The 49,829-nt window shown below is 67.4% G+C and carries 50 protein-coding genes and 1 tRNA gene (1 of these 51 only partly in view); 22 read left to right on the top strand and 29 right to left on the bottom strand.

The genetic code is table 11. The features are described 5' to 3' along the window. Positions 1-518, bottom strand: partial view of a proteasome-type protease gene (locus ACV4UZ_RS04290; RefSeq protein ID WP_491599695.1) — the 5' portion only. 217 nt of this gene lie to the left of the window's left edge; the window shows 518 of its 735 coding nt (coding positions 1-518); its start codon is at positions 516-518; the stop codon falls past the left edge of the window. A 217-nt stretch (positions 519-735) separates the two neighbouring features. On the opposite strand from ACV4UZ_RS04290, the gene ACV4UZ_RS04285 reads away from it, so the two are divergent. Beyond that, the gene (locus ACV4UZ_RS04285) at positions 736-1,890 is read left to right on the top strand and encodes a hypothetical protein (RefSeq protein WP_491599694.1); all 1,155 of its coding nucleotides are present in this window, start codon (positions 736-738) and stop codon (positions 1,888-1,890) included. Between the two features lie 6 nt (positions 1,891-1,896). Here the strand turns inward: ACV4UZ_RS04285 and ACV4UZ_RS04280 are convergent. The 5 genes from ACV4UZ_RS04280 to ACV4UZ_RS04260 all read right to left on the bottom strand — a co-directional run bounded on the left by ACV4UZ_RS04280 (position 1,897) and on the right by ACV4UZ_RS04260 (position 6,455). Next, positions 1,897-1,973: transfer RNA gene (locus ACV4UZ_RS04280), tRNA-Pro, on the bottom strand. A gap of 43 nt (positions 1,974-2,016) precedes the next feature. Beyond that, positions 2,017-2,475, bottom strand: coding sequence for a DUF192 domain-containing protein (locus ACV4UZ_RS04275; RefSeq protein ID WP_491599693.1), 459 nt, complete (start codon positions 2,473-2,475; stop codon positions 2,017-2,019). A 667-nt stretch (positions 2,476-3,142) separates the two neighbouring features. Continuing rightward, on the bottom strand, positions 3,143-3,799 hold the full coding sequence (locus ACV4UZ_RS04270; RefSeq protein ID WP_491599692.1) for a response regulator transcription factor: 657 nt from the start codon (positions 3,797-3,799) through the stop codon (positions 3,143-3,145). Between the two features lie 101 nt (positions 3,800-3,900). Beyond that, positions 3,901-4,503 (bottom strand): response regulator transcription factor, encoded by a 603-nt coding sequence (locus ACV4UZ_RS04265; protein WP_491599691.1) that lies wholly within the window; start codon positions 4,501-4,503, stop codon positions 3,901-3,903. Further along, on the bottom strand, positions 4,500-6,455 hold the full coding sequence (locus tag ACV4UZ_RS04260; RefSeq protein ID WP_491599690.1) for a PAS domain S-box protein: 1,956 nt from the start codon (positions 6,453-6,455) through the stop codon (positions 4,500-4,502). Before ACV4UZ_RS04260 ends, ACV4UZ_RS04265 begins: the two co-directional genes overlap by 4 nt. A 102-nt stretch (positions 6,456-6,557) precedes the next feature. Between ACV4UZ_RS04260 and ACV4UZ_RS04255 the strand changes: the two genes are divergently transcribed. From ACV4UZ_RS04255 to ACV4UZ_RS04245, 3 genes are all read left to right on the top strand, one after another. Beyond that, on the top strand, positions 6,558-7,571 hold the full coding sequence (locus ACV4UZ_RS04255) for a TRAP transporter substrate-binding protein (protein WP_491599689.1): 1,014 nt from the start codon (positions 6,558-6,560) through the stop codon (positions 7,569-7,571). Between the two features lie 83 nt (positions 7,572-7,654). Next, positions 7,655-8,356 carry a TRAP transporter small permease gene (locus tag ACV4UZ_RS04250; RefSeq protein ID WP_491599688.1) on the top strand — a complete coding sequence of 234 codons (702 nt, stop codon included), beginning with the start codon at positions 7,655-7,657 and terminating at the stop codon, positions 8,354-8,356. Beyond that, entirely contained in the window at positions 8,353-9,636 is a 1,284-nt protein-coding gene (locus ACV4UZ_RS04245; protein WP_491599687.1) for a TRAP transporter large permease, read from the top strand. Before ACV4UZ_RS04250 ends, ACV4UZ_RS04245 begins: the two co-directional genes overlap by 4 nt. Positions 9,637-9,658: 22 nt before the next feature. Here the strand turns inward: ACV4UZ_RS04245 and ACV4UZ_RS04240 are convergent, their stop codons facing one another. The 3 genes from ACV4UZ_RS04240 to ACV4UZ_RS04230 form a co-directional block, all read right to left on the bottom strand. Continuing rightward, positions 9,659-10,015, bottom strand: coding sequence for a DUF1850 domain-containing protein (locus tag ACV4UZ_RS04240; RefSeq protein WP_491599686.1), 357 nt, complete (start codon positions 10,013-10,015; stop codon positions 9,659-9,661). Next, the gene (locus tag ACV4UZ_RS04235) at positions 10,012-12,069 is read right to left on the bottom strand and encodes a TRAP transporter permease (protein ID WP_491599685.1); all 2,058 of its coding nucleotides are present in this window, start codon (positions 12,067-12,069) and stop codon (positions 10,012-10,014) included. Before ACV4UZ_RS04235 ends, ACV4UZ_RS04240 begins: the two co-directional genes overlap by 4 nt. Positions 12,070-12,211: 142 nt before the next feature. Then, positions 12,212-13,150 carry a TAXI family TRAP transporter solute-binding subunit gene (locus ACV4UZ_RS04230; RefSeq protein WP_491599684.1) on the bottom strand — a complete coding sequence of 313 codons (939 nt, stop codon included), beginning with the start codon at positions 13,148-13,150 and terminating at the stop codon, positions 12,212-12,214. A 76-nt stretch (positions 13,151-13,226) separates the two neighbouring features. Between ACV4UZ_RS04230 and ACV4UZ_RS04225 the strand changes: the two genes are divergently transcribed. Beyond that, the gene (locus tag ACV4UZ_RS04225; protein WP_491599683.1) at positions 13,227-14,192 is read left to right on the top strand and encodes a ChaN family lipoprotein; all 966 of its coding nucleotides are present in this window, start codon (positions 13,227-13,229) and stop codon (positions 14,190-14,192) included. A 7-nt stretch (positions 14,193-14,199) separates the two neighbouring features. Here ACV4UZ_RS04225 and ACV4UZ_RS04220 read toward each other — a convergent pair whose 3' ends face one another. The 3 genes from ACV4UZ_RS04220 to ACV4UZ_RS04210 all read right to left on the bottom strand — a co-directional run bounded on the left by ACV4UZ_RS04220 (position 14,200) and on the right by ACV4UZ_RS04210 (position 17,308). Continuing rightward, positions 14,200-15,297 carry a GGDEF domain-containing protein gene (locus ACV4UZ_RS04220; protein WP_491599682.1) on the bottom strand — a complete coding sequence of 366 codons (1,098 nt, stop codon included), beginning with the start codon at positions 15,295-15,297 and terminating at the stop codon, positions 14,200-14,202. 113 nt (positions 15,298-15,410) lie between these two features. Then, positions 15,411-16,334, bottom strand: a complete 924-nt coding sequence (locus tag ACV4UZ_RS04215) for a DnaJ C-terminal domain-containing protein (protein ID WP_491599681.1) — start codon at positions 16,332-16,334, stop codon at positions 15,411-15,413. A gap of 500 nt (positions 16,335-16,834) precedes the next feature. Next, positions 16,835-17,308, bottom strand: a complete 474-nt coding sequence (locus tag ACV4UZ_RS04210; protein ID WP_491599680.1) for an RT0821/Lpp0805 family surface protein — start codon at positions 17,306-17,308, stop codon at positions 16,835-16,837. A gap of 100 nt (positions 17,309-17,408) precedes the next feature. Here ACV4UZ_RS04210 and pdxH point away from each other — a divergent pair, with 100 nt between their 5' ends. Then, positions 17,409-17,996 carry a pyridoxamine 5'-phosphate oxidase gene (gene pdxH / locus ACV4UZ_RS04205; protein WP_491599679.1) on the top strand — a complete coding sequence of 196 codons (588 nt, stop codon included), beginning with the start codon at positions 17,409-17,411 and terminating at the stop codon, positions 17,994-17,996. After that, positions 17,993-18,895 carry a cation diffusion facilitator family transporter gene (locus tag ACV4UZ_RS04200; protein WP_491599678.1) on the top strand — a complete coding sequence of 301 codons (903 nt, stop codon included), beginning with the start codon at positions 17,993-17,995 and terminating at the stop codon, positions 18,893-18,895. The genes pdxH and ACV4UZ_RS04200 overlap by 4 nt, the downstream gene beginning before the upstream one ends. A 6-nt stretch (positions 18,896-18,901) precedes the next feature. Here ACV4UZ_RS04200 and ACV4UZ_RS04195 read toward each other — a convergent pair whose 3' ends face one another. Beyond that, positions 18,902-19,474 (bottom strand): YqgE/AlgH family protein, encoded by a 573-nt coding sequence (locus ACV4UZ_RS04195; RefSeq protein ID WP_491599677.1) that lies wholly within the window; start codon positions 19,472-19,474, stop codon positions 18,902-18,904. 179 nt (positions 19,475-19,653) lie between these two features. After that, positions 19,654-20,346: a c-type cytochrome gene (locus ACV4UZ_RS04190; protein WP_491599676.1), complete on the bottom strand. Its 693-nt coding sequence runs from the start codon at positions 20,344-20,346 to the stop codon at positions 19,654-19,656. 131 nt (positions 20,347-20,477) lie between these two features. Between ACV4UZ_RS04190 and ACV4UZ_RS04185 the strand changes: the two genes are divergently transcribed. After that, on the top strand, positions 20,478-21,398 hold the full coding sequence (locus ACV4UZ_RS04185) for an ethylbenzene dehydrogenase-related protein (RefSeq protein WP_491599675.1): 921 nt from the start codon (positions 20,478-20,480) through the stop codon (positions 21,396-21,398). Position 21,399: 1 nt separating this feature from the next. On the opposite strand, the gene ACV4UZ_RS04180 is transcribed toward ACV4UZ_RS04185, so the two are convergent. Further along, on the bottom strand, positions 21,400-22,644 hold the full coding sequence (locus ACV4UZ_RS04180) for a diguanylate cyclase domain-containing protein (protein WP_491599674.1): 1,245 nt from the start codon (positions 22,642-22,644) through the stop codon (positions 21,400-21,402). A gap of 157 nt (positions 22,645-22,801) precedes the next feature. Next, positions 22,802-23,188, bottom strand: a complete 387-nt coding sequence (locus ACV4UZ_RS04175; protein WP_491599673.1) for a CBS domain-containing protein — start codon at positions 23,186-23,188, stop codon at positions 22,802-22,804. 154 nt (positions 23,189-23,342) lie between these two features. On the opposite strand from ACV4UZ_RS04175, the gene ACV4UZ_RS04170 reads away from it, so the two are divergent. Next, positions 23,343-23,513, top strand: coding sequence for a hypothetical protein (locus ACV4UZ_RS04170; protein ID WP_491599672.1), 171 nt, complete (start codon positions 23,343-23,345; stop codon positions 23,511-23,513). 37 nt (positions 23,514-23,550) lie between these two features. Next, a complete protein-coding gene (locus tag ACV4UZ_RS04165) occupies positions 23,551-24,303 on the top strand; it encodes an SDR family NAD(P)-dependent oxidoreductase (protein ID WP_491599671.1) in 753 nt (250 codons plus the stop codon). Between the two features lie 105 nt (positions 24,304-24,408). Here the strand turns inward: ACV4UZ_RS04165 and ACV4UZ_RS04160 are convergent, their stop codons facing one another. From ACV4UZ_RS04160 to ACV4UZ_RS04135, 6 genes are all read right to left on the bottom strand, one after another. Next, positions 24,409-25,239 carry an HTD2 family dehydratase gene (locus ACV4UZ_RS04160; protein ID WP_491599670.1) on the bottom strand — a complete coding sequence of 277 codons (831 nt, stop codon included), beginning with the start codon at positions 25,237-25,239 and terminating at the stop codon, positions 24,409-24,411. A gap of 2 nt (positions 25,240-25,241) precedes the next feature. Beyond that, positions 25,242-26,816, bottom strand: a complete 1,575-nt coding sequence (locus tag ACV4UZ_RS04155; protein WP_491599669.1) for a S41 family peptidase — start codon at positions 26,814-26,816, stop codon at positions 25,242-25,244. Positions 26,817-27,022: 206 nt separating this feature from the next. After that, positions 27,023-27,793, bottom strand: coding sequence for a class I SAM-dependent methyltransferase (locus ACV4UZ_RS04150; protein ID WP_491599668.1), 771 nt, complete (start codon positions 27,791-27,793; stop codon positions 27,023-27,025). Then, on the bottom strand, positions 27,790-30,036 hold the full coding sequence (gene rnr / locus ACV4UZ_RS04145) for a ribonuclease R (protein WP_491599667.1): 2,247 nt from the start codon (positions 30,034-30,036) through the stop codon (positions 27,790-27,792). Before rnr ends, ACV4UZ_RS04150 begins: the two co-directional genes overlap by 4 nt. 31 nt (positions 30,037-30,067) lie before the next feature. Then, the gene (locus ACV4UZ_RS04140; protein WP_491599666.1) at positions 30,068-30,427 is read right to left on the bottom strand and encodes a HepT-like ribonuclease domain-containing protein; all 360 of its coding nucleotides are present in this window, start codon (positions 30,425-30,427) and stop codon (positions 30,068-30,070) included. Beyond that, positions 30,417-30,719 (bottom strand): nucleotidyltransferase family protein, encoded by a 303-nt coding sequence (locus ACV4UZ_RS04135; protein WP_491599665.1) that lies wholly within the window; start codon positions 30,717-30,719, stop codon positions 30,417-30,419. Before ACV4UZ_RS04135 ends, ACV4UZ_RS04140 begins: the two co-directional genes overlap by 11 nt. A gap of 134 nt (positions 30,720-30,853) precedes the next feature. Between ACV4UZ_RS04135 and ACV4UZ_RS04130 the strand changes: the two genes are divergently transcribed. After that, positions 30,854-31,249, top strand: coding sequence for a hypothetical protein (locus ACV4UZ_RS04130; RefSeq protein WP_491599664.1), 396 nt, complete (start codon positions 30,854-30,856; stop codon positions 31,247-31,249). Here the strand turns inward: ACV4UZ_RS04130 and ACV4UZ_RS04125 are convergent. Genes ACV4UZ_RS04125 through ACV4UZ_RS04115 form a run of 3 tightly spaced genes read right to left on the bottom strand, consistent with a single transcriptional unit; the run spans position 31,224 to position 34,175 of the window. After that, positions 31,224-31,955, bottom strand: a complete 732-nt coding sequence (locus tag ACV4UZ_RS04125; protein WP_491599663.1) for a metal ABC transporter permease — start codon at positions 31,953-31,955, stop codon at positions 31,224-31,226. The two genes, ACV4UZ_RS04130 and ACV4UZ_RS04125, sit on opposite strands and share 26 nt — an antisense overlap. Continuing rightward, entirely contained in the window at positions 31,942-32,841 is a 900-nt protein-coding gene (locus ACV4UZ_RS04120) for a metal ABC transporter substrate-binding protein (RefSeq protein ID WP_491599662.1), read from the bottom strand. The genes ACV4UZ_RS04125 and ACV4UZ_RS04120 overlap by 14 nt, the downstream gene beginning before the upstream one ends. An 11-nt stretch (positions 32,842-32,852) precedes the next feature. Then, the gene (locus ACV4UZ_RS04115) at positions 32,853-34,175 is read right to left on the bottom strand and encodes a hypothetical protein (RefSeq protein WP_491599661.1); all 1,323 of its coding nucleotides are present in this window, start codon (positions 34,173-34,175) and stop codon (positions 32,853-32,855) included. A gap of 141 nt (positions 34,176-34,316) precedes the next feature. On the opposite strand from ACV4UZ_RS04115, the gene ettA reads away from it, so the two are divergent. The 3 genes from ettA to ACV4UZ_RS04100 all read left to right on the top strand — a co-directional run bounded on the left by ettA (position 34,317) and on the right by ACV4UZ_RS04100 (position 37,499). Beyond that, positions 34,317-35,996, top strand: coding sequence for an energy-dependent translational throttle protein EttA (ettA, locus tag ACV4UZ_RS04110; protein WP_491599660.1), 1,680 nt, complete (start codon positions 34,317-34,319; stop codon positions 35,994-35,996). 11 nt (positions 35,997-36,007) lie between these two features. Continuing rightward, positions 36,008-36,973, top strand: a complete 966-nt coding sequence (locus ACV4UZ_RS04105; protein ID WP_491599659.1) for an ankyrin repeat domain-containing protein — start codon at positions 36,008-36,010, stop codon at positions 36,971-36,973. Between the two features lie 85 nt (positions 36,974-37,058). Continuing rightward, positions 37,059-37,499, top strand: coding sequence for a CBS domain-containing protein (locus tag ACV4UZ_RS04100; protein ID WP_491599658.1), 441 nt, complete (start codon positions 37,059-37,061; stop codon positions 37,497-37,499). A gap of 95 nt (positions 37,500-37,594) precedes the next feature. Here ACV4UZ_RS04100 and ACV4UZ_RS04095 read toward each other — a convergent pair whose 3' ends face one another. Next, a complete protein-coding gene (locus ACV4UZ_RS04095) occupies positions 37,595-37,786 on the bottom strand; it encodes a hypothetical protein (RefSeq protein WP_491599657.1) in 192 nt (63 codons plus the stop codon). Between the two features lie 140 nt (positions 37,787-37,926). Further along, entirely contained in the window at positions 37,927-39,393 is a 1,467-nt protein-coding gene (locus tag ACV4UZ_RS04090) for a bacteriohemerythrin (protein ID WP_491599656.1), read from the bottom strand. Between the two features lie 336 nt (positions 39,394-39,729). Here ACV4UZ_RS04090 and ACV4UZ_RS04085 point away from each other — a divergent pair, with 336 nt between their 5' ends. Then, positions 39,730-40,140, top strand: a complete 411-nt coding sequence (locus ACV4UZ_RS04085; protein WP_491599655.1) for a hypothetical protein — start codon at positions 39,730-39,732, stop codon at positions 40,138-40,140. A gap of 15 nt (positions 40,141-40,155) precedes the next feature. Here ACV4UZ_RS04085 and ACV4UZ_RS04080 read toward each other — a convergent pair whose 3' ends face one another. Then, positions 40,156-40,629, bottom strand: coding sequence for a low molecular weight protein-tyrosine-phosphatase (locus ACV4UZ_RS04080; protein ID WP_491599654.1), 474 nt, complete (start codon positions 40,627-40,629; stop codon positions 40,156-40,158). A 49-nt stretch (positions 40,630-40,678) separates the two neighbouring features. On the opposite strand from ACV4UZ_RS04080, the gene cobB reads away from it, so the two are divergent. The 3 genes from cobB to ACV4UZ_RS04065 all read left to right on the top strand — a co-directional run bounded on the left by cobB (position 40,679) and on the right by ACV4UZ_RS04065 (position 45,240). Further along, positions 40,679-41,401 carry a Sir2 family NAD+-dependent deacetylase gene (gene cobB / locus ACV4UZ_RS04075; protein WP_491599653.1) on the top strand — a complete coding sequence of 241 codons (723 nt, stop codon included), beginning with the start codon at positions 40,679-40,681 and terminating at the stop codon, positions 41,399-41,401. 104 nt (positions 41,402-41,505) lie between these two features. Next, positions 41,506-43,347, top strand: coding sequence for a potassium transporter Kup (locus ACV4UZ_RS04070; protein ID WP_491599652.1), 1,842 nt, complete (start codon positions 41,506-41,508; stop codon positions 43,345-43,347). A 3-nt stretch (positions 43,348-43,350) separates the two neighbouring features. Next, positions 43,351-45,240 carry a potassium transporter Kup gene (locus ACV4UZ_RS04065; protein WP_491599651.1) on the top strand — a complete coding sequence of 630 codons (1,890 nt, stop codon included), beginning with the start codon at positions 43,351-43,353 and terminating at the stop codon, positions 45,238-45,240. 37 nt (positions 45,241-45,277) lie between these two features. Here the strand turns inward: ACV4UZ_RS04065 and ACV4UZ_RS04060 are convergent, their stop codons facing one another. Next, complete coding sequence (locus tag ACV4UZ_RS04060) at positions 45,278-45,622, bottom strand: hypothetical protein (RefSeq protein WP_491599650.1); 345 nt, start codon at positions 45,620-45,622, stop codon at positions 45,278-45,280. A 202-nt stretch (positions 45,623-45,824) separates the two neighbouring features. Here ACV4UZ_RS04060 and ACV4UZ_RS04055 point away from each other — a divergent pair, with 202 nt between their 5' ends. From ACV4UZ_RS04055 to ACV4UZ_RS04040, 4 genes are all read left to right on the top strand, one after another. Further along, a complete protein-coding gene (locus tag ACV4UZ_RS04055; RefSeq protein ID WP_491599649.1) occupies positions 45,825-46,301 on the top strand; it encodes a hemerythrin domain-containing protein in 477 nt (158 codons plus the stop codon). Positions 46,302-46,332: 31 nt separating this feature from the next. Continuing rightward, on the top strand, positions 46,333-48,147 hold the full coding sequence (locus ACV4UZ_RS04050; protein ID WP_491599648.1) for an ATP-binding cassette domain-containing protein: 1,815 nt from the start codon (positions 46,333-46,335) through the stop codon (positions 48,145-48,147). A 103-nt stretch (positions 48,148-48,250) separates the two neighbouring features. Next, the gene (locus ACV4UZ_RS04045; RefSeq protein ID WP_491599647.1) at positions 48,251-49,150 is read left to right on the top strand and encodes a DMT family transporter; all 900 of its coding nucleotides are present in this window, start codon (positions 48,251-48,253) and stop codon (positions 49,148-49,150) included. Further along, positions 49,147-49,827 carry an N-acetylmuramoyl-L-alanine amidase gene (locus ACV4UZ_RS04040; protein ID WP_491599646.1) on the top strand — a complete coding sequence of 227 codons (681 nt, stop codon included), beginning with the start codon at positions 49,147-49,149 and terminating at the stop codon, positions 49,825-49,827. The genes ACV4UZ_RS04045 and ACV4UZ_RS04040 overlap by 4 nt, the downstream gene beginning before the upstream one ends. Positions 49,828-49,829: the final 2 nt, after the last annotated feature.

Below are 49,829 nucleotides of genomic sequence, written 5' to 3'. Positions count from 1 at the left end.
GTCGCCTCCTCCAGCGAGGTGTCGGCGGTGATCACCCGTTCGATGATCGGCTTGCCGTATTTGGTCTCGCCGATCTGGAAATAGGGGGTCTCGTCCGAGGCCTCGATGAAGTTGCCGGCGGCGTAGACGTTGAACAGCCGCATGCGCCGCCCCTGAATCTGTCCGCCGACGATCAGCGAGGCGACGAAATCGGCGCCGTGGGATTTCAGATGAGCCCCGTCGATGGCGTGCACCTCGCGCAGGGTGTCGCCCACCAGGCGGGCCACCTCGTACATGGATTTGACGCCGTAAAGCGAGCGGGCGCGGTCGGGGCCGTGCAGGCGCTCCTCCAGCAGGCTGATCACCGATTGGGTGATGGCCAGGTTGCCGGCGGTGAGAATGACGACCACCCGGTCCTCGGCCCCATCGAACACGAAGGTCTTGCGAAAGGTGGCGACGCTGTCCACCCCGGCATTGGTCCTCGAATCGGAAACGAACACCAGACCGGCCTTCAGCCGCATGCCCAGGCAATAACTCACGCTCTCGTCCCCCGTCACATTCCGCCTGACCGTCACCGACGCAAAACCCGGGCCAGCCCCGGGCACGGGCCGTCCCGTCCCGGCGACGGCCCATCCGCCCATTTCCTGGGCAATTGCTGCCCAGCCTCCGGGCAACCCATACATTAGTAGTACACCGTATATCCGATCTACCGGGATCGGGATAGTATTGCGGGAGGGATCGGGAGACCTGACCACCATGACGGAACGCTTCACCGATCGCGACGCCTTCGAAGCCATCGTCCACGCCATGCTGGAACGGGGTGGCCAGGGAAGCTTCGGACGCATCCATCTGGTCAGCGTCCTGGCCGATTCCGAAGGCTCCACCCTGGGCGCCGCCCTGCCCAAGGCCCTGTCCATCGCCGAGCGGATCATCCAGCACCGCCTGTCGGCGGAGGATGCCTGCGTGCCCCTGGAGCCCGGCAAGTACATGCTGGTCTTCCCCGGCCTGACCGACACCGAGGGCATGGTCAAGGCCACCGCCATCTCGCGCGAGATCAAGGAGCGCCTGTTCGGCCAATCCTCGGGCCATATCAACGTCACCGTCCAGGTCCTGCCGCTCGACCGGTTGAAGCACCGCCCCGCCGCCGCCGCCCTGCCCGCCATGGATGCGGTGCTCGAGACCCACGAGCGGCATGCCGCCGTCAATCTCCAGGTGGTGTTCCAGCCGGTCTGGGACGCGGCCGCCCAGGCGATCATCGGCAACCGCGCCATGACCCGGCGCCATTTCCAGGGGCATGAACTTCTGGACGACGCCGTCCAATTGGCCGGAGAGCAGGACCCGCTGGCCCGCGAGCGCAACGCCAACCTGCGGCACGCGGTGGCCGCCGCCCCGGCCGATCGCGGCCTGGTGATCATGCCGCAGGCGCTCAACGATCACACCATGACCGATTACCGCGAGGTGACCGCCGAGATCCGCCACCTGGCCGCCTTCTGTCCCGGCGGACTGATGGTCGAACTGAGCGGGGCGGTGAATTCCGCCGGCCGGACACGGCTGCGCGACGCCATCCACGCCGTCATGGCGGGCGGCGCCACGGTGGGAGTGCGCATCTTTCCCGAGCCCGAGATGGCCCGCTTCCTCAAGGAATGCGGCGTCAGCCATCTGTGCTTCAACGAGGCCCAGGCCAAGCAGGCGGCCTTCACCCATTCGGCGCTGTACGCCCTGCTTTCGGTGGTCGCCCACGAAGTGCGCGGCGTCGGGCTGGGGCTTTGCCTGTGGAACACGTCGTCGGGCCAGGACGTCAAGCGGGCCGCCTCGCTGGGCTTCGGCCTGTTCTCCGGCGCCCCCTTCGGAGCCAACCGCCCGTCCATGGTCCAGCCCCATGGCTGGCCGACCGGCAAGGTGTTTCTGTAGGGGATCTGGTCGGGGCGAGAGGATTCGAACCTCCGACATCCAGCTCCCAAAGCTGGCGCTCTACCAGGCTGAGCTACACCCCGACGGGCGGAAGGTAAGGGGTTTGGTTTCAGGGCGCAAGGCGGATCAGCGGCTCCGCCCGAACATGGGATGGATCACCCGGTCGCCCGGCTTCAGCCCCAGGCGGCGGGCCGTCCCCGCCGGCAATTCCAGCACGCCCAGTACCGGCTCGGCCGGCCCGCGCGGCTCCAGGCTGCCCGGCACCGCGTATTGCTCCACATGGACGACGCGGCCGGCGCGGTCCATGAACAGCATGTCCAGGGGAATCAGGGTGTTCTTCATCCACATGGAAACCTGGCGGACGCTGCCGAAATCGAACAGCATCCCCGTGCCGGCGGGCAGGTCGCGGCGGAACATCAGGCCCTGGGACAATTGTTCGGGGGTCACCGCCAGCTCGACGGCGAAGGCATGGCGCCGCCCCCCATCCGCCACCACCTCCAGCCGCGAGGCGCCGAAGGTCACGGGCTCCGCCGCCGCCGACATTCCCAGCAGCAAGACGATCACCGCCGCCAAGGCCCGAATCATGCCGTCCTCCCCGCCATCAGACACCGTTCATGGTGCGCTTTCCCCCCTTTGGAGGCAAGGCAGGATAATATGCCTACGCCCTTTCCCTCCATCTCACGCCTCCACCTTGCCTCCGGCGGAGCCCCATCCAAGATGCCCCTAGGGTGAAACCCCTAGCAAAGGTAGGGAATCCGCCGACCCGAGAAATTTACCTAAAATTTTATCCAAATGTGCGCTTAAATATAAGCATAGTTAATATAACCATTGTCGTAAATTGAGGGGGTGATTTTCCTGTTTTCAACTTACGAGTACTTTGATAGAGTCATATCCGTGAGCTGGACAGAGGTGAGAACCTCCGAAGGCCAGAACCGGAGATACTGCCTTGGGGGGCCTTCCCGCCCATCCCCACCCTCCTCGGCAGGGAAGCGTGACCGCACAGTGTGACGTTTCCGCTTTCTGGTCAAACGAAGGGGCGCCGGTGCAAACCGGCGCCCCTTTCATATCGTCCGCCGATAATACCGACGCGTCATGTCATCCCGAGGCAAAGCCGAAGGCGGGTTCATGCGACGGCGGCAACCGCCTCAGGCTGAAAGATCCCGCCTCCCGGCGGCCGTCAGGACGACGGGCCGGTTCAAATGACGGCCACCGTCATTTGAAGTACTGACAGTATTCGCGAAAGGAAAACGGGTCAGGCGGACTCGGTATCGCCGTCGCCGTCGTGAACCAGGCGTCCCGATTCTTCCAGTTCCAGCACCATCCGCACCAGGACGGACAGGCTGTCGGCCGCCATCTTTTCCATGACGCGGGCGCGGTGGATTTCGACGGTACGCACGCTGATCCCCAGTTCGGCGGCGGCGGCCTTGTTGGACAGGCCCTGGGCCACCAGGATCATCACCTCGTATTCGCGCGGCGTCAGCGAATTGGCCCGCGCCTCGATGCCGTCGAGGCGGCGGCGCTCGACCCAGGCGCGCTGGCTGCCCGACAGGGCCTTGTTCACGGCGGCCAGGAAGATGGCGTCGTCGAACGGCTTCTCGATGAAATCGGAGGCCCCCTCCTTGAGGGCCTGGACGGCCATGCTGACATCGGCATGTCCGGTGATGACGATCAGCGGCAGGCCGATGTCGCGGTCCTGCAGGATGCGCAGCAGGTCGAGACCGCTCAGGCCCGGCATGCGGACGTCGGCCACCACGCAGCCGGGGCCGTCACCCTTCATCCCCGCCGCGATGAAGCTCTCGGCATCGGCATGGACGTGGACTGCGTGTCCGGCGGCCTCGAGCAGCATGCGAAGGGAATCGCGTACCGCGGGATCATCATCCACCACGTGAATCTCGGGGGCCGCCGTCATGACCGATCTTTCGTCATAGAGTCATTGCAATCATTGATTGGGGCGATATCGCCCGCAGAAAAGATGACCCACGGCAAGCATCTTGTAAACCCGCGGCAACGTCAGCGCCGCGAAGAAAGAAGCTGGGCCAGCTCGACGGCGGTCTTCACCCCCATCTTCTCGAAAAGATGGGCGCGATGGACTTCGACGGTGCGCATGGTGATGCCCAGGTCGTCGGCGATGACCTTGTTGAGCTTGCCGGCCAGAACCTTGTCCATCACCTGCCGTTCGCGCAGCGTCAGGTTCTCCAGCCGCTGGGCCAGCGAGGCGGCGTCGGCGTCGCTGGCCAGGCGCTGGGTCTCCCAGGCCAGGGCCTCGATCACCTTGTCCACCAGTTCGTTGTCGTTGAACGGCTTCTCGACGAAATCGCGCGCCCCCTTCTTCAGGGCCGACACCGCCATGGGAACGTCGCCATGGCCGGTGAGGAAGATCACCGGCAGCTTGCCCCCCATCTCGCACAGGCGGTCGAACAGTTCCAGCCCGGTCATGCCCTCCATGCGGATGTCCAGCACCAGGCAGCCGCTGCATCCGGGGCTCCAGGCGTCCAGGAAGGCCTCGGCCGAGGAAAAGCATTCGGCCGCCACGCCGCGCGACTGGAACAGCCAGCCCAAGGCGTCCCGAATCGCCTCGTCGTCATCGACAATGTAGACCACGCCCTTGGTCATCGGGCCATCTCCGGCAAGGTGAAGAGAAAGATGCTGCCGCCCTCCGGGTTCGGTTCGAACCACAGATGGCCGCGATGAGCTTCCACGATGGAGCGGCAGATGTTCAAGCCCATTCCCATCCCCGCCTCCTTGGTGGTGAAGAACGGGCTGAACAGGTTGGGCGCCGTGTCGGGGGCGATGCCGGTGCCGCGGTCGGCGACACGGACCCGCGCCTGGCCGTCATGGCTTTCCAGGCCGATGGACAGCAGGCGCAGGGGCCGGGGCGTCTGGCCCATGGCCTCCATGGCGTTGCGCACCAGATTGAGGATCACCTGCTCGATCAGGATGTGGTCGGCCTCGACCCGCGGCCTGGTCCCGGCGATGTCGAGGTCGATGCGGATGCCGCGCTTGCGGGCGTCGGGCTCCAGCAGCCCCACCGCGCCCTCGACGATCTCGTCGAGGAAGCAGGGCAGCACCATGGGCTCGCTCTTCCTGACGAAATCGTGGATGCGGCGGATGATCTGGCCGGCCCGCTGGGCCTGGGCGCCCAGCTTGGTGATGGGGGGCACCAGCTCCTCCGCCCTGGCGTCGCCGGCCGACAGCCGGTTCAGGCAGCCGGTGGCATAGGAGGCGATGGCCGACAGCGGCTGGTTCAGTTCGTGGGCCAGGGTCGAGGCCATCTCGCCCATGGTGATCAGCCGCGCGGTATGCTGCAGCTTCTCCTGATGCTGGCGTTTCAGTTCCTCGTCGCGCTTGCGCTCGGTGACGTCCAGCACCGAGGCCATCCAGCCGGTATGGCGCCCCTCGGAATCGATCAGCGGCGCCTCGTAGACCAGGGCGTTGAAGCGCTCGCCGTTCTTGCGCCGGAACACCAGCTCGAACCCTTCCGCCGGCGCCTCGCCGCGCAGCACCGCCCGATGGATCTCGTAGGTCTGTTCCAGGTCCTCGGGCAGCCAGTAGAGCATGGGCGGAACGGTGCCCACCAGTTCCTCGGCGGTCCAGCCCACCATGCGGCAGAAGGCGGGATTGACGTAGGTGATCCGTCCCTCCAGGTCGCGGGCCCGCATGCCCACGGTGAGCGAATCCTCCATGGCCTTCCTGAAGGCGTGCTCGGTGCGCAGTGCCTGCTCGGCCGCCAGCCGGCGCCGCACGTGACGCCTCAGCGCCCACAGGCTGGACACCGACAGCAGCGACAGGATGAAGATGGCCGCCGCCAGCACGTTGCGCAGCAATTGCGGATCGCTGTGGTACGAGATGGCCACCAGTTCCAGGCCGTGCCCCGGCGGCTCGAAGCGCAGCGTGTAGCTGGCCCCGGGCTCGGAGGGCGACAGCTGCGACTTGGCGGCCAGCAGGTTGCCGTTGCCGTCCTGGATCTCCAGCCGGTAGGCCTGGGCGAACCACCACGGCACGTGGTGGGCCAGCATGGCGTCCAGGGAGAACACCCCCGCCACCGTCCCGGCGAAATGGCCACCCCGGAAGAACGGCACCTGCGCCTCGAAGCGCGCGCCCTTGCCCTCGATGGTGAAGGGCGGGCCGAAGGCCGGCCGCCCGGAGGAACGGGCCAGGGCCATGGTGGCCGGCCATTGCGGGTCGCCGACCGGCGACGCGCCGCCTGCCACCGGCGGCAGGGACTGAAGGACCATTCCCTCGGCGTCGCGGACGACGACGCGCTCCACCTCGGGATCGGCGGACATCAGCGCCCGGCTCTGCAGGACGAATTCGCTGGAGGCCACTCCGCCGCGCCCCGCCAGGTCGGCCAGCTGGCCCAGCCGCTCGACCCCCGAAGACAGGTGGAAGTAAAGATTCTGCTCCACCCACAGGATGTCCTGAATCAGGACGCGCTTTTCCTCCTCCACCTCGTTGCGGTGAAGCAGCCACAGCAGCACGCCCAGCAGCATGACCACCAGCCCCATGGCCACCACGGGCATGGCCTGGATGGCCTGGCGATCCCTGAATGCCTTGGGTGCGGTCATGGGTCCTTTCCTCTTGTGGATCACCACAATGGCCGAGCTCCGGCCGGATTCCTATAGTGGTGTCGAATAGTCCGCATCATGGACATCTTGGGAGGAAATATCATGAAGTTGGGAACCCTCATCGCGGGGGCCGTCGCCGCCTGCATGCTGACCGGCACCGCCATGGCCCAGCAGGCCCAGCCGATCGTCATCAAGTTCAGCCATGTGGTCGCCCCCGACACGCCCAAGGGCAAGGGTGCCGAATACTTCAAGAAGCTGGCCGAGGAACGCACCAAGGGCCGCGTCAAGGTCGAGGTCTACCCCAACAGCCAGCTCTACAAGGACAAGGAAGAGATGGAGGCCCTGCAGCTGGGCGCCGTCCAGATGCTTGCCCCGTCCCTGGCCAAGTTCGGCCCGCTGGGCGTCAAGGAATTCGAGGTCTTCGACCTGCCCTACATCTTCCCCAGCAAGGACGTGCTGCGTTCGGTGACCGGCGGCCCCCTGGGCGCCAGCCTGCTGAAGAAGCTGGAAGGCAAGGGCATCATCGGTCTGGCCTACTGGGATAACGGCTTCAAGATTCTCAGCGCCAACAAGCCGCTGATGGCTCCGGCCGACCTCAAGGGCGTCAAGATGCGCATCCAGTCCTCCAAGGTGCTGGACGCCCAGATGCGGGCGCTGGGCGCCCTGCCCCAGGTCATGGCCTTCTCGGAAGTCTACCAGGCGCTGCAGACCGGCGTGGTCGACGGCACCGAGAACCCGCCCAGCAACATGTTCACCCAGAAGATGCACGAGGTGCAGAAGCACGCCACCATGACCAACCATGGCTATCTCGGCTATGCGGTGATCGTGAACAAGAAGTTCTGGGAAGGCCTGCCGGCCGACATCCGCGCCACCCTGGAAGGCGCCATGAACGAATCGACCGTCTTCGCCAACGCCATCGCCCAGACCGAGAACGACGACTCGGTCAAGGCCATGAAGGCGTCGGGCAAGACCGCCTTCCACGAGCCCTCGGCCGCCGAGATCGAGACCTGGCGCAAGGCCCTGCTGCCCGTGCACAAGGACATGGAAGGCCGCGTCGGCAAGGAGCTGATCGAGTCCTTCTACAAGGAAGCCGCCAAGTTCGGCTTCAAGAACTGATCGCCTGACTTGAATGGGGCGTCCCCCTGGGGCGCCCCATTCCCTCCACCCTTTCCATCCATCCGGCTTTCGTGGGAGGTCCCATGCTGAGAGCCCTCGATCACCTGGAGGAATGGCTGATCGCCTTCCTCATGGGCGCGGCGACGCTCATCATCTTCGTCGCCGTCATGCAACGCTACGCCGCAGGCACCTCCCTGCTCTACCCCCTGGTCGGGCACCTGGATTTCGCCTGGGCCCAGGAACTGTGCATCATCATGTTCGTCTGGATGGCCAAGTTCGGCGCCGCCTATGGCGTGCGCACCGGCATCCACGTGGGCGTCGACGTGGTGATCAACCGCCTGAACGATCAGTGGCGGTCCAAGTTCATCGTGTTCGGCCTGCTGGCGGGTGCCACCTTCACCGGCATCATCTCGGTGATGGGCGGCCATTTCGTGCTGGAGAACGGCGCCCATTACGCCTTCCTCAGCGCCTTCGGCCTGCCCACCGGCGACCTCTACGAAGGCCCCATCACGCCGGACATGGAGATGCCCACCTGGATCGTCTATTCGGCCATCCCGCTGGGCTCGGCCCTGATGTGCTTCCGCTTCCTCCAGGTGTGCGTCAGCTTCATCAAGACCGGCGAACTGCCCCATCACGACCACGGCCATGTGGAGGGTCTGGAAGAAGACAAGACCGATCCCCAGCGCGCCGCCCAGGACATCAACTGGTTCGAGATGAAGGACAACCTCCACCCCAAGGGCGTCGCCGACGACAAGGGTGATGCCGACGGGGAGAAGCGGCCATGAATTCCGCCATCATCTTCGGGCTGCTGATCGCGCTGATGCTGACCGGCATGCCCATCTCCATCTCGCTGGGCCTCACCGTCCTCACCTTCCTGTTCGCCTTCACCCAGGTTCCCATCGAATCCGTGGCGCTGAAGCTGTTCACCGGCATCGAGAAGTTCGAGATCATGGCGATCCCGTTCTTCATCCTGGCCGGCAACTTCCTCACCCATGGCGGCGTGGCCAAGCGCATGATCAACTTCGCCACCGCCATGGTCGGCCACTGGCACGGCGGCCTGGGTCTGGCCGGCGTGGTGGCCTGCGCCCTGTTCGCCGCCGTGTCGGGGTCCAGCCCCGCCACCGTGGTGGCCATCGGCTCCATCATCCTGCCGGCCATGGTCAAGCAGGGCTTCCCCAGCCGGTTCGGTGCCGGCGTCATCACCACCTCGGGCGCGCTGGGCATCCTGATCCCGCCGTCGCTGGTGATGGTCATGTACGCGGTGGCCACCAACACCTCGGTGGGCGCCCTGTTCATGGCCGGCGTCATTCCCGGCCTGATGCTGGCCACCGTGCTGGGCGTCGTGACCTGGTACATCGCCTGGAAGAACGGCTTCCCCCGCCTGCCCCAGGCGTCGTGGGGCGAGCGCCTGCGCACCCTCCGCGAGGCCATCTGGGGCCTGGCCCTGATCGTCATCGTCATCGGCGGCATCTATTCCGGCGTGTTCACCCCCACCGAGGCGGCGGCCATGAGCGCGGTCTACGCCTTCATCATCGCGGTGTTCGTCTACAAGGACATGCCGCTGAAGGGCGTGGGCAAGATCCTGCTGTCGTCGGCCTCCATGTCGGCCATGCTGCTGTACATCATCACCAACGCGGTGCTGTTCAGCTTCGTGCTCGCCAACGAGAACATCCCGCACGCCATCGCCGACTGGATCGTCGGCAAGGAGCTGGGCGTCATCGCCTTCCTGCTGGTGGTGAACGTGCTGCTGCTGGCGGCCGGCAACTTCATGGAGCCGTCGTCCATCGTGCTGATCATGGCCCCCATCCTGTTCCCGGTGGCCATGAAGCTGGGCATCGACCCGGTGCATTTCGGCATCATGATGGTGGTCAACATGGAGGTCGGCATGTGCCATCCCCCGGTGGGCCTCAACCTCTACGTGGCCTCGGGCATCACCAAGATGGGCATCACCGAGCTGACCGTGGCGGTGTGGCCCTGGCTGCTGGCCATGCTGGGCTTCCTGGTGGTGGTGACCTACTGGCCGCCGCTGTCCATCTGGCTGCCCAAGGCGCTGGGGGTGATGTAGCCCCCAGACCCGGGACGCTTTCTCAGGGGCAGGCCCGCAATCGGGTCTGCCCCTTCTCCTTGGGCGGGTCGAAGCAGTGTCCGTTCACGCACAGCCGCCAGTCGGCGGTGAAGTCCGAGCGGGCCAGGACGATTTCCCCTATCGCCATGTCCGGATGCCAGACCCAGCGCCCGTCCTTGAATTCCGCCTCGGGCGGCGGCTCCATCCCCGCCCCGCTGCCCATCACCGAGGCCCGATGCAGGATCAGGCGGGCATCCTCCACCCGCCACTCCTCGCGCCATTCCACCTTTTCCACCGAATGGGTCCAGGCCAGGGTGAAGGACCCGGACGGGGTCAGCAGCATCAGGCCGGCCGCCGCGACGGCACACAGACCGCTCAAGCGGCCACCGCGCGCTTCATCCGGAACCAGTGCCAGGCGACGAAGAGAACGGCGCCCGCCGCCCCCGCCTCGTCGGTGATGGGCAGCGCCACCACCAGGGAGAAGGCCGAGGCGGTGGCCAGCACCCGCTCGGCCACGCTCAGCGGCCCCCACAGATGGCCGATGGCCGCCGCCCCCCACAGGAAGATGGCCAGCACCGCCTTGCCGATGACGTAGCCGGCATCCAGCCAGTCCCCGGTCTGCAGCATCAGGGCGTTGTCGTAGACCGCCATGTAGGGCACCACGAAGCCGGCGATGGCGATGCGCACCGCGTTGAATCCGGTCTTCATGAACGAGCAGCGCCCCACCGTGGCGGCGGCGAAGGCGGCCAGGGCCACCGGCGGCGTGAGGTCCGCCATGATGCCGAAATAGAACACGAACATGTGCGAGACGATCAGCGGCACCCCCATCTTCAGCAGGATGGGCGCCACCAGCGACGAGGTGATGATGTAATTGGGGATGGTGGGAATGCCCATGCCCAGGACCAGGCAGGCCAGCATGGTCAGCACCAGGGTGAGGAACAGGCTGTCGCCGGCCAGGGAAACGATGCCCTGGGTGACGGTGCCCGCCACGCCGGTCAGCGTCATGGTGCCGATGATGACGCCGACCAGGGCGCAGGCGATGCCCACCGGCACCGCCGAGCGGGCGCCTTCGGAAAGCGAGTTGACGCACAGGCGCAAGGTGGCGCGGTGCCCCTTGAACAGGGCGTTGGCCGCCACCAACAAGGCCAGCACCGCCACCACCGCATCGATGCCGTAGGTGAAGAAGGAGGACGACACCAGGGCCAGCAGGATCCAGAACAGGCAGCGATAGGCCAGATTGGGCAGCCGGCCCGACAGCGGGTTGCCCAGGATCACCACGGCGGTCCCCGCCAGCCCGATGGTCCCGGAAAACATCGGCGTATAGCCCGACAGCAGCAGGTAGACCAGCACGGCCAGGGGAACGACCAGATACCACTGCCGCTTGAACGCCCCCCAGGCGCTGGGACAGTCCTCCTTGGGCATGCCGAGCAGCTTGTGCTTGCCCGCCTCCAGATGAACCATCCAGAAGGCGGTGAGATAATAAAGGATGGCCGGCACCGCCGCCGCCTTGCACACCTCGAAATAGGAGATGTTCAGGGTCTCGGCCATGATGAAGGCCACCGCCCCCATCACCGGCGGCATGATCTGGCCGCCCATGGACGAGGTGGCCTCGACGGCGGCGGCGAATTCGGGGCGATAGCCGAACCGCTTCATCAGCGGAATGGTGAACTGCCCGGTGGTCACCACGTTGGCCACCCCCGAGCCGTTGATGGTGCCCATCAGGCCCGAGGAAATCACCGCCACCTTGGCCGGGCCGCCCTGGGCATGGCCGACGGTGCCCAGCGCCACGTCGGTGAACAGGCGGATCATTCCCGCCTGCTCGAGGAAGCTGCCGAACAGGATGAACAGGAAGATGTAGGTGGAGGAAACGTAGGTGGGGATGCCGAAGATGCCCTCGGTCCCCAGGAAGTACTGGTTGACGATCTGGTCGAAGCCGTAGCCGCGATGGCCCAGCGGCGCCGGCAGAACCTCGCCGAAGCCCACATAGGCGACGAAGAGCAGGCAGAGCACCGGCAGCGCCCAGCCCATCAGGCGCCGCGCCGCCTCGAACACCAGCGCCACCATGATGGTGCCCACCACCAGATCGGTGGTGGAGGGATCGCCGGAGCGCTGCACCAGCTCGCCCTCGAACGCCAGATGATAAAGGGACAGGACGAAGGACACGCCGCCCAGGACCCAGGCCAGGGCCGCCTTCACCGGATTGCCCCGGTCCATGGCGGCGTAAAGCGCGAAGACCATCAGCAGCAGGAAACCCACATGGATGGACCGCACCGGAAGGGAGGACAACGGCGAATAGGCCGCCGTGATGACCTGGAAGGTGGAGAAGACCAGCGCGATCCAGAACATGGCCCTGGATTCGACGCCGTGGCCGAACACCTCGCCCTTGGTGTCGATCTCCGAGGGATCGACACCGTTTCCGTCACGCTGGCCCATCGCCGTCCCCCCTCTTCACTCACTTCGCCTGTCATCCTGAGGGAGCCTGCGACCGAAGGGTCTTTCAGCCGCAGACGGTCCCGTCACGGGGTGAAGGGTTCTTCGCTCCGCTCAGAATGACAACAAAAGCCGCGCAATCGCCTCACTTCAACAGCCCGGCCTCGCGGTAGTATTTCTCCGCTCCCGGATGCAGCGGAATGGGCGACTTGGCCGCCTGTTCCGGCTGAATCTCGCGGGCGGCAGAGTGAGCGGCCAGCATGTCCGGCATGTTGGCGAACATGGACTTGGTCATGCCGTAGACCAGATCGGCGGGCACGCCTTCATGGGTGACCAGGAAGTTGCGCACGGCGGCCGTGGGCACGTCGGCGGTCTGGCCGCGATAGGTGTTGGCCGGCACCACCGAGGCGATGTAGGCGGTATCGCCGGTCTTGGCGATCACCTCGGCCGAGACCGGCACGATGACGATGTTGTCGCTGGTGGCGAGGTCACGCAGCGAGGCGACGCCCAGCCCGGCCGATTGCAGGGTGGCGTCCAGCTGCTTGTTCTTCATCAGCTCCACCGATTCGCCGAAGGGCAGGTACTGCACCTTCATGTCGGCATAGGAAAGCCCCGCCGCCTTGAAGATGGCCCGGGCATTCAGCTCGGTGCCCGATTTGGGCGCCCCGACGCTGACCCGCTTGCCCTTGAGGTCCTCCAGGGTCTTGATGCCGGAATCGGCGGTGGCGACGATCTGGATGTAGTTGGGATAGATGGCCGCCATGGTGCGCAGCTTCTTCAGGGGCACCTTGTAGCCGGCCTCTTCCACGCCCTCCCAGGCCTGGGTCAGCGAATCGCCCAGGGTGAAGGCCAGCTCGCCCCGCCCCGCCTGCAGCAGGTTGAGGTTCTCCACCGACGCCTTGGTGGCCTGGACGGTGACCCGGGCGCCCGGCAGGCTCTTGCCGTAGATGGACGACAGGGCGTTGCCCAGCGGGTAGTAGACGCCGCTGGTTCCGCCGGTGAGAATGTTGAGGAACTGATCGGCCGCAAAAGCCGGCAGCGACAGGAACGAGGCCAGCACGGCCCCCGCGATAACCCTCTTCATGATGCCTCCCAAGATATTGGCTGTTCTATTAGAAGGGTTTGGTATGACCATAGCGCAACCCCTCCGCCTTGACCAGATGAGCCGAACGCTCGTTCGATTCGCCTGTCTCGCCCTGTTGTGGACCGCCCCCGTCCGGGCCGAGCCGCCGCCCGCTCCCATCCTGGCCGCCGACCACCCGCTGGCCGGCAAGGTCTGGGAACCGGCCACCGGCAAGTGGCTGTCGCCGCGAGACGTGGCGGAAGCCGCCCGCGGCGCCGGCATCGTCCTGCTGGGCGAGGCCCACGACAATGCCGACCACCACGCGCTGCAGGCCTGGGTGGTGCGTGAACTGGCCGCCGCCGGCCGCCGGCCGGTGGTGGCGCTGGAGATGGTGGACACCGACCGTCAGGCGGACATCGACCGCAACATCGGGGACGTGGCCGGGCTGGGCGCGGCGCTGGAGTGGGAGACGCGCGGCTGGCCCGACTGGGCGCTCTACCGCCCCATCGTCGAGGCCGCCCTGGCCGCCAGGGGGGAGATCAAGGCCGCCAACCTGCCCCAGGACCTGACCCGGCGCATCGCCAAGGGCGAACAGGGAGCCGAGGTGGACGGACGGTTCGGCCTGGACCAGCCCCTGCCCCCCGCCGAGGAGAAGGCGCTGGCCACCGACATCCGCGAGGGCCATTGCAACCTGCTGCCGGAACAGGCGGTGGCGCCCATGGTCCGCGTGCAGCGGGCTCGCGACGCCGCCATGGCCGAGGTGCTGGCCGATCAGGCCTCGCGGCCCGAGGCCGGGCCGGCGGTGCTGATCGCCGGCGCCGGCCACGTCCGCGCCGACCGCGGCGTGCCGGCCCGCCTGGGCGCCATGGTGCCCGGCATCGCCATGCTGACCATCGGCTTCGTCGAGGTGGAGCGGGCCAGGACCAGGCCCGCCGCCTATGGCGAGGCCTATGGGACCAGGGTTCCCCCCTTCGACCTGATCTGGTTCACCGGCCGCGCCCCGCGCGAGGACCAGTGCGCCCTGATGGAAAAGCACATGAAGAAGAAGGAGGGGACGAAGTAGGGCGACATCAGGCCGATTGCCTGGCGCCCGCCGTCTCGACCTCGTCCAATTCGTCGAAGCAGGTGACGCGGTTGCGGCCCTGGCGCTTGGCCCGGTACATGGCCTCGTCGGCCAGACGCTGGACCTCGGCGATGGAAGCCACCTCCGGACCGGCGACGGCGACCCCGATGCTGGCCGTGATCCTCAGGCGTTCCACGCCGATGTCGGGCATCAGTGCCTCGATATCGCTCCGCAGTTTCTCCGCCAGCCGGCGGGCGCCCTCGCGGCCGGTATCGGGCAGCAGCACGCAGAACTCCTCGCCGCCGATCCGCCCTACCAGATCGCTCTGGCGGATGCCGTGTTCCAGGCAAAGCGCCGCCGCCCGCAGCACGATGTCGCCGGCCTCGTGGCCGAAACGGTCGTTGACGCTCTTGAAGTGGTCGAGATCGACGAACAGCATGGCGAAGGGAGACCCGGACCGCCGCGCCTGGCTAAGAGCACCTTCACACAGGCCGTAATAGGCCCTGGCGTTGAGCAGGCCGGTCAAAGGATCGCGGGCCGCCATGTGGGCCAGCTTGCGGTTGGCCTCGACCATGGCGTGGTGGAACGAGATGGAACGGGCGGCATAGGCGTGGAAGAAGGCGCTGATGTAGACCATGCCCAGCACCACGGTGATCAGCGCCCCCGGCGAATAGGGCGTCGGCAGATGGGGGTTGGCGACGATCACGATGGCGATGGATGCCGCCGTGGTGGCGATGCCGAAACGCGACCCCAGAATCAGGTAGACGCCGGGCAGGTTGAGGGCGAACCAGATGACCCGCAATTCGTCGGGGCCGTTGAACAGCAGCACCATGACGTACTGGGCCAGGGCCAGGACGGCATAGGCGGGTGCCACCAGCCGCATGCGCCGGGGATGGCCGCGCAGGATGACGAAGGCGGCGATGCTGACCGCCAGGAAGCCACGCCCCACCATCACGTAGACGGGATCGTAGAGTGGCGGCCCCGCCAGCACGGCCAGTTGGAACAGCCCGGTAATCAGGATTGCGAACACCAGCACGGCGCAGGTGAAGCGGTACTGGAACTGGCGGTATTCCTCACCCTCCGGGAAGACAGCATTCCCGAACACGGCGCGCTTCAGCCACATCGCCCGGCCCTTTCCGCCCGAAACGCCTCAATCCACCCGCAGGCTCTATGACCGAATATATCTTTTGGGTGGCGCGCGATCAAGCGACCGGAGGGTCAGACGATCCCCGCCTTGGCACGGGGATCATACCCATGGCGCGGTCCCCATTTTTCCACCAGGGCGCGGAAGTCGGCATCCTCGGGCAGCACCACCGACAGGGTGACCAATTGGTCGCCGCGCGTGTTGTGGGGGCCGGCGATGCCCTTGCCCTTGAGGCGCAGCACCGCGCCGGTGTTGGAGCCGGGCGGCACCGTCACCATCACCTTGCCGTCGATGGTGGGCACCGGCACCTTGCCGCCCATCACCGCTTCCTGCACCGTCACCGGCAGGTCGAGCAGCACGTCCAGGTCGCGGCGCCTGAAATGGGGATGCTCCTCCACCTTCAGCTCGATGAAGGCGTCGCCGGGAATCGCCCCGTCATCGGCGCCGTGGCCCTGGCCCTTGAGCCTGAGCGTCTGGCCGTCGGTGCTGCCCGGCGGAATGCGCACCTCGACGGTACGTCCCGACATCAGGGTCACCCGCTTGGTGCCGCCCGCCGCCGCGTCCAGGAACGAGATGGCGAGCGTGTGGCGGACGTCGCCGCCCCGGGTCTTGGCCCTGGCCTGGGCCTTGGCCTGGTCCTGGCCCTTCTGCTTGCGGCGGAACAGCTCGGCCAGGATGTCGTCCACGTTCTCGCCGAAGCCGCCGAAGCCTCCCCCCGCCCCTGCTCCCGCCCCTGGCCGGGGTCCGGAACGCGACCGCCAGGCGCCGCGCTTCGGCGTGCCCGAGGCGTCGATCTCGCCGGCGTCGAACTGGGCGCGCTTGGCCGGATCGGACAGGAAATCGTAGGCGGCCGAGATGTCCTTGAACCGCGATTCGGCCTTGGCATCGCCGGGGTTGAGGTCGGGGTGAAGCTCGCGCGCCAGGGCGCGGTAGGCCTTCTTGATCTCGTCTTCGGAAGCGGTGCGGGCCACGCCCAGCACCAGATAGGGGTCCTTCACCGCGTCGTCATCCCGGCTGCAATGGAAAAAGGCGGCACCGCCAACCCGTGACCATGCCGCCTTTTCGGTTAAGGAAGCGTGACCAGTCCGCCACTCCATCCAACTGTCATGCTGAGCAACGCGAAGCATCTTTCAGCCGAAACCGGAAGCCGCCCGTGCCTGAAATATCCTTCGGCTCCGCCCACTGCCGTCCGGTTTAATTGCCTGGGTGCTGGCGGACGGGTTTTTTCACCACCAAGACACCAAGGACACCAAGGACACCAAAAGGCATTCCAGCGGATCCGCGTGGATGGCCGGGACGATGCCCGGCCATGACGGTGAGGTTGGGCGGGGCGATCAGCTCCGTCCTCTTGGTGTCCTTGGTGTCTTGGTGGTTGAAGAGGCTTTTCCGTATCCCCATTCCGGTGGAGCCATCTCAAACCAAGCCTGGGCAAGGCAAGAGACCAGTGCTGGCCGAATTGAACCGGACGGCAGTGGGCTCCGCCTCAGGATGACATCCGTTAGTTGACCACGCTCCACGAGCCGTCGGGCTGCTTGCAGGCGGTGCCGGTGACCGCCTCCTCCTTGCCGTCCACCTTGACGGTGGACTGGAAGTCGCGGCAGGTCCGCCCGCTGGCGTCCTTGCTTTCGCTCACCGGGGTGACGGTGCCGGAATTGCCCGATTGCGGGTTGCTCCAGGCCACCGTCTGGCCGACCGGAGCGTCCTGGGCCTTCTCCTCGGCCTTCAGGACCTCTTCCTTGTCGGCCTTGTCCAGCTTCTTGCCCAGTTCCGAGCCGGCATAGGCGCCCACCGCCGCGCCGAGCGCCGTCATCAGCAGCCGGCCGGTGCCGCCGCCGAACTGCGAGCCCAGGAGGCCGCCGCCGACACCGCCCAGAATGGCGCCGGTGGTCTGGCCGACCTTGGCGTTCTCGCAGGCGCCCAGCAGCGACAGGGCGAGAAGGACGGAAACGATCCGGGGGGCATGGCTACGCATGGGGTTCTCGCTGAAAAGGGGGTATGCGACGAAACGTCTACCATATGCCCCGGAATCTGGGCATTTTGAGGGCGACGCGTCAATACCCGCCGGTGAGAGAATGTCCGCACCCGAAGCCGACCCCCTGGTCCTGTTCCACAAATGGATGGAAGAGGCAGAGAAGGCCGAGCCCAACGACCCCAACGCCATGGCGCTGGCCACCGCCGACGCCGAAGGCCGGCCCAGCGTGCGCATGGTGCTGCTGAAGGGCGCCGACGCCGGCGGCTTCGTGTTCTACACCAACCTGGAAAGCCGCAAGGGCCGGGAAATGGCCGCCAATCCCCACGCCGCGCTGTGCATCCACTGGAAAAGCCTGAAGCGCCAGATCCGCGCCGAGGGCGACATCACCACGGTCACCGACGAGGAGGCGGATGCCTATTTCGCCACCCGGGCGCGGGCCAGCCAGATCGGCGCCTGGGCCTCCGTCCAGTCGCGGCCGCTCACCGGCCGCTTCGAGCTGGAAAAGCGGGTGGGCGAGTTCGCCGCCAAATTCGGCCTGGGCAAGGTGCCGCGCCCGCCCCACTGGTCCGGCTTCCGCCTGGCCCCCCGGCGCATCGAGTTCTGGCACGACCGTCCCTTCCGCCTGCACGACCGCTTCGCCTATGTCCGCGAGGAAGGGGGCTGGCGCCTGGAACACCTCTACCCATGAGCGCCGCCGCCGGCCATGACCGCCTGATGCGGCTGGCGACATATGCCTCGACGGGCACCGCCGCGCTGCTGATCGCCGTCAAGCTGGTGGCCTGGGTGGCCACCGGCTCGGTGGCCTTGCTGTCCACCCTGATCGATTCCACCCTGGATCTGGCCGCCTCGGCGCTCAATCTGATGGCGGTGCGCCACGCCTTGGTGCCGGCCGACGACGAACACCGCTTCGGCCACGGCAAGGCCGAGGCCCTGGCCGGTCTGGGGCAGGCGGCCTTCGTGGTGGGGTCCGGCGGCTTCCTGCTGGCCGAGGCCGGCAACCGCATGGTCCACCCCCAACCCATCAATCACGGCGAATGGGGCATCGCGGTGATGGTGTTTTCCATAGCCGCCACCCTGGCCCTGGTCGGATTCCAGCGCATGGTGGCCAAGCGCACCGGGTCGCTGGCCATCTCGGCCGATTCGCTGCACTACACCGGCGACCTGCTGATCAACGCCAGCGTCATCGTCTCGCTGCTGCTGGCGGCGGGCACCGGCTGGCCGCTGGCCGACCCGCTGTTCGCCATCGGCATCGCCGGCTGGCTGATGTTCAACGCCTGGCAGATCTTCCGCCTGTCGCTGGACACCCTGATGGACAGGGAATTGCCGGAAGCCGACCGCGAGCGCATCCGCGCCATCCTCGCCGGTCATCCCGGCGTGCTCGACCACCACGACCTGCGCACCCGCACCTCGGGCCGCCAGGGCTTCATCCAGTTTCACCTGGAACTGCCGGGCGAGTTGCCCCTGGTCGAGGCGCACCGCATCTCCGACGACGTGGAAAAGGCCATCCTGGCGGAGTTCCCCGGCTTCGACGTGATCATCCACGAGGACCCGGCGGGAATCCGCGAAAACCGGACGGAGTTCAAGTAGAAGCGGTCAGGCGTGGCCGGCGCTGGCCGACAGCAGGCCCATGTCGATGCCCAGCTTGTGGATGGCCTGCTCGTATTTGTGCTCGAGGTCGCGGCCGAACAGCAGGGCCGGGTCGGCGGGCACGGTCAGCCAGGCGTTCTCGCGGATTTCCGAATCCAGCTGCCCCGAGCCCCAGCCGGCATAGCCCAGCGCCAGCAGGCTTTCACGCGGACCGGTGCCGTCGGCCATGGCGCGCAGCACGTCCACCGTGGCGGTCAGCGCCACGTCGCCCTCGACGATCATGGTGTTCTCGTGCAGGTAATCGGCGGAATGCAGTACGAAGCCGCGCCCGCTTTCCACCGGCCCGCCGAAATGGATGCGGATCTCGTCGCAGGCCGGGGTGGGGGGAATGTCCAGCTGTTCCAGCAATTGCGGGAAGGTCAGCCCGCCGAACAGCTTGTTGACGACGATGCCCATGGCCCCGTCGGCGTTGTGGGCGCACAGATAGACGACCGAACGCGCGAAGCGCGGGTCCTCCATCTGAGGCATGGCGATGAGAATCTGGCCGGCGAGATAGCCGGAGGTCCGCTGTGCAGTCATACCACTTCAGATATTCCGGCCAAGTCCGGAACGCAAGCCCGGACGCATCAATCAGACCGACACCGTCATCCCGAGCGAAGCCGAGGGATCTCCTCCTGGCGCAACGGCGCCAATCCTGAAAAACCGCGTCAGAATGAGATCCCTCCTCCCGATGGTCGTCGGGATGACGGATGGAGTCCTTAATCCTGCAAGCTGGACAAGAAAGCCCAGAGGTTCTTCCACTCCTCGGGGGTCCTGGCCTTCATGATCTCGATATCGTCATGCTGGCGCTTGCCGGCGAGGAAGCTGTCCACCTGGGTCTTGAGATAGGGAATGAATTGCGGCGCGATGGCCGGCTTCTTCAGGCGGCCCTGGCCCTTGTTGCCGTGGCACGGCGCGCAATCGGCGGCGTAGAACGCCTTGCCCGCCTCCACGTCGCCCGGTTCGCGCGGAATCTGCAGCACCTTCTTCATGATCTGCAGGCGGGCGTAGCCGTCGGTGGGCATGTTGGCCGGGGGCTTGGTGTCCAGCTTGATCTCGGAAAGATAGCGGGTGACGTCCAGCACGTCGCGCTCGGACAGTTCGCGGTCCACGGCGAAGGGAATCATGGGGATGTTCTCGCGCTCGCGGCTCTTGAACTTGCGCATCTGCTCGGCCAGGTAATCGGCGTTGAGGCCGCCCAGGCGGGGATAGGCGCCGCCGCCGCCGCCATTGCCCAGCTCGCCGTGGCAGCCGGCGCAGATGCGCATGACGTCCTGGGCGTTGTCCTTGTCGTAGACGTAGGGCTCGCCCTTGATCATGATCGGCGCCTGCTGGGCCCGGGCGGTACCGATGGAGGCGACCAGCCCGGCCAGCACCAGCGCCGCCAATCCCCTGCCGAAACCGATCCGCATCGCCCGTCCTCCGAAATCATGCCTGAGAGGCACTGGTTACGTGCGCCCGGCGGGCTTTGCATTGAGCAAGGTCAAGTCACGGCGTCTCGCCCCGTGGTTAGGTCCTCCTCCCCTTTTCGAGGAAGACCACCATGAACCGTACCGCGCTTGCCACCCTGATGGTTTTCGCCGCCACTCCCGCCCTGGCCCTGGACTGGGGCAGCGTGCCGGCCAAGGAGGTAGTGCTGTTCTATCCCGGCCAGTCGTCGCTGGAATGGGTGCTGTCGGGCGACCACGGCGGCGCGCCCAAGGTGAAGAACGGCAAGGCCTGCAAGGAATGCCACCTGGGCGAGGAGAAGGACATGGGCGCCACCCTGGTGAACGGCTCCAAGAACGAGCCGGCCCCCATCGCGGGCAAGCCCGCCTTCATCCCGGCCATGGTCAAGGTGGCCCAGGAGGGCGGCAAGCTGCATGTCCGCCTGGAATTCAAGGAAGGCGCCCAGCCCAATTCCAGGATGGACCCCGACTTCGCCACCAAGGTCACCCTGATGCTCGACGACGGCAGGCTGCCCGAGGCGGCCCAGGCCGGCTGCTGGGGCACCTGCCACGAGGACGCGGCCAAGATGCCGGCCGGCGGCGCCGGTGACCGCAGCAAGTACCTGAACCGCACCCGCGCCAAGCCGGGCCGCCAGGGGGCCGGCGACGAGCTGGTGGCGGCCGCCGAACTGGAGAAGATGCAGGCCGCCGGCCAGCTGATGGAGTACTGGCAGGCCCGCCTGAAGCCGGGTGCCGCGGCCCAGGCGGCGGGAGGCACCGTCTTCGACAGGCGCGCCGAGGTGAAGAGCGCCCCGGTCGCCGCCGAGGCGACCCAGGCCGGCGACACCTGGACGGTGACGCTGTCGCGCCCGCTGGCCGCCTCGGCCCCGTTCAAGGCCATCGAGGCCGGCAAGACCTACAATGTGGGCTTCGCCATCCATTCCGGCCATACGGCGCGGCGTTTCCACTACGTGTCGCTGGAGCATTCCCTGATGCTCGACAAGGGCGACGCCGACCTGATCGCGGTGAAGAAGTAGGTCAGCAACGGGCGCCGGCGGGGCGGAAGAACCCGAACCCGTTCTTGCCGGCCTTCTTCACCTCGTACATGGCGGAATCGGAGGCCTTCAGCAAGGTGGTCGCGTCATTGCCGTCTTCGGGAAACAGGGCGATGCCGATGCTCGACCCGATGACGGCCTGACGCCCTTTGAGGTCGATGGGCAGTTGAAGCGAGCCAATGATGCGCTCCGCGGCCTGGCTGGCCATGTCTGGCCCATTCAACCCACCCAGTACGACGACGAATTCGTCGCCGCCGACCCTGGCCACCGTGTCGGACTCCCGCACCGAAGCAGCCATCCGCCGGGCGGCCTCGACCAGGACCATGTCGCCCGCCTCGTGCCCGTGGCTGTCGTTGACCGCCTTGAAGCCATCCAGATCGACGAACAGCACCGCCGCCATGGTCGTGCCACGGCGGGACAGGGCGATGGCCTGCTCCAGGCGATCGCGCCCGAGGCCCAGATTGGGCAATCCGGTCAGGTGATCATGGGTGGCCGAGAACTCCAGGTCGCGCGACAGCCGTTCGGACAGATCCAGGGCATCGTTCAGGCGCCGCACCGTGGGCCATACCAGAAGGGCGCCGGCCGAGGACGCCAGCAATATGAGGATAAATGCAACCGCATATGCCCTCGGATCGCGGGACGGGCCGTTGGCAAGCGGCAGGGACACCTCGCGCACGCCTCGAAAATCACCGAGCGCCCATTGGATGTCGCGGCCGAAATCGAAGCGGTTGTGGCATTCGACGCAGCTCGGCCGCATGACCAGCGCCCTGGCGAGATGAAGCACCTCCAGGCCATTGACGGTGCTGCGGTAGGTATAGGCGGCATCGGGACTCTTGCGGAGAAAGTCGATGGCGGCCTGCTGATCCGCGGTCAGGGTCCGAGTCCGCGCCCAATGGAACGGGTATTCGCTGTAAAGACTGGCCGACAGCCCCGCCACAGCCGAATTCAAACGGATTCCCAGCGCATTGACGAAGGTGGCCGGAAACGGCAGGGCCCGCTCGTCCCGCAGCAGATCGTGCGACATTTCCATGCCATTGAGGAGCGCTCTGGTGGCGATTTCCTGGGAGTAGTATTCGTGCATTTCATTGAGCGCGACCGCATAGCTTTCGGCGATGCCGACCGTCAGTATCTCGCGCTCCGTATTGGCCAAATATTGAGCGGCCGCGACCATGATGGCGCAGGTCATGGCAACAAATAAAAACACCGCAAGTTGAATGCGCTTGAACATATTGACGCCAACGGAATATTCCGACAGTCATTGTCGGAAATTGAATGCGATCCGTGGCGGGACATAACAGTCGGAACCATCACTGTCAAGGCGTCATTCGTTAGGATACAATGACTCTAATATAAATAAATTGACCCGTTTCATTATGCCGAGGCCATTACCTATTGGCGGCCTTTACCAGATCGCCGATGGAAACCAGCCCTTTCACTTCCCCATCCTGGACCACTGGAATGTGGCGACAACGGGTCTCGGTCATGATTTCCAGGATTTCTTCGACGCTGTCGTCGAAGGCGCAGGCCACCACGTCGCGGGACATGGCGTCACTCACCGACAGGGAGATCATCTCGGCCCCCATGCGGGCGAAGGCTCGGGCGATATCGCGCTCGGAAAGAATGCCGGCGATGCCGCCGCCGCCATCCGAACAGATCACCGCTCCAATGTTCTTCTCCAGCAGCAGCGACGCCGCCTCGCGCAACGACGCCCCGGGCGAGATCTCATAGATATCCAGTCCCTTGTAGGACAGCACCTCGGAAATCCGCATCATCCATCCTCTTCTGCAAACCAGACGCTTCCCGCGAGGCCAGAGATAGCAGCCCAATACGAATGGATTATCCTAAGGTAAGTAATAGACCGTATCCGGGTTGACAACAAAGTGCAAACGCCGCCTGGACGGCCCTGTCGTTCCACCCCTGCGGTGATTGCCCCCTGCCGCCCGCCGACGGCGCCATCTGCCCCTCGCCAAGGACGCGGTGGTCAACGCCATCGTCATCCTCGACATCTTCGCCCAGGCGGTTCCCTATGTGATCGACGATGCCCTGATGGAATTTACGGCCTTGACCGGCCTCAAGGCCCGTGACCGGGGACTATGACCTTTTGGGGGTATCCCCCCCAAAAAAGGATAAGTCCATGACCAATTCCCTTGCCGGCAAGATCGCCGTCATCACCGGTGCCAGCAGCGGCATCGGCCGCTCCATCGCCGAGCGCTTCCTGGCCGATGGCGCCAAGGTCGCCATCTTCGCCCGCAACGCCGCCGCCCTGGCCGAGATCGCCAAGGGCCGCGAGGACTCCGTGCTGGCGGTGACCGGCGACGTCACCAGCGCCGCCGACCTGGAGCGGCTGGTGGCCGAGACGGTCAAGCGCTTCGGCGCCGTCGACATCGTGGTGCCCAATGCCGGCATCGCCAAGGTGGTGCCGTTCGAGCAAAGCGACGCGGCGGCCATCGACCATCAGTTCGCCGTCAATTTCACCGGCGCGGTGCAGACGGTGCGCGGCTTCCTGCCCCATATCCGCAAGGGCGGCTCGGTGCTGTTCGTCACCACCTTCCTGACCCAGGTGGGCTTCCCGGGTCTGGCCATCTACAGCGCCAGCAAGGCGGCGCTGAAGTCGTTCTCCCAGACCCTGGCCGCCGAACTGGCGCCCAAGGGCATCCGGGTGAACGCGGTGGCCCCCGGCCCCATCGGCACCCCCATCTGGGGCAGCATCGGCCTGCCCGCCGACGTGCTGCAGGCCGTCGCGACCCAGGTGACGGCGCGCCTGATGCCCGGCGCCTTCGGCGAGCCCGGCGACATCGCCGCCACCGCCGCCTTCCTGTGCTCGGACCAAGCCAAGAATATCTGGGGCCAGGAAATCGTCGTCGATGGCGGCTACACCATCGGTTGAGTTGGAATGCCAGCGGGCGGGACGCCCGCGCTCCGAACTAAAAATCAATGGGCGGGACGCCCGCGCTCCGCACCCTTGGAGCGCGGGCGTCCCGCCCGCATCCCGTCAAGCGGCCTGCAGCTCCGCGCTCATGGCCAGATTGCCCTGGTGGTCGACCGCCCATAGCTCGGCCCCGCCCGGCACGGGGCGGCCCGCCACCTCGAAGGGATGAATGTCGAACAGCGGCCGCCTGGCCCGGAATTCAAATCCGGTGACCCGCGCGCCGGGATTGTTCCTCAAGTAAAGGTCCATCAGCAGGGTGGCGATCAGCGGACCGTGGACGATCAGGCCGGGATAGCCTTCCACCTCGCGGCAATAGTCGCGGTCGTAATGGATGCGGTGGCCGTTGAAGGTCAGCGCCGAATAGCGGAACAGCAGCACGATGTCCGGCCGGATGCGCCGCCGCCAGACGGCACCGGCGGGTTCCGGCTCGCCCGGGGGCAAGGATTCGCCCGGCTTGGGCGCCTCGCGGTAGACGATGTGATGCACCTCGGCGAGCGCCGGCCCGGCCTCGGTCGAGATGTCGTGCTCGACCCGGACGAACACCATGGGGCCGGACCGTCCGGCCTTCTCCACCACGTCGGCGATGGTCGAGCGCCGGATGATGGCCGCCCCCACCGGGATGGGAGCGGTGAAGGAGAACTCTCCCCCCGCCCACATGCGCCGGGGCAGGTCCACCGGCGGCAGGAATCCGCCCTTGTGCGGATGGCCGTCGGCGGCGATGTCGCGTTCCAGGGCGCGCGGCAGGAAATAGAGCCAGTGGCCGAGCGGCGGCACCTCGCCCGGGCTCCACGGCGGATCGGCATGGTCCAGGGTGGCGGCCAGCCCGGCCAGCGGAGCCCGGGTCGCCACGTCCCGGACCGTCTCGGTCCGCCCGATCCAGTCGCTGAGCGTCATGGTCAATGTGATCCCGTTTCAGGTGACGGCCGGGTCTGCAGCGCCTCCAGTCCCCGAACCGGCGCCGAGGCGGCCAGGGCGCGGGCATAGGCGGCGCGGTTGGCCAGCAGCCGGTCGGCCAGGTCCATCTCCAGCTTGCTGTCGCCCAGTTTGGCCGGGGCGCAGGTGTCGCGCAGCCGGTGGCGCAGTTCGGTGTCGCCGATGCCGGTGCCGCGCCACACCGCCAGGGTCTCGGCCGGCTTGCCGGGCAGGATGCCGCGCCCGATGCCCTCGACCATCTGGGCCGCATTCTGGGGCGTGCCGGCGGTGCACAGGGCCGGCAGCACGCCCAGCCCGTGCAGGGCATAGCCCGAGGGCGCGTGGAAGCGCGACCAGGTCAGCGTGATCTCGCCGTCGTTGGGCAGGCGCACCACCGTCTGGACGGTGCCCTTGCCGTAGGAATTGGTGCCGATGACCACGGCGCGCCCGGCGTCCTGCAGCGCCGAGGCGACGATCTCGGCGGCCGAGGCCGAGCGTCCGTCCACCAGCACCACCAGGGGCAAATCCTCGCCGATGTCGCCGGGCTTGGCCTCGAAGGCGTTGGCGGCGGCCGGGTGGCGGCCCCGGGTCGAGATGATGGTGCCCTCGGCCACGAACAGGTCGACCACCGCCACCGCCTTGTCCAGCAGCCCGCCGGGATTGCCGCGCAGGTCCAGCACCACGCCCTGCAGGCCGGCGCCCAGACGGGTGCGGACCTCCTTCAGCTGGTTTTCCAGGCCGTAGGCGGTGCGCTGGTTGAAGCTGCTGATCTTGAAATGGGCGATGCCGCCGTTGACCGAGGTTGTCACCGTCTGGGGCACGATCAGCGAGCGGCGCAGGCTGAACTGCAGCATCTGCGATCCCCGGCGCAGCGCCAGCGTCACCTCGGTGGCGACGGCGCCGCGCAGGCGGGCGGAAACCTCGCCCCGCTCCAGCCCCTTGACCGGGTCACCGTCGATGGCGGTGATGACGTCGCCGGATTTGAGGCCCAGCTTGGCGGCGGGGCCGTCCTCCACCACCTCGACGATGCGGATTTCACCGTCGATCAGGTCGAAGCGGATGCCGATGCCGCCGAAGCCCGAACGGTTGGAGCGGTGTTCCCGCGCCTCCCTGGCCCCGGCATAGCGGGAGAACAGGTCAGCCTTGCCCAGCGCCCCCTCGAACACCGCCTGGTACAGGCGCTCGGCATCGGCGTCCCGCAGACGCTCGGAGGATTGCGAGGCCTCCAGCGCCGCGTTGACGGTGATGCGCGCCCAGCCCACCGCGTCGTCGGGCGGCGCTGCCGGGTAGTCGGCCAGCACGGTCTCGGGGGTGGCGAGGCGCAGGCGGCCCTGGTCCAGGGTGACCGCCAGCTGCGGATCGATCTCGGCCAGCCCGCGCAGCCCGTCCAGCGCGATGGCCTGGGCGGTCACCGGCTGCAGGTGGCGCTCGACGATGGCGTCGAAGCCGAACGCGATGGTGCGCTCGGCCTCGCCCGCCACCCAGCCGGCGGCGGCGGAATCGGCGAGGGCGGACAGCGCCAGGACCAACCCGGCTCCCATGGTCTTGGATCGGCTCATCGCGGCGATTATGCGCAAGGCCGGGCCTGGCGGTACAGAGGTTTCATACGGGTCGTCAAATCAACCAACCTGTCATCCCGACGCCCGGAGGGCGGAGGGATCTCATCCTGGCACGATTTCTCAGAAGCCGGCACCAATGGTCCAGGCGGAGATCCCTCGCATGCGCTCGGGATGACATGAAGAATCGGACCAAAGACGAGGTGGCATCATCGCGCCCCCTTCAGGCGATGGCGGAGATAGGCGGGGGGAGTCCTGAACGCCATGTGCATGCCGTCGGAAAACGAGGCGAGACGGAGCCCGCGCGAGCGCAGCAGCTCGGTCAGCGAGGCCCGCGAATGGATGGAGACATGGCCGTTGCGCGGCGCCACGTACCACCAGCCCAGCCCGATGGCGTCGAACTCCGCCGGCTGCAGCAAGGTGGAAAAGATCAGCGCGCCGTCGGGCTCCATCAGCGCCAGCGCCTCGTCCAGGACCCGCTGGGGTCGCATGGCGTGCTCGAACACCTCGAAGGCGGTGACCAGACCGGCGGTGGCGAAGTCGGGGGCGGGATGGGGCGTGTGGGGGTCGATGGTGGCGGCCCGCATCCCCGCCGCCCGCAATTCGGCGGCGAAGCGTCCGTTGCCGCCGCCGTAATCGATCACCGGGACGGCCGCCGCCCCGTCCCCCAGCAACTGCCGCAGCCAAAGGGCATTGCCCACCGGCCTCGTCTCGGCGTATTCGGGATCGACCACTTGGTAATCGGCATTGTAGATGCGCCGGGCGAAATCCTCGTCGCTCCAGCGCAGCATGGTGTCGGCGAAGACCAGGGAACAGCGGGGGCAGCGGCGGTAATAGACCGGAACGCCCCGCAGGCCCAGGCGCTTGCCCTCCCGCTCCAGACAGCTCTTGTGAAAGTCCACCACCCCCATCAGCGGCGACGGCGCGCCGCACACCGTGCAGGCGACCGGGCTGGGATCAGCGGCGGCGAAGACGCTCATCGCCGCCCTTTGCGCCCTCCGCCGCCGGGGCGGAACGGCCGAGAGCCGGGCCGGGGCGGACGGGCGGGACGTTCGGGCGCTCCGCCCAGGCGGAACACCATGGAGCCGGTCAAGGTGTTGGCCTCGGCCAGTTCCACCTCCAGCTTCTGCCCCAGCTGGAAGGTCTTGCGGGTGCGCTTGCCCACCAGGCAGTGGTGGACCTCGTCGTGGACGTAGAAATCCTCGGGCAGGGTCGAGATGGGCACCAGCCCGTCGGCCCCGGTGCCGTCCAGGGTGACGAACAGGCCGAAGCGGGTGACGCCGGACACCTTGCCGGCAAACGTCGCCCCCACCCGGTCCGACAGGAAGGCGGTGACGTAGCGGTCCACCGCTTCGCGCTCGGCCACCGCCGCGCGCCGTTCCGTGATCGAAATGTGCTCGCCCCATTCGGCGAAGTGTGCGACTGCATCCGCAGGCAGCGCGCCCTCGCCCAGATGCAGCCCCGCGATGAGCGCCCGGTGGACCAGAAGGTCGGCATAGCGGCGGATGGGCGAGGTGAAGTGGGCATAGCGCGCCAGCCCCAGGCCGAAATGGCCGATATTCTCCGGGCTGTACTGGGCCTGGGCCTGGGAGCGCAGGATCACCTCGCTGACCAGATGGGAATTGGCGGTGTCGGCCACGGCTTCGAGGATGCGGTTGAAATGGGCGGGCTTCAGCACCTGGCCCTTGGCCAGCTTCAGGTCCAGCGACGACAGGAATTCCCGCAACCCTTCCAGCTTCTCCTGGGAGGGCAGGTCGTGGATGCGGTACATGCAGGGTTTGTGGACCTTCTCCAGCGTCTCGGCGGCGCAGACATTGGCCATGATCATGAAGTCCTCGATCAGCCGGTGGCTGTCGAAGCGTTCGCGCTCGGTGATGGAGTCCACCTTGCCGTCCGGCGTGATGGTCACCTTGCGCTCGGGGATGTCCAGCTCCAGGACGCCGCGTTCCTTGCGCTCGCGGAACAAGGCCGCCCAGGCGCCGTAGAGCGGCTCGATCACGCCCGGCAGCAGCGGCCCGGTCCTGTCGTCGGGCCGTCCGTCCTTGGCCGCCTGCACCTGGGTATAGGTGAGCCGCGCCACCGAACGCATCATTCCCCGCACGAAACGATGCCGCAGCTTGTTGCCCAGCGCGTCCAGCCAGAAATGCACCGCCATGCAGGGGCGGTCCTCGTCGGGCTTCAAGGAGCACCAGCCGTTGGAGAGCTCCTCGGGCAGCATGGGCACCACCCGGTCGGGGAAATAGACCGAGTTGCCGCGCTTGAAGGCTTCCTTGTCCAGCGCGTCGCCGGGCCGCACGTACCACGACACGTCGGCGATGGCGACGATGCAGTGCCAGCCGCCGGAATTCTTGGGGTCGGGATCGGGCTCGGCGAACACCGCGTCGTCGAAGTCGCGCGCGTCCTCGCCGTCGATGGTGACCAGGGGGATGGAACGCAGGTCGGTGCGGTCGCCCAGGGGCGCCGGCCCCTCGGCCGCCGCCTGTTTCAGGGCGGCCTCGGGGAACTCGAAAGGAATGTCGTTGGTGTGGATGGCCACCAGGCTGACCGAGCGGGGCGCGCCCAAGAGGCCCATGCGCTCCTTCACCGAGGCGGTGCGCACGCCGTAAAGCCGCCCCGGCATGATGTCGGCCAGCACCAGCTCGCCGGCCTTGGCGTCGCCCGTCTCGCCCCTGGGCACGATGTATTCGGCCTTCTCCTTGCGCGAGGTGGGGCGCAGGCGCCCCGTTCCGTCGGGATTGGGCTCGAACACGCCCAGCACGCGGGCGCGGGCCTCGCCGATGATGCGGATGGGCCGCGCCTCGTAGACGTCCTCGCCCCTCACCCGTTTCAGCTTGGCCAGCACCCGGTCGCCGACGCCCACCGCCGCCTCGCCGGGGCGGAAGGGGGCCATGAAGATGCGCGGCGGCCGTCCCTCGCCCTCCCAGTTCAGGGGCCGGGCCAGCAATTCGCCGTCGGCATCGGTGCCGACGATCTCGACCACGCCCACGTCGGGCAGTGCCCCGGGACGGGCGAAGCGCCGTTTCTGGCCGCGCTCGACGGCGCCTTCCTTCTCCAGCTCCTTCAGGATGGCCTTGAGGTCGATCTTGTCGGACCCCTTGAGGTTGAAGGCCCGCGCCAGCTCGCGCTTGCCGACCCGTCCGGGCTGGGCCCGGATGAAGTCGAGGATTTCCTGCTTGGACGGAATGGGGACGATTTTCTTGGGCTTGTGCGTCGGCTTTTTCATTCCCCCAGCCTATAGAGCGGAGGGGCCGATGTCAGCCGTCGTCTCCAAAATGGGTTTTCAGGGCCTGGACGCAGGCCGCCCGCAGCGGCGGAAGATCGTCACGGATACTCTGCCACAGGCGAGTCGGTGAAATGACGTCGTACTCGTGGCGGAGAGGATTGCCGATTCCCCGGATGTCGGCCCATGGCAGGTCCGGACAAAGACGCTCAGCCTCGGCCCCGAGCTTCATTGCCGCCTCGCTGATGATCTGAAAACAACGCTCCACCGCACGCAAGGTCTTGCGATCCTGGTTGAGCGCGGCGGTATCGGCAACGCCACCGATGAAAGCGGTGGCATCGTCAATGCTGTCGATGATGTCCTGAAGTCTTTGCGCCGGACGTTCAGAAGGCATCGACCCGATCCCTCTCCACCGCCTGCCGGAAGCGGGGGCGGCTCATCTCGTGCAACTCGATCATATCCACGGGACTGCCGAGCAAGTCGCTGAGGGTTCTCTCGATCGCCACGAACTGGAACAGACCGACGGGATGGGCGGGATCGAATTCCACGGCCACGTCCACATCGGACTCCCCGGTATCCTCGCCCCGCGCCACCGAACCGAACACACCGGCATGCAGGACGCCCCGCGCCCGCAGCTCTTCGGCGTGAGCGCGCAACACGGCAAGGACATCATCGAGTTTGGCCATGACCCGCCATCCATCAAACGACCTGAGCCAGTTATAGCGCATCCCCGTGACACACGGAATGCCTGGGTCCGCTTGACCCCCATCAAGGGGCCCTTCCGCCCTCCATGCTGTGATGAGGCCTTGAGGAGCACCCCATGGCCAAGCCCGAAATCTTCCGCATCGGCCTGAACGACCCCGAGGCCGAGACCACCTTCCGGCGCTTCACCTCCGCCATCTGCGGCGAGACCGGCCACGGCCGCCACGCCGTGCTGACCTATGGCGCCGATGGCCCGCGCTGCCTGCTGCAGAACAGCGGCCGCTGCCTGGACGCCGACACCCCCTGGCGCATGACCCGCGAGGTGCTGTTCCCGGTGTTGAGCTTCGACGACGGCATCCAATGGGTGGCGCTGTTTCCCATGGACGACTGGCAGATGCGCATGGATGCGGCGCTGGAAGCGTCGTTTGCCGCCGACAGGCCCTGGTCGCGCCTGCTGGCCGAGCAATTGCTGGCCGAGCTGCCCGGGGTCACCCACCTGATCGTGTCGCGCTGACCAGGGCGCCCGCCAGGGCCAGGGCGCAGACGATGGCGGCGCCGGTGGGCAGGTCGAGCAGCAGCGATGCCGCCAGCCCCAGGACATAGCCCGCCACCCCCAGCCCGAAGCCCCCCGGCGCCGAACGCGTCGCCAAGGCGGGCACGATCAGCGAGGCGAAGACCAGGAACACGCCCACCACCTGCACCGAGAGGGTGACGGCGGCGGCGAACACCGCATGGAACAGCCAGGGCCGCCGCTCCAGCCCGCCCTTGAGCGTCAGGGCCAGCAGCGGCAGGGTCGGCAGGGCGAGGACCAGCACCTGTTCCCACGTCACCCACAGAATCTGGCCGACCAGCAGGTCCTTCAGATGCTCGTCGCCATGGGGCGACAGGGCCAGCAGGATGATCTCGGCCGAGGCGGCGACCACGAACAGTACGCCGATCACCGCCTCCTGCCGCGCCCCCGCCCGCTTTTCGCTCCAGGCGAGAAAGGCGGCCCCGGCCAGGGCGGCGGCCAGGGCGACGGCCTGCACCCAGGCGCCTCCCGGCTCGAAGCCGGCGGCGTGGGCGGCGACCACCCCCAGACCGGCCACCTGGGCGATGGCCAGATCGATGAAGACGATGCCGCGCGCCAGCACCATGCGCCCCAGGGGCACATGGGTGGCCAGCACCAGCAGCCCGGCCCCCAGGGCGGGCAGCAGGACCAGCGTCTCAGCCGCCGCCATGGGCGGCCAGCAGACGGCGGATGGTGTCGGCGTAAAGGCCGAACAGATCGCGGGCGTCCTCGTTCCCCCCCACGGTGAAGGGCAGGACCACCGCCCGGGCGCCGGTCCGCTCCGCCAGGGAGAGGGCGGGGCGGCCATCCTGGTAGGCGGCATGGAGGATCAGGCGCACGTTCCGGGCCGGCAATTCGGCAACCAGCCGGGCGAGGTGGCCGGCTCCGGCGGGAATGCCCGGCTTGGGCTCGATGGCCGCCGCCTCCTTCATGCCCAGCCAGTCGAGCATGTAGACCCATTCCCGATGCTGGACCGCCACGGCGACGCCGCGCAGGGGCGCGGCCTGCCGCTCCCACTCGCCGATGGCGCGCTCCAGCCGGGCCAGGAAATCCGTCTGCCGCCGGCCATAAGCCTCGGCATGGGCGGGATCCAGGCGGGCCATGCGCTCGCCCAGGGCGCGGGCGATGGGAATCAGGTTGCGGGGGTCGGTGTGGATGTGGGGATTGCCCGAAGCGTGGACGTCGCCGTCGGCGCGGTCCAGGCGGGCGGGAACCTCCTTCATGGCCACCTGGGACGCCGCATCGAGATAGCCGGCCGTCCCCGGCTGCACCCGGGGATTGGCGCCCTGGCGCAGCAGCACCGGCAGCCATCCCGCCTCCAGCTCCGCCCCGGTGCAGACCACCAGGTCGGCGCCGCGCATCCGCGCGATCAGAGCGGGGCGGGCCTGGATATGGTGGGGATCCTGGCGCGCCGTGGTGGCGGCGAAGACCTCCGCGTCGGGCCCGCCCAGTTCGGCGGCCAGGGCGGCCCATTCCGGCTCGCAGGCGAAGATCTCCAGGGCATGGGCCTGGACGGGAAGCAGGACCAGCAGCGCGGCGGCGGCGAAACGGATCACGGCCTTTCTCCTCAGTAGGGGTGAGCGCCGTGGGCGCCCAGGCTGACGGTGTATTGCAAGATCACCTGGTGGTCGGCGGCGGGGCCGGAATTGTCCATGTTGCCCTGCAGGCGGAAGCGGCCGAATTCGCTGGTGGAGTAGTCGAGCATCACGCTCTTGCGCGAGGCGACATGGCCGGCCGGGTCCAGGGTGGTGCCGATCAGTTCGTCGTTGATCTCGCCCCAGGCACGGTCGTAGCGGGCGCCCACCCGCCAGCGAGGCATGAACTGCCACACCGCCTGGGCGTAGTAGCCCTGCTGGGTGGATTGGTCGCGCAGATCGTTGAACAGGCCGCTTTCGCTGCGGTGGAAGTACTCGCCCTGCAGCTTGACGTACCTTTCGGCGAAATTGCCGTCGGGAGCCCATTTGTAGACCGCATCGACGATGTGGAGCGCGTTGTCGCCCTTGAAGGTGTCGTTCTCGTTGTTGGTCTTGCGCTCGCGGGCATGGGTGTTGAGGCGCGACAGGCCCAGGCGCCACGAGCCGCCCTCGCCGCCCTTGCCGATGTCGTCGCCCACATGGGCGAACACCGACCACGCCCCCATGCCCTTGTTGGAGACGCCCTGGCCGGGATAGGAGCCGCCGCGCATGCCCTCGGCCCCCAGTTCCACGAACATTCTGGTGGGAGCCAGCCAGCGGACCTGCACGCCGTCGTCGCCGTATTGCGGTCCCAGCATCAGCAGGTAGGGCAGCGGCGCGTCGGCGAAATCCCAGGTATGGGCGTGCTGTTCGTTGAGCGTGCCGATGCCCGACTTGAAGCGCCCGCCCTTGACGGTGAAGCCCCAGGGCAGCGACGTGCTCCGGATGAAGGCCTCCTCCACCTCCACCGTGTTCTCGCGGGTGAAGGCCAGGGTCAGCGCGCCGTACAGCGCCTGATCCACATTGGCGGAGAAGGTCACCTCGGACTCGCCCAGGGCGAAGCCGCGCTCCATGGGCTTGCCTTCGTCGCCCAAGGCGAAGCCGGGAACGCGATAGGCCGCCGGGTCCTTCTTGGACAGGGTCGCCGTGCCGTTGAGGATCACCGAAACGGACGGGTTGAAGCCCGAGGCGCTTTCCGGCGGCTTGCCCTTGGCCGCCTGCTCGGCGGTCTTGCGCGCCTCCTCGGCCTTGGCGTCCACCGCCGCGCTCTTGCCTTCGGCCTGCACGAGACGCTTTTCCAGTTCCTGAATGCGCGCCTCGTAATCGGCACGCATGCGCGCCACCTCGCGGCGCACCTCCTGCAGCCCAGCTTCCTCGGCCTGGGCGGGCAAGGCGAGGGCGGCGATCAGGGCGGCGGTCAGCAGGCGGGGCGTCATGGCGGGGCTCCGTGAAAGGCAATTTATCGGCCGGACTCTATGTTATGTTATAACGTAACGTCAAGCGGCCATGCTTGACGCCGCCTGCGCACCCGTCTACTCAGTCTTCCAAATCGATCACGCCTAAGCGGAGAGCCCCCAATGGCCTCGTACCAGTACGTCTACGTCATGAAGAACCTGACCAAGGCCTATCCCGGCGGGAAGGAGATCATGAAGGGGCTGACCCTGAGCTTCCTCCCCGGCGCCAAGATCGGCGTGCTGGGCGTCAACGGCGCCGGCAAGTCCACCCTCTTGAAGATCATGGCCGGCATCGACAAGGAATACGGCGGCGAGGCCTGGGCGGCCGAAGGCGTCAAGATCGGCTACCTGTCGCAGGAGCCCCATCTCGATCCCAACAAGGACGTGCTGGGCAACGTCATGGAGGCGGTGGCCGAGACCAAGGCGCTGCTGGACCGCTTCGACGAGGTCTCGGCCAAGTTCGCCGAGGAGATGAGCGACGACGAGATGAACGCGACCATCGCCGAACAGGCGGAGTTGCAGGAAAAGATCGACCACCTCAACGCCTGGGACCTGACCCGCACCATCGAGATCGCCATGGACGCGCTGCGCTGCCCGCCCGGCGATTCCGACGTCACCACCCTGTCGGGTGGCGAGCGCCGCCGCGTGGCGCTGTGCCGCCTTTTGCTGTCGCACCCCGACATGCTGCTGCTGGACGAGCCCACCAACCACCTGGACGCCGAATCGGTGGCGTGGCTGGAGCGCTTCCTGGAGGATTATTCCGGCACGGTGGTGATGGTCACCCACGACCGCTACTTCCTGGACAACGTCACCGGCTGGATTCTGGAACTGGAGCGCGGCCGCGGCATCCCCTACGAGGGCAACTACACCTCCTGGCTGGAGCAGAAGGGCAAGCGCCTGGAGCAGGAGGAGCGGGAAGAGACCGCCCGCATGCGCGCCATCCGCGACGAGCTGGAATGGGTGAGGTCCAGCCCCAAGGCCCGCCAGACCAAGTCCAAGGCCCGTATCAGCGCCTTCGAGGATCTGGTGGCCAAGTCCCAGGAAAAGGCCACCGGCCCCGCCGTCATCTCCATTCCCCCCGGCCCGCGCCTGGGCGGCAAGGTGATCGAGGCCGAGAACGTGTCCAAGGCCTTCGGCGACAACCTGCTGTACGAGAACCTGAACTTCCGCCTTCCCCCCGGCGGCATCGTCGGCATCATCGGCCCCAACGGCGCCGGCAAGACCACCCTGTTCCGCATGATCACCGGCGCCGAGCAGCCCACCAGCGGCACCTTCACCGTGGGCGAGACCGTGGTGCTGGGCTATGTGGACCAGAGCCGCGATTCGCTCGACGCCGACAAGACGGTGTTCGAGGAGATCAGCGATGGCCAGGAGGAGATCGATCTCGGCAAGCGCAAGATCAATTCCCGCGCCTATGCCGGCCTGTTCAACTTCAAGGGCGCCGACCAGCAGAAGAAGGTCGGCGTGCTGTCGGGCGGCGAACGCAACCGCGTCCACCTGGCCAAGATGCTGAGCCGCCCCGCCAACGTCATCCTGCTGGACGAACCCACCAACGACCTGGACGTGGAGACCCTGTCGGCCCTGGAAGACGCCCTGGCCGAGTTCCCCGGCTGCGCCGTGGTGATCAGCCACGACCGCTTCTTCCTGGACCGCATCGCCACCCACATCCTGGCCTTCGAGGGCGATTCCCAGGTGGTGTGGTTCGAGGGCAACTACCAGGATTACGAAGCCGACCGCAAGCGCCGCCTGGGCGCCGAGGCCGACCAGCCCCACCGCATCAAGTACAAGCCGCTGAAGCGCTAGGATCGACCAGCATGTCGAAGCACACGGTCGTCGCCGCCGCCTGCGCCCTGCTGCTGGCGGCGGGGACCGGCGCCTGGTTCCTGGCCGCCCGCCCGCCCGCCAGCGGAGGCGATGAACTGGCGGCGGTGCCGGGCGACGGGCTGGTCACCTTCGCCCGCATCCAGACCGAGATGAACCGTGCCGGCGCGGGCAAGCCGGCCCTGCCCGCCGATCCCAACGCCGACAAGCTGGAAGCCATCGGCGGCGCGCTGCGCGAGTTCCTGGCCGGCAACACGGTCAAGGCGTCCAACATGCTGGACGACATCGACGCCGAGATCGACCTGCGGGTGCCCACCGAGGAGCAGGTGGACGCCGACCCCTTGCTGGCCGACAAGGAGGAATGGCTGATCAGCTATTTCGAACTGCTGCCCGACGCCCCCCAGGGCAAGGGCGTCAAGGCCGACACCTACGTCTTCGTCCGCTACGCGCTCACGCTTCGCAAGGTCGAGGCGGTGCTGCTGGCCGAGACCATGCCGTCCACCAAGGGATACGACCTGGTGGCCCGCAAGACCGAGCCCGAGCCTTCGGTGTTCGACGGCATGAATCTGCGCTTCCCCTGCCGCATGGCCGCCAGCCACCGCGCCCTGCTGGAGGAGGCGGCCCGGCGCCTGGGACCGCTGGGCGGCGGGCCGCTGACCGGCTGCCCCACGCCCAAGGGCCGCGAAGCCGATTTCAATCTGCAGGAACGCATCGCCCGCGATCCCGCAAGCGCCCTCACCTCCGCCGCCAACGGCCACGGCCCGCTGCCGCGCGATCTCAAGACCCCGCTGATGACCGCCGCCGCCAAGGGCAGCCTGGCCGACATCACCAAGGCCATGAATGCCGGCGCCGATCCCCACCGGGCCGACGCCCGCGGTCGCACCGCCCTTCACTACCTGCTGGGCAACCAGACCCTGCCCTCCGCCGACCGGGCCCAGGCGGTGAAGCTCCTATACTGACGGCCTTCACCCTTGAAGGAAGGCGGCACCGCCCCAAAGTCTTGAGAGGAGAGACCTGAGACTCGGACCTCAAGGGAGGGCGTCCATGATCGTCAAGACCATTCTGAAATCCAAGGCCCGCGGCGCCGGAATCGTTTCGGTCACGCCCGATGCCAGCATAGGCGACGCCGCCCGCCTGCTGGCCGGTCACAAGATCGGCGCGGTGCTGGTGATGGACGGCGACCGGGTGGCCGGCATCCTGTCGGAACGCGACATCGTGCGCGGGCTGGCCGACGCGGTCGACGTCTGCGTCACCGCCAAGGTGCGCGACCTGATGACCGCCGAGGTGTTCGTCTGCCACGAGGACGACACCGTCGAACGCCTGATGGAGATCATGACCGCCAAACGCATCCGCCACCTGCCGGTGGTCGACGCCAGCGGCGACGTGGCCGGTATCGTCACCATCGGCGACGTGGTGAAGTCCCGCCTGGACGAGACCAAGATGGAGGCGGAATCCCTACGCGACTACGTGATGGCCGGACGCTGAGGCCGTTCGGCAGGACCTGGACAGGGAAGCAGGCGGGATGCCCGCGCTCCCTGATCCGCGTGTCGCTCCGGAGCGCGGCCGTCCCGGCCGCATCCTCAGCGCAACTGCCACTCGGGCGCCGGGCCGCCGTTCAGCCCGAAACGGAAATGGGGGCATTCGCCGTCGCGGTCCTCGTGGCCGTCCAGCCGGGCGGAGGCATTGCAGCACCGCTCCAGCGTGAAGTAGCGGCAGGCGTTGCAGCGGATCGCGATGTAGGGCCGGTCCGGCAGGGCCGCGGTGGCAAGCATGTACGTAGTTCCCCCAGTGATGCCCGCTGATGTACCTGAACCTGAGTCCCGGCTCAATCGGGTTCACACCCTAAAAGGGCGCAATTCCATCGACTTATACCTTTGCACCGGAATGATCTCTGTGAAGCGGATCACATGGGTCAGGCGGCGTCGGTAATTCCCTTGAGAAAATTCTGCAGTTCACGCCGCTGGGCCTGCCACTGCGCCTCGTCGTCCCGTTCCTGGCGGCGGATTTCGGGGCGATCGCGGAGCTGATGCAGGGTGCGCATCAGATAGGGCATGTGGGCGGCCCGCTCCTGCTCGGTGCGGCCCAGGCTGGTGACGAAGCGTTCGAGGAAATGGGACGTGACCCGACCGAACACCCGGTGGGCGGTCAGCGCCAGGAACTCGCCCCAATTGCCGGCGTATTGCTGGTGGGCGATCAGCAGGTAGTCGCGGAGCGCGCCCTCGCGCGCCGCCTGCTGGAAGACCCGGGGTTCCATCTCCTGCTCGTAGAGGTCGTGGCAGCGCTGCCAGGCGGCATGCAGGGCCCCGGACAGGTCGCGGGTGGGATCGAACAGCGAGACCAGCGTGTCGATCTCGGTATTGCCGACCCGGGGCAGGTCGTAGGCCTCGGGACCGGGCGGCTGCAGCATGTCGCGCAGCGCCCGGGTGCTTTCCTTGACCTGGAAGACCCGGCTGCCGTCCTCCTTGATGCGCTCCACCAGCTTCAGCTCCGACCAGGCCAGCCGCCAACGGGCCAGCATGTCCTCGGCCAGGGGGGTGTCGACGCTTTCCCAGAAAGAATCGCCGTCCAGGGAGCGCCAGTCGCATTGGGTGGCCATCTGGCGCAACAGCCGGCTTTTCATCATCTCGGGCAGGATCAGGGCCTCGACCGCCCGGCGGAAGCGCGGCGCGAAGTCGGGCGACAGCACGAAGATCGGCGGCAGGACGCGATGGACCGAGGGATTGTGCTTGTGGAACACCACCAGCACCTCGTCGATGCGCCGCCCCACCGCCTCGGCGCACAGGGCGTCGAAACTCGCGAATCCGCGGCGCGGCGCGGGCATTTCGGCCTGGGTGTAGTTCAACCGGGTCAGCAGGTGGGCCAGATGGGGCGGCAGGCTGTATTCCACGTCCGGTTCCGAAGCGGAGGGCGGCGCCGCGGCCATCGCCGGGGCGGGCTCGGCCGGCGCCGCCGGCCTGGAGGGAGAGGGCGGGGCGGCCGAGGAAAAGCGGCGGCCCATGGCGCTGTCCTCCACCAGGATGTGATCCATCACCGAGACCCGAACGAAGGCGAGCAGCGTCGTGGCGATGTCGCGCCGCGTCCCCGGATCGGTGGCGACCAGATAGCGCCGCCGCAGCAGGTGGATGCGGTCGGCCACGGCGTCATGGCTTTCGCGGTGGGCGTAGAAGCTGGGGCAGCCGATTCCCGACAGCAGGTTTTCCTCGCGGCTGAAATGATCGGCGATCAGCCCGACCAGATCGCGCATGGCGGCTTCGGTCCCCTGGTCATCGCCCGCCGCCAGGCACGCCTCGAAACCGTTGATCAGCTCGACCAAGGCCCGGTGGTCGGCATCCAGGTCGGGAACGCCGATGGACATGGCGTCCTGCCATTGAATGGCCATCTCTTCACCCCTAGAGAGTAAGTTACATACAAGTTGCCTGATAATTAGCCGCACCATGACTTGAGACAGCGACCAGGGCATACCAATGTATGTAGGGGCTTCTCCCCCCTATACAGACGACCAAGAGGCGATAATGTTCTTTATCGTGTCTTCATGTAGCAAGTCGTAACAACCGCCGCAATCGGGTCCATACCTGAAAAGCGGTCGATATGACCCCAGAATATATGTATGCCGTAATATCTATACTTGGGAAAAGACTTAGGAAAAGCATGCCCTTTGCACCGCAGAGGGCGGCGTGTACCCTTGCCCCCGGCCGATCACGAACGGGAGGAAACGGTGGGCATCATCTACGTGGCCAGGAGCAAGGGGCTGCAAGCCTGGGGGGCCGATGTGGGCCTGGGAAAGAATCTCTACGCCATCGGCCATGTGGCGGACGGCACCGCCGAGGAGGCGCTGGCCGCCGGGCTGGCGGGCGAGAAGGACTGGATGGTGGTCAAGACCCAGGAGGCCGCCGAGGGCGTCGATGAGGCGAGCCTGCTGGAACGCCTGGGCCGAAAGGAAAAGCTGGTGGACCCCACCTACTACCCCCGCATCCGGGGGGCGCGCGGCCTGGTCAAGGTGGACCCCGCCAAGGTGGAGAATTCCATGCGCATCCGAAAGGCCCTGGAAACCGGCCAGGAACCCAAGGAGATCAAGGTCAAGCCCGCCGACATCGCCCAGTACCTGATCAACAACGCCCTGGGGTGACATTCAGGGAAAGGGTCAGGGCAGCCGTTCCCGCACATGGGCCAGCAGGCCGGCCGAGCCGGCCTCGATCATGTCCAGCACCCGCTCGAAGCCGTCGCCCGAGCCGTAATAGGGGTCGGGCACGTCGGCCAGACCAAGCTGCGGGGCGAAGGACAGGAACAGCGCCAGCCTTTCGTGCCGGTCGGGCGGACAGGCGCGGCGCATGAACTCCAGGTGGCCGCGATCCATGGCCAGCAGCAGGTCGAACTCGGCGAAGTCGCTTTTGCGCAAGGCGCGCGCCCGCAGGTCCTTCAGCTCGTAACCCCGCTTGCGCGCCGCCTCGGTGGAGCGGCGGTCCGGCGGCTCGCCCACGTGATAGGCGTGGGTGCCGGCCGAATCCACGCCGATCCGCCCCGACAGCCCCTCGGCCTCGACCATGGCGCGGAACACTCCGTCGGCGGTGGGGGAGCGGCAGATATTGCCGGTGCAGACGAACAGAATCTTGACCATGGGACACGTCCTGGCTTTTCGTTGACGGGCACTATAAGGGGGAGAGGACATGGCTGGAAAGGGCAGCATCGTCGTTCTGACCGGCGCCGGCATTTCCAAGGAATCCGGCCTGGACACCTTCCGCGACAAGGACGGCATCTGGTCCAAGGTGCGCCTGGAGGACGTGGCGACGCCCGACGGCTTCCGCCGCGACCCGGCCCGGGTCCAGGCCTTCTACAACACGAGGCGACGCAATCTGGTGGAAGGCGGCATCCTTCCCAACGCCGCCCATCTGGCCCTGGCCCGGCTGGAGCGGGAATGGCCGGACGAGGTGCTGGTGGTCACCCAGAACATCGACGACCTGCACGAGCGGGCGGGGTCGGAGAACCTGATCCACATGCATGGCGAGCTGCTGAAGATCCGCTGCGGCAAGTGCGCCCGCCCCTTCGCCTGGAGAGAGGATCTGGCGGTCGACGCCAAGTGCCCCGACTGCCACCGGGTGGGCAGCTTGCGGCCCCATGTGGTGTGGTTCGGCGAAATGCCGCTCCACATGGACCGCATCTTCGAGGCCCTGGCCGAGTGCGCCCTGTTCGTCTCCATCGGCACCTCGGGCCATGTCTACCCGGCCGCCGGCTTCGTCCAGACGGTGCGCAACCAGGGCCGCGCCCATACGGTGGAGCTCAACCTGGAGCCCTCGGAGGGCGCCTCGCTGTTCCGTGAAACCCGCATGGGGCCTGCCTCCCGGCTGGTTCCCGCCTTTGTGGAAGAGCTGCTTTCACGCAACCGCTCTTGACTCTCGTGCCGATATGAGTAGCCATGTGCCCCTGATGTCTAAGGGGGACACCTGATATGACGGCCCATGGCGGAGACGGAAAGTCCCGCAACGTCGCAGGTCTGATGCTTGCCGCCATCGGGGTGGTGTTCGGCGACATCGGTACCAGCCCGCTCTATGCCATGAAGGAAACCTTCGGCGGCCATTACGCGCTGACCATGGATCGCGGCAACATCCTGGGCGTGCTGTCCCTGGTGTTCTGGGCGGTGACCATCATCGTCTCGTTCAAGTACGTGGTCATCATCATGCGGGCCGACAACCGGGGCGAGGGCGGCTCGCTGGCCCTGCTGGCCCTGGTCAGCCGCGCCGCCGAGCGGAACCGCCGCCTGTCGCTGATGGTCAGCGCGCTGGGCATCTTCGCCGCCGCCCTGTTCTACGGCGATTCCATCATCACCCCGGCCATCTCGGTGCTGTCGGCCATGGAGGGTCTGCAGGTCGCCGCCCCCCACCTGTCGCAGTGGATCGTGCCGCTGACGCTGGGCATCCTGTTCGGCCTGTTCGCCATCCAGAGCCACGGCACCGATCTGGTGGGCAAGATGTTCGGCCCGGTGATGCTGGTGTGGTTCCTGACTCTGGCCATCCTCGGCATCCGCAACCTGGGCTACGCCCCCGGCGTGCTGGCGGCGCTTTCCCCCCACTACGCCATCGCCTTCGTGGTCCGCGAGGGCTGGCCCGCCTTCCTGGCCCTGGGCTCGGTGGTGCTGGCGGTGACGGGGGCCGAGGCGCTTTACACCGACATGGGCCATTTCGGCCGCCTGCCCATCCGGCTGGCCTGGTACCTGCTGGTGCTGCCCGCCCTGATGCTGAACTATTTCGGCCAGGGCGCCCTGCTGATCGCCCATCCCGAGGCCATCGCCAATCCGTTCTTCAACATGGCCCCGGCCCATCTGGCCCTGCCCCTGGTGATCCTGGCCACCCTGGCGACGGTGATCGCCTCGCAGGCGGTGATCTCGGGGGCCTTCTCGGTGACCCGCCAGGCCATCCAGCTGGGCTTCCTGCCCCGCATGGAGATCATCCACACCTCGGAAGAGGAGATGGGCCAGATCTACCTGCCCTTCGTCAACTGGCTGCTGATGGCCATGGTCATCGCCCTGGTGCTGGGCTTCAAGACCTCGTCCAACCTGGCCGCCGCCTACGGCGTGGCGGTGACCGGCACCATGGTGATCGACGCCCTGCTGGTGGGCACGGTGATGCTGCTGATCTGGAAGTGGAATCCCCGCAAGGTCAAGATCATGGTCGGCGGCTTCCTGGTGGTGGACCTGGCCTTCTTCCTGGCCAATTGGGTCAAGATTCCCGATGGCGGCTGGTTCCCGCTGGTGATCGGCGGCCTGATCTTCGTGCTGCTGACCACCTGGAAGGACGGCCGCAAGCGCCTGCTGGCCCGACTCAAGGCCGATGCCCTGCCGGTCGAGGATTTCCTGGCCTCGCTGTCGGACCGGGTGCCCCGCGTGCCGGGCACCGCCGTGTTCCTGACCGGCACCTCGGAAGGCGTGCCCATCGCCCTGCTGCACAACATGAAGCACAACAAGATCGTCCACGAGCGCGTGGTGCTGCTGACCGTGCTGGTGGACGAGGTGCCCTTCGTGCCCGAGGAGCAGCGGCTGGAAAACCGCCTGCTGGCCCCCAACTTCCACCGGGTGTTCCTGCGCTACGGCTTCATGGAAAGCCCCAACGTCCCCAAGGCGCTGGCCCATGCCCGCACCGACCAGCTGGGCTTCTTCTACGAGCCCATGTCGGTATCCTATTTCGTCTCGCGGGAAACCCTGCTGCCCACCGAGAAGCCGGGCCTCAAGGGCCTGCGCGACACCCTGTTCGCCACCCTGGCGCGCATGGCCACCAGCGCCATGGACTTCTTCCATCTGCCCAGCAACCGCGTGGTTGAACTGGGCAGCCAGATCGAGATCTAGACCATGGAAGCCCCCGCCGAGAAGACCGACGTCAAACGCCTGGGCGCCCTGTCGCTGGCCGCCATCGGCGTGGTGTTCGGCGATATCGGCACCAGCCCGCTCTATACCCTCAAGGAATGCTTCGATCCCAATCACGGCATTCCGTCCAGCCCGGAGAACGTCATCGGCATCGCCTCGCTGGTGTTCTGGGCGATCATCCTGGTGGTCACCCTCAAATACCTGCTGTTCGTCATGCGGGCCGACAACCGGGGTGAAGGCGGAATCCTGGCCCTGCTGGCGCTGGCGGTACGGGCCACCGGCGGCGACCGCGGGCTGGTGGGGCCGCTGGTGGCGCTGGGCCTGTTCGGCGCCGCCCTGTTCATCGGCGACGGCATGATCACCCCGGCCATCTCGGTCCTGGCGGCGGTGGAGGGCCTGGAGGTGGGCTCGCCGGCCTTCATCCCCTTCGTGGTGCCCATCACCCTGATGGTGCTGGTGGCGCTGTTCGTCATCCAGAACCGCAACACCGAACTGGTGGACCGCCTGTTCGGCCCGGTGATGGTGGCGTGGTTCCTGATCATCGGCGCCCTGGGCCTCGCCCAGGTCATGGAGCATCCGTCCATCCTGGCGGCGCTCGATCCGCTCAGGGGCATGGTGTTCCTGGCCACCCACGGCTGGCTGAGCGTCATGGTCCTGGGCGTGGTGGTGCTGGCGGTGACCGGCGGCGAGGCGCTATACGCCGACATGGGCCGCTTCGGCAAGCTGCCCATCCAGATGGCGTGGTTCGTGCTGGTGCTGCCCGCCCTGGTCCTGAACTATTTCGGCCAGTCGGCGCTGATCCTGGAAGACCCGGCGGCGGCCCGCAATCCCTTCTACCTGCTGGCCCCCGGCTGGGCGCTCTACCCCATGGTGCTGCTGTCCATCCTGGCGACGGTGATCGCCAGCCAGACGGTGATTACCGGCATCTTCTCGCTGTCGCGCCAGGCGGTGCAGCTGGGCTATTCGCCCCGGCTGGACATCCGCCACCTGTCCGACGAGGAAGAGGGGCAGATCTACGTGCCGCGCGCCAATTGGGGCCTGCTGCTGGGCATCGTGGTGCTGGTGGTCGGCTTCAAGAGTTCCAGCAATCTGGCCGCCGCCTACGGCATCGCGGTGACCGGCACCATGGCCGCCACCACCATCCTGGCGCTGGTGGTCGCCCATCGGGCCTGGAACTGGCCGCTGTGGCTGTGCATCCTCCTGGGAACCGTGTTCCTGGTGGTGGATCTGGGCTTCCTGGGCGCCAACCTGCTGAAGGTCACCCATGGGGGCTGGTTCCCGCTGGCGGTGGGCTTCGGCATGCTGCTGCTGATGGCCACCTGGCGCAAGGGCCGGGAAATCCTGTCGCGCCGCCTGGCCGACGGCGCCATGCCGCTGGACATGTTCATGGCCCAGCAGAAGGAGTCCACCAACATCCTCAGGGTGCGCGGCACCGCCGTGTTCATGACGGGGGGCACCGACACGGTGCCCATCGCGCTGCTGCACAACCTGAAGCACAACAAGGTGCTGCACCAGCGGGTGGTGTTCCTGACCGTCATCACCGAGGACATCCCCCGCGTTCCGGCCCGCGACCGGCTGGTGGTCGAGGGCCTGGCCGAGGGCTTCTACCGCATCACGGTGCGCTACGGCTTCTTCCAGGAGCCGGACATTCCCAAGGTGCTGCGCCTGTGCAAGGCCTTCGGGCTGGAATTCGAGATGATGGACACCTCGTTCTTCCTGGGCCGCGAGACCCTGGTGGCCTCCACCCATCCCGAGATGCCGGAATGGCGCGAGCGCCTGTTCGTCATCATGAGCCGCAACGCCGTGGCGGCCACCGACTTCTTCCGCATCCCGGCGGGCCGGGTGGTGGAACTGGGTATCCAGGTCCAGTTGTAGCCGGGAGTCGTGCGGGCAGGATGCCCGCGCTCCACCATCAGATGATCTTGGCTTCCCCGTCGCCGGAGAACACGCCGGAGACGCCGGACAGGTACGAGCGCATGGAGCGGCGGTCCAGCAGCTTGTCCTGGGCGGCGGGGGGAAGGTCGGTGAAGGCGATCACCCGCTTTTCCACCAGCACCGCCACCAGATCCTCCACCACGCGGATGAAGGCCAGATCCGAGGCGAGGAAACGGGCGGAACCGCGCTCGCCGCCGGTATCGCGGAACAGGAAGTCCAGCACGTCGGGATGGCTGGCCGGCAGGCTCTCGGCCGCGTTCTCGGCGGCCTGCTCGAACAGGCCGACCACCCGGCCCTGCGCATCGCGGCTGACGTAAGGCATATGCTCGCTCCCCGGCCTTGACCCGATCGCCCACAGGCTACCGCAACGGCAGGCCCCGGTCGCCGGCAAAATATCCACCCGAAAGATAGGGTTACAGAACGATTCAAAGCGAGGGCGGACTGGGACCGGCCAGCATGCTTCACTCATTGCTGGCGAAAGGCGCGGTGGCGAGAAGCCGCGCCGATGGTCGAGGAGAAATCCCATGCGCACCCTGGCCTGGTCCGAACACTTCACGTTGGGTCACGAGCGGATCGACCGCGAGCACCGCCGCCTGCTCGAACTTGCCGCCCGCATCGAGACCGAGGCGGAAAAGGCCGCCCGGGTCGAGGACATCCTGCCGCTGTGCCATGATTTCTTCCGTCTGCTGGTGGCGCACTGCTTCTACGAGGAGCAATTGCTGCGCAAGCTGCCGCGCGACCGCTTCGGCTCGCACGTGGACGAGCATTGCCGCGGCCATGCCCGCCTGATCAAACAGGCCCAGACGGTGATGGCCGGTCATCTGCCCACCGGCTATGAAAGCCTGCCGGCCTTTCTCGACGCCTATTTCAAGCTGATGCACGACCTGCTGGTGGACGACACCGAACTGGTCGGCTCGCTGATCCGCGAGGGCTACCACCGCATCGGCGCGCCGGAAGCCGGTCCGGTCTGGTTCTCCGGCTCCGGCGCTTCCCCGGTTTGACATCACGGCGCCCAAGGTGTAGCCATCGCGCATGGCTCCACCTCCCCTTCTCGCCCTTCGCGACGTTCGTCTGACCTTCGGCGGCAAGCCGCTGTTCGAGGGCGTCACCACCTGGATCGCCAAGGGCGACAAGACCTGCCTGGTCGGCCGCAACGGCTCGGGCAAGTCCACCCTGCTGAAAGTGCTGGCCGGCGAGATCGCGCCCGATTCCGGCGAGCGCTTCGTCCAGCCCGGCACCTCCATCGCCGTGCTGCCCCAGGACCCAATCATCCTGGCGCCCACCATCGCCGATTACGTGGCGCAGGGCCTGCGCCCCGACGAGCGCGACCAGATGTACCGGGTCGATGCGGTGCTGGACGCGGTGGGTATCGACGGCGGCCGCGATCCGGTGGCGCTGTCGGGCGGCGAAGGCCGCCGCGCCGCCCTGGCCCGCGCCCTGGTGGGCCAGCCCGACGCCCTGCTGCTGGACGAGCCCACCAACCATCTGGACCTTCCCACCATCCTGTGGCTGGAAGAATGGCTGTCCGCCTATGGCGGCGCCCTGGTCACCATCAGCCACGACCGCCGCTTCCTGGAAACCGTCTCCAGGCAGACCCTGTGGCTGGAGCGCGGCGTGGTGCGCCGGGCCGAATTCGGCTTCGAGAAATTCCCCGCCTGGCAGGACGAGGTCTTCGCCGCCGAGGAGGCCGAGCTGGCCCGTATGGACACCCGCATGCGCCAGGAGCTGCACTGGCTGGCGCGCGGCGTCACGGCGCGAAGGAAGCGCAACATGGGCCGGCTGCGCGCCCTGCAAGGGCTGCGGTCCGAGCGGGCCGAGCGCAAGTCCCAGGTGCTGGCCGCCGGCCGCCAGGTCAACCTGGCCACGGATTCGGGCGAGCTGTCCGGCCGCCTGGTGATCGAGGCGGAAAACGTCACCAAGTCGTTCGGCGACAAGCGCATCTGCCAGGATTTCTCCACCCGCATCCTCAGGGGCGACCGGGTCGGGCTGATCGGCCCCAACGGCGCCGGCAAGACCACCCTGCTGCGCATGCTGACCGGCGAACTGGCCCCCGACGGCGGCGTGATACGCTTGGGGACCAACCTGGAGACCGCCTATTTCGACCAGCGCCGCGCCGCGCTCGACCCCGACAAGAGCGTGTGGGACACGCTCACCGACGGGCGCGGCGACAATGTCTGGGTGCGGGGCACGCCCCAGCACGTGGTCGGCTACATGAAGGACTTCCTGTTCTCGGAAGCCCAGGCCCGCACGCCGGTGCGCGCCCTGTCGGGCGGCGAGCGCAACCGCCTGCTGCTGGCCAAGCTGCTGGCCAAGCCCTCCAACCTGCTGATCCTGGACGAGCCCACCAACGACCTGGACATGGACACCCTCGACCTGCTGGAAGAGGTGCTGGCCGATTACGACGGCACCCTGCTGGTGGTCAGCCACGACCGCGACTTCCTCGACCGGCTGGTGACCAGCGTCATCGCCGTGGAGGGTGATGCCGAGGTGGCGGAATACGTGGGCGGCTATTCCGATTATCTGCGCCAGCGCCCGGCCAAGGCGGAAAAGGCGGCGCCCAAGCCGCCATCCAAGCCCCAGGCCGCGCCCAAGCCGCAAAGCGCCCGCACGCGGCTCTCTTACAACGAGCAGCGCGAACTGGACCAGCTGCCCGGCCGCATCGACACGCTGACCGCCGAGATCGCCAGGCTGGAGGCCGATCTGGCCGACCCCAACCTCTACGCCAAGGATTCCGCCCGCTTCCAGAAGCTGGCATCCCGCGCCGAGGCGGCCCGGGCGGAACTGGACGATGCCGAGGTGCGCTGGCTGGAGCTGGAAGCCAAGCGGGAAGAGGCTGGGGGGAAGTGAACCGGCGGGAAAAGCGGGCGGGACGCCCGCGCTCCATGCAGCCCGCCTGCGGCAGCGCGCGCGTCACCACCCGGAGCGCGGGCGTCCCGCCCGCACGCACGCCATGACCGCGCCGACCCGCCTCACTCCCCTGGAATGGGCCTCGGCCACCCTGGTGGTGACCCTGTGGGGGCTCAATTTCGTGGCGGTGAAGACGGCGCTGGGCACCCTGCCGCCCTTCCTGCTGACCGCGCTGCGCTTCGCCTGCACCGCCCTGATTCTCGCTCCGTTTTTCCGCCCCGGCCGCGCCCGGCTGCCCGGTATCCTGCTGCTGGCCCTGCTGCTGGGAGTCGGGCATTTCGGCCTGATGTTCTTCGGCGTGGCCGGCATGGACGCCGCCACCGCCGCCATCGTCATCGAGCTGTCCATTCCCTTCTCGGCCATCCTGGCCTGGGCCTTCTTCGGCGAGGTGCTGGGACTCTGGCGCGGCCTGGGCCTGGCGGTGTCCTTCGTCGGGGTGGCCCTGCTGGCCGGCGAGCCCCATCTGCCCCATCTCGCGCCCTTCCTCGCCGTGGTGGCCTCGGGCTTCGCCTGGGCGCTGGCCAACGTGGTGATCAAGCGCCTGGGCGCGGTCAACCCCCTGGCGCTCAACGGCTGGATGGCGCTGCTGGCCGCGCCTTTGCTGCTGGGCCTGTCGCTCGCCACCGAAACCGGCCAGATGGAGGCCATGGCCGCCACGGGGATCAAGGGCTGGAGCGGCGTGGCCTATACCGTCGTCGGCTCGACCCTGATCGCCTATACCCTGTGGTACAAGCTGATCGCCCGGCATTCCATCAACCGGGTGGTGCCCTTCACCCTGCTGGGGCCGGTGGTGGGGCTGGCCGGCGGCGTGCTGCTGCTGGGCGAGCCGCTGACCTGGCACAAGCTGGTGGGCGGCGCGCTGACCGTTCTCGGCGTCGCCGTGGTGGAACTGCTGCCCGGCCGCGCCATCCACCGCGCCGAAGAACCGGAGCCCGGAACATGACCGTCATCTCCCGCCCCTCGCCCAATTTCGAGCCGCGCCCCACCGGGGCGGTGATCGACACATTGGTGCTGCACTATACCGGCATGGAGAGCGGCGAGGCCGCGCTGGCCCGCCTGTGCGACCCGGCCGCCAAGGTCAGCGCCCATTACGTCATCGAGGAGGACGGAAGCGTCTTCGCCCTGGTGCCCGAGGAGATGCGGGCGTGGCATGCCGGCGCCTCGTCCTGGCGCGGCGAGGCCGACGTCAATTCCCGCTCCATCGGCATCGAGTTGGTCAATCCCGGCCACGAATTCGGCTACCGCGCCTTTCCCGGCGCCCAGGTGGAGGCGCTGATCCGCCTCGCCCGCGAGATCTTGGCCAGACACCCCATTGCCCCCCGCAACGTGGTCGGCCATTCCGACGTGGCCCCCACCCGCAAGCAGGACCCGGGGGAATTGTTCCCGTGGCAGGACCTGGCCGAGCGCCACGGCATCGGCCTGTGGCCGTGCGGCGAGCCGACGCCGCTGCCGCCCGAGCACGTGCTGCTGTCGGGTCTCGCCCATGTGGGCTACGACATCCACGACCCCCAGGCGGCGCTGGCCGCCTTCCAGCGCCATTTCCGCCCCTGGAAGGTGGATGGGCTGATCGACGAGGAAAGCGTCGGCCGCCTGCGCTCGCTGCTCAGGATCGTGCGGTAGGC

Source organism: Paramagnetospirillum sp. (assembly GCF_058402745.1).
This window is presented reverse-complemented; position numbering and strand designations above follow the sequence as displayed.

What these genes read in the sequence shown, in the direction of transcription:
- ACV4UZ_RS04040 (WP_491599646.1), top strand. Translation starts at nt 49,147, where the DNA reads ATGACCGTCATCTCCCGCCCCTCGCCCAATTTCGAGCCGCGCCCCACC.
- ACV4UZ_RS04180 (WP_491599674.1), bottom strand. Translation starts at nt 22,644, where the DNA reads ATGTTCAAGCGCATTCAACTTGCGGTGTTTTTATTTGTTGCCATGACC.
- ACV4UZ_RS04155 (WP_491599669.1), bottom strand. Translation starts at nt 26,816, where the DNA reads ATGAGCCGATCCAAGACCATGGGAGCCGGGTTGGTCCTGGCGCTGTCC.
- ACV4UZ_RS04115 (WP_491599661.1), bottom strand. Translation starts at nt 34,175, where the DNA reads ATGACGCCCCGCCTGCTGACCGCCGCCCTGATCGCCGCCCTCGCCTTG.
- ACV4UZ_RS04190 (WP_491599676.1), bottom strand. Translation starts at nt 20,346, where the DNA reads ATGCGGATCGGTTTCGGCAGGGGATTGGCGGCGCTGGTGCTGGCCGGG.
- ACV4UZ_RS04150 (WP_491599668.1), bottom strand. Translation starts at nt 27,793, where the DNA reads ATGAGCGTCTTCGCCGCCGCTGATCCCAGCCCGGTCGCCTGCACGGTG.
- ACV4UZ_RS04250 (WP_491599688.1), top strand. Translation starts at nt 7,655, where the DNA reads ATGCTGAGAGCCCTCGATCACCTGGAGGAATGGCTGATCGCCTTCCTC.
- ACV4UZ_RS04045 (WP_491599647.1), top strand. Translation starts at nt 48,251, where the DNA reads ATGACCGCGCCGACCCGCCTCACTCCCCTGGAATGGGCCTCGGCCACC.
- cobB (WP_491599653.1), top strand. Translation starts at nt 40,679, where the DNA reads ATGGCTGGAAAGGGCAGCATCGTCGTTCTGACCGGCGCCGGCATTTCC.
- ACV4UZ_RS04265 (WP_491599691.1), bottom strand. Translation starts at nt 4,503, where the DNA reads ATGACCAAGGGCGTGGTCTACATTGTCGATGACGACGAGGCGATTCGG.
- ACV4UZ_RS04135 (WP_491599665.1), bottom strand. Translation starts at nt 30,719, where the DNA reads ATGGCCAAACTCGATGATGTCCTTGCCGTGTTGCGCGCTCACGCCGAA.
- ACV4UZ_RS04270 (WP_491599692.1), bottom strand. Translation starts at nt 3,799, where the DNA reads ATGACGGCGGCCCCCGAGATTCACGTGGTGGATGATGATCCCGCGGTA.
- ACV4UZ_RS04090 (WP_491599656.1), bottom strand. Translation starts at nt 39,393, where the DNA reads ATGGCCATTCAATGGCAGGACGCCATGTCCATCGGCGTTCCCGACCTG.
- ACV4UZ_RS04230 (WP_491599684.1), bottom strand. Translation starts at nt 13,150, where the DNA reads ATGAAGAGGGTTATCGCGGGGGCCGTGCTGGCCTCGTTCCTGTCGCTG.
- ACV4UZ_RS04245 (WP_491599687.1), top strand. Translation starts at nt 8,353, where the DNA reads ATGAATTCCGCCATCATCTTCGGGCTGCTGATCGCGCTGATGCTGACC.
- ACV4UZ_RS04095 (WP_491599657.1), bottom strand. Translation starts at nt 37,786, where the DNA reads ATGCTTGCCACCGCGGCCCTGCCGGACCGGCCCTACATCGCGATCCGC.
- ACV4UZ_RS04185 (WP_491599675.1), top strand. Translation starts at nt 20,478, where the DNA reads ATGAACCGTACCGCGCTTGCCACCCTGATGGTTTTCGCCGCCACTCCC.
- ACV4UZ_RS04285 (WP_491599694.1), top strand. Translation starts at nt 736, where the DNA reads ATGACGGAACGCTTCACCGATCGCGACGCCTTCGAAGCCATCGTCCAC.
- ACV4UZ_RS04055 (WP_491599649.1), top strand. Translation starts at nt 45,825, where the DNA reads ATGCGCACCCTGGCCTGGTCCGAACACTTCACGTTGGGTCACGAGCGG.
- ACV4UZ_RS04255 (WP_491599689.1), top strand. Translation starts at nt 6,558, where the DNA reads ATGAAGTTGGGAACCCTCATCGCGGGGGCCGTCGCCGCCTGCATGCTG.
- rnr (WP_491599667.1), bottom strand. Translation starts at nt 30,036, where the DNA reads ATGAAAAAGCCGACGCACAAGCCCAAGAAAATCGTCCCCATTCCGTCC.
- ACV4UZ_RS04165 (WP_491599671.1), top strand. Translation starts at nt 23,551, where the DNA reads ATGACCAATTCCCTTGCCGGCAAGATCGCCGTCATCACCGGTGCCAGC.
- ACV4UZ_RS04235 (WP_491599685.1), bottom strand. Translation starts at nt 12,069, where the DNA reads ATGGGCCAGCGTGACGGAAACGGTGTCGATCCCTCGGAGATCGACACC.
- ACV4UZ_RS04050 (WP_491599648.1), top strand. Translation starts at nt 46,333, where the DNA reads ATGGCTCCACCTCCCCTTCTCGCCCTTCGCGACGTTCGTCTGACCTTC.
- ACV4UZ_RS04200 (WP_491599678.1), top strand. Translation starts at nt 17,993, where the DNA reads ATGAGCGCCGCCGCCGGCCATGACCGCCTGATGCGGCTGGCGACATAT.
- ACV4UZ_RS04225 (WP_491599683.1), top strand. Translation starts at nt 13,227, where the DNA reads ATGAGCCGAACGCTCGTTCGATTCGCCTGTCTCGCCCTGTTGTGGACC.
- pdxH (WP_491599679.1), top strand. Translation starts at nt 17,409, where the DNA reads ATGTCCGCACCCGAAGCCGACCCCCTGGTCCTGTTCCACAAATGGATG.
- ACV4UZ_RS04125 (WP_491599663.1), bottom strand. Translation starts at nt 31,955, where the DNA reads ATGGCGGCGGCTGAGACGCTGGTCCTGCTGCCCGCCCTGGGGGCCGGG.
- ettA (WP_491599660.1), top strand. Translation starts at nt 34,317, where the DNA reads ATGGCCTCGTACCAGTACGTCTACGTCATGAAGAACCTGACCAAGGCC.
- ACV4UZ_RS04210 (WP_491599680.1), bottom strand. Translation starts at nt 17,308, where the DNA reads ATGCGTAGCCATGCCCCCCGGATCGTTTCCGTCCTTCTCGCCCTGTCG.
- ACV4UZ_RS04160 (WP_491599670.1), bottom strand. Translation starts at nt 25,239, where the DNA reads ATGACGCTCAGCGACTGGATCGGGCGGACCGAGACGGTCCGGGACGTG.
- ACV4UZ_RS04195 (WP_491599677.1), bottom strand. Translation starts at nt 19,474, where the DNA reads ATGACTGCACAGCGGACCTCCGGCTATCTCGCCGGCCAGATTCTCATC.
- ACV4UZ_RS04105 (WP_491599659.1), top strand. Translation starts at nt 36,008, where the DNA reads ATGTCGAAGCACACGGTCGTCGCCGCCGCCTGCGCCCTGCTGCTGGCG.
- ACV4UZ_RS04175 (WP_491599673.1), bottom strand. Translation starts at nt 23,188, where the DNA reads ATGATGCGGATTTCCGAGGTGCTGTCCTACAAGGGACTGGATATCTAT.
- ACV4UZ_RS04275 (WP_491599693.1), bottom strand. Translation starts at nt 2,475, where the DNA reads ATGATTCGGGCCTTGGCGGCGGTGATCGTCTTGCTGCTGGGAATGTCG.
- ACV4UZ_RS04070 (WP_491599652.1), top strand. Translation starts at nt 41,506, where the DNA reads ATGCTTGCCGCCATCGGGGTGGTGTTCGGCGACATCGGTACCAGCCCG.
- ACV4UZ_RS04130 (WP_491599664.1), top strand. Translation starts at nt 30,854, where the DNA reads ATGGCCAAGCCCGAAATCTTCCGCATCGGCCTGAACGACCCCGAGGCC.
- ACV4UZ_RS04060 (WP_491599650.1), bottom strand. Translation starts at nt 45,622, where the DNA reads ATGCCTTACGTCAGCCGCGATGCGCAGGGCCGGGTGGTCGGCCTGTTC.
- ACV4UZ_RS04140 (WP_491599666.1), bottom strand. Translation starts at nt 30,427, where the DNA reads ATGCCTTCTGAACGTCCGGCGCAAAGACTTCAGGACATCATCGACAGC.
- ACV4UZ_RS04065 (WP_491599651.1), top strand. Translation starts at nt 43,351, where the DNA reads ATGGAAGCCCCCGCCGAGAAGACCGACGTCAAACGCCTGGGCGCCCTG.
- ACV4UZ_RS04100 (WP_491599658.1), top strand. Translation starts at nt 37,059, where the DNA reads ATGATCGTCAAGACCATTCTGAAATCCAAGGCCCGCGGCGCCGGAATC.
- ACV4UZ_RS04260 (WP_491599690.1), bottom strand. Translation starts at nt 6,455, where the DNA reads ATGACCGCACCCAAGGCATTCAGGGATCGCCAGGCCATCCAGGCCATG.
- ACV4UZ_RS04080 (WP_491599654.1), bottom strand. Translation starts at nt 40,629, where the DNA reads ATGGTCAAGATTCTGTTCGTCTGCACCGGCAATATCTGCCGCTCCCCC.